Here is a 57,671-nt window from a genome sequence, read left to right as displayed (position 1 = left end):
CCCGACCACCCGGTGATGAGCCGGCTGTGGAGCGAGCGCAAGCCGGTCGGCACATTGGTGATCGGGTTGACAAGGGACGCCGACCGTCTCGCCCGCCAAGCCGCCTCGCAGCTGCATCTCTACCGCGAAACCCGCAACATGGCGCGCCTGCTGCGCAACCGGATGAAGAGTTTGCTCAGACGGCGCTAGACCTGCGCTGGGGTGGGTGATGCAAAACCGTAGATTGGCGACAACCTGCCCGGTGGGTCGCGCTGCTGGTCGGCCTTGCAATCCCATTCAGAAATGTCCTCTGGCATGGCGGGCCTAGGACAGTCGAACGGCCGACATGCGTTCCAGCGGCTGTCGTGTCCGGGGACGGCCTCTGCAGGCCGTCCTGATCTCGCAAGTCCGTCATGTTGGTGCAACGTCGACCCTCCCGTTTGACTGAGAGCAGGCGTTCTCGGAAGGAAGTACCTTCGCCAGATAGTCACCGACCAGGGTGGAACTCGCGGCATCGAAAGTGGCGCCGACATAGCCGTCCGGCCGGATGAGCAGGCAGCCGCCCTCGGCCAAGCTGAGCTGATTAGAGGGGTCGCGCAGTTCCGCGCCTTCGCCCACCGTGACCACTCGCAGGCCCGCGCGCGCAGCCACGATCGGCCAGTAGTCAGGGCTCGATAGAAGCAGAGTCCAGTGCATGCCGGTCATCACGTCGAACAGACGGCGGGGCTGTCCAGCGGCGCCAGTTAGGGTCGCGTCCGGCATGCGCTCACCGGCCCGCGGGCATATCGTCTGACCACCTCCGTCGTGAGAAAGTGATGAGTGGGGATAGCCGATGTCGAGCTGATGTGTGTCGCGGCCGCGCCGCATGCCGCCTTGTTCGCGCTGACGGTCGAGCAACTGGGTCGAAAGCCCCAGGACATCCGCCGCAACGGCGCGTCGCTCCTCCTCATAGGTGTCTAGCAGCGTTGCGGGGGCGCCGGCCAAGACTGCGGCCAATTTCCAACCGAGATTGTAGGCGTCCTGAACGCTGGTGTTGAGGCCCTGTCCGCCCGTTGGCGGATGGATATGCGCGGCGTCGCCGGCTAGCAAAACCCGTCCGACCCGGTAGCGGTCAGCCAGACGCGCGTTCATCGCGTAGGCGGATGCCCAGGCCACCGACAGAACATCGATGTCGCTACGGCCAGTCCGCTCGGCGATCATCCGCGTCAATCCATCCGCGGAAAGGTCAGGCTCGCCGTCCAGCGGGATCGGCGCCTGCACCTGGAACAGGTCCGTGCCGGCGAGCGGGCAGATCATGACGAGCCGCTCCATGTCGCCGTCATTGAACTGGTGCCAGGCAGCGCGGTCGAGTCCGCTCAGATGGGCATCCGCCACGATAGCACGGACACCCAGCGTCTTGCCGGGAAAGTCAATGCCGAGCGCACTGCGGATCGAGCTGCGGCCACCGTCAGCACCAACCAGATAGCGCGTATGGACCCGCTCCTCGCCGCCGGGCGACTTGAGGCGGGCGCCGACGCCATCATCGTCCTGCTCGAAGTCGATCAATGCGGTGCCGAACTCGACACGATGGCCCAGCTCCGCGAGGCGCTCGCGCATCACGCCCTCTGTAAGGAACTGCGGGATCATGAGCGCGATGAAATAGGGGACGTCGGGCGAGGGTTCGGGCGCCTCGAAAATTGCCTTTTCGTCATAGCAGCCGTCGTTGCGATACTCCCTCATCGGCGGATAGACACCGCCGGCTGCCATGATGCGGTCGATTATGCCCAGATCCTCGAACACCTCCTGCGTGCGTGGCTGCAAGCCCTTGCCGCGCGAGCCGGCGAAGGGACGTTCCATCTGCTCAACGATGCGGAACAACACGCCTCGCCTCGCCAAGTCGATTGCCAGCGTCAGCCCGGCTGCGCCCGCGCCGCAGATCAGGACGTCAATTTCAGCTCGCTCTTCCATTTTCGGCTCCAATGTGCATAATGCACATATTAAAGGGAGCCAAGCCGGTGTCAATAAAGAAAGTGCATAACGCACATATTAAAGTGTTGTTGCCCGAGCTGCATCGCTCGCTGATTGACATCGTCACCATCATGAACCGACCCGAGCGGGACGTGGAATTGCTTACCAGGGCGGGCCTCACGCTCGAGCGCGCCCTCTTCCCGCTGCTCGTTCTTGTCGAGAGACTTGGCCCGATCGGCGTTGTCGATCTGGCTGGCCGCGTCGGTCGCGATTACACGACCGTCAGTCGACAGGTGTCACGACTGGAGGAGCTGGGACTGGTCACGCGGCGCTTGAGCGCCGCTGACAAGAGAGTTCGCGAGGCCGTTGTCACACCGCAGGGAAAAGCGGCGACGGACGCGCTGGATGCGGCGCGGGAGCAAATAGCCGTTGCCAAATTCGCCGACTGGGACCGCAAGGACTTCGACGATCTAGTCCGCTTGATGCGAATGCTCGTCGATACGATGAAGGATTAGACCATAACCCAACAGCAAGTGTCGCACGTTGCAAGGAACGAGCTGCGCCCTCACTCTGTAATATGTGTCTTATACACGCGTCTGATGAAAAGTGCAGCAGGCGCGACATGTCTGCTTACGCTGCACTTTCTCGACAGAAGCGAGCCGCTGAAACCGGCGCGCGCCTTGTTGTCGCCCACCACAGCGTGCCGAACGGAACGGCGAAGCGCTGGTTGGCGCGTTCGTCCGCCTTCGCCGACCGCGCCGACGTCGATTGGGGAAAGGCCGCGGCCTGGGCAGAAATGGCCGGCCGTTTGCCGCTGCTTTCCGGCGCCGAAGAGGATCTGGTTTGCGAGACCGGATTCTCGGATGTCGAGCTTCTTCCATGCCGCCTTCTCGTTCCGTGGCTAAGTGGCGGCGGCAAGCATGGCCTGAGCGCCTCCCGCGATAACTGCCCCCAAAATGGCTAAGCTTTGCTCTGATTTTGAAGGATGGTGCCCCTAGCCGGGATCGAACCAGCACTCCTTGCGGAACTCGATTTTGAGGCGTCCAAGAACGGCTATGCTGAACCTCGCCGAATGCAAGTAAGATCGCGAAAACATACTACGATCAAAGACTTGTCTTGCATCGTGGAGTCATCAACCTTCTCCATGGCTTTCGGCAGTAACCGGGAGCCACCCCCCTGAGTGCCCCTATTCGGCTCCTAGAAATTTTTGAGGTTCGGAGACGATCGATGGCCAAAATCAAGCTCACCAAGACCGCCGTGGATGCAGCAACCCCGACGGACCACGAATATGAACTCCGGGATACTACCGTACCCGGATTCATGCTGAAAGTCACACCAGCGGGGCGCAAGGTATTCATGCTCCAGTATCAAACCAACTCTGGAGTGCGCCGAAAGCCCGCCATCGGGCGCTTCGGAGAACTGACCGTCGAGCAGGCACGAAAGATCGCCCAGGACTGGCTGGCCGAGGTCCGCCAAGGAAATGACCCCAGCGCTGATAAGTCCGCCGCTCGCGCCGCGCCGACCATGAAGCAGCTCTGCGAGAAGTTCATCGAAGACTATTCCAGGCTGCACAACAAGCCGAACACGGTCGAAGGCAACGAGCTCAACATCAAGAACCATATCGTCCCGCGCCTCGGCCGGATGAAAGTCCACGAGGTGACGCGGGCGGATATCTCAACTTTCATGACGGCGCTCTCCGACCGTCCGATCATCGCAAATCGGACGCTCGCTTGCCTCCGCAAGATGTTCAATCTTTCGGAGATCTGGGGTTATCGGCCGGACGGGTCCAATCCGTGCCGCCATGTGCAGAAGTATGCAGAGAAGGGTTCGACGCGGTTCATCACCGACGACGAGATGCGCAAGCTCTTCAGCTATCTCGACGCAGCGGAGCGGGACGGGCTCGAACATCCGTTCCTAACCCTGGCGATCCGCCTGCAATTCGAATTCGCCGCTCGGATGTCAGAAGTGCTGTCACTCGAATGGTCTTGGATAGACCTTGAACAGCGCCGCGTCACTTGGCCGGACAGCAAGACCGGCGACATGATCAAACCGCTCGGCGACGAGGCACATCGTCTTCTGTGCCAAGCGCCACGCTTCGAAGACTCGCCCTTCGTCTGCCCATCCATTTTCGATCCCGCGAAATCGATGACGGTGAATACCTATCACCATGCGTGGAGGCGAGTGCTGAAGCGTGCGGGAATCCCGCATGTGGGGACGCACGGCATCCGGCACCGCGCCGCGACGGACATTGCCAATTCAGGCGTGCCGTTGAAGGTCGGCATGGCCCTGACCGCCCATAAGACCGTCGCGATGTTCATGCGCTACATCCACATAGAATTCCCGCGCGGCATCGGCCAGGGCGAAATGCCACCTTTGTTCATCGTCGGCCCCGAGGGCGGTACTTCCGCACTCGTCAACTACCGCGTCCGAGGCAATCACATGATCGTGGATCGGATGTTCGCTGCGGCCGAGCTCCGCTACGGCAGCGGCCGCAAGCAACAGCGCGTCCGGATCATCCGCACCGACGGAAGGCCCGCGTCATGAGCGATGACCGGGAAGAGGAAGAACAGGCGCCGGCGGCAGGCGGAGCGCCTGGTCCCGAGCCCATGCGTCTGCGTGGCGAGCCGCCTCGCGTCACCCGCCTGTCCCGGCGTGTGCTGGCCGGGCTCAGCCTGGTCGCCGGCCTCGGCGTTGGTGGCGCGCTGATTTACGCGCTGCAAACACGTCATGGTGGCCCCGGCAACGAGGAACTGTATTCGACCGACAACCGCACCACGGCGGACGGACTTGCCGGACTCCCGCGCGATTATTCCGGAGTGGCAAAGCCCGAGGTTCCACAACTAGGACCGCCGCTTCCAGGTGATCTGGGGCGTCCCATACTCAGCGCCCAGAACCGCGGGCAGCCCGTCGCAGGCGTCAGCGCCGAGGAACAACGGCGGCTCCAGGAGATCGAAGCCGCGCGCACCAGCCGTCTATTCGCCGGCACCGAAACGCGGTCAGCACCAGCCACTGCGTCACCCGCGCCGAGCCAAACGCCAGCCATGGAGTCGCCGACGCTCGCGGGCCTTGGCCTCGCGCCACAGCCTGCGACCCCCACCGCGCAGGAACGACAGGCCGCTTTCCTCGACGCCGCGGTCGACCGTCGCACCGTCAGCCCCGATCGCGTTGCAGCACCGGCCGCGCCCAGTATCCTGCAGGCAGGTTCAATCATCTCGGCCGCCCTCATCACCGGCGTCCGCTCCGACTTGCCCGGCCAGATTACCGCGCAGGTGACAGAGAATGTCTATGACAGCCCAACCGGGCAGATACTCATTGTCCCGCAGGGCGCGCGGCTGATTGGTCAGTACGACAACGGCGTTGGCTTTGGTCAGCGCCGCGTGCTGCTGGTCTGGAACCGCATCATCATGCCGAACGGCAGGTCCATCGTGCTGGAACGGCAGCCAGGCGCTGACTCTGAAGGCTATGCCGGCCTCGAGGACGGTGTCGATTATCACTGGCGCGAACTCTTCAAGGCCGCCGCGCTCTCCACGCTGCTCAGCATCGGTGCGGAGAGCGGATCGTCGAGCGGTGAAAGTGATATCGTCCGCGCGCTGCGCCAGGGCGCGTCCAACAGCACTAGCCAAATCGGGCAGCAGATCGTTGGCCGCCAGCTCGATATCGCCCCGACGCTCACCATTCGGCCGGGCTTCCCCGTTCGCGTGATCGTCACCCACGATCTCGTCCTCGAACCCTATGAAGGGTGATCCATGACGAAGCTGAAACTTGGGGCCATCGCCGACGACAAGCCGGTCAAAATCTCGATCGATTTGCCGGCGGCCATTCATCGCGACCTCATCGCCTATGCCGAGGTTCTCGGCCGAGAGACGGGGCAGCCAGTTGGTGAGCCAGCCAAGCTGATCGCGCCGATGATCGAGCGCTTCATGGCGACGGATCGGGCGTTCGCGAAGGCGCGGCGGGTTCGGTAGTTATAGGTGACAGCGAAGGATACCGCTCCTCCAACAGCTTGAGGAAATGCACGAGCGCCGGGTTGTCGCTGTTCCGTTGCCAATAGGCGGCGTAGCTGATCCGGCTCGGGCCATTGCCGTCCTGTACATCTCGATATACCACATCGGCGTAACTGGCGCCGATCTCCGCCTCGCGTACCAGGCTGACCCCGAGACCCGCGCCGACCAGGCTTTGTATGCTTTCGCGGCTGACGTCCTGGCCGGCAATCTTTGGCTGGACGCCGGGCGAAGCCAGTTTCACCAGCAAAATGTCCCGGAGTTCAGTTCCGGGGTCGCACTCGCTAAGCAGGAAGGTTTCGCCTCTGAGATCTGTCCAATAGACGATCTCTTTCACCGCCAGCGTATGGCTTTTGGGAAGCGCAACCAGGACGCGTTCGCTCCACAAGGCCATCGTTCCTCCTGCGCGAACCGCGGGCTCGCCAGTGACGATGGCAACGTCGAGCGTGCCACGCTCCAGACCCTCGAAAAGGCTCGCCCGCGCTCTTTCGGCCAAACGGATTTCGACCTGCGGAAATCGTCGTCCGTATTCCATCAGGCTCGCGCGCAAATTCCCTGCTGACAGCGACGTGTAGAAGCCGATCGTAAGCCGGCCAGCCTCGCCTCGGCCCGCGGCCTTGGCCGACGCCATCATGTGGTCCAGCCCATCGACTAGATGCCGGGAAGCGCGCAGGATTTCAGTGCCGGCGATTGTCAGCCGCACGCCACTGCTCGAACGCTCGAACACCGCGACTCCCAGGCGATCCTCCATTTGACGGATGCGGCGGCTTAGCGATGACTGTTTGACGCCAAGCGCCTCCGCCGCGCGGCGGAAGCTTCCGTAGTGCGCGGCGGCGACAGCGTAACGAAGATGGCGCAGTTCGATTGCCATTGTTGACGAACAGCAGCCGTGCTCATGCCGCCAGTTGGGCGGAGCGAGCCGCCAGCACAGGCCCTTGGATCTGCCCAATCTCACGTACGCTCATCAGCGCGGATTCAGTGATCGGCAGGTGTCCTGCCAACGCCTTTGTGTCGTCAATCTGCATTGGCGGAGCAAAGCGTTCCAACGGCCATCCAGCCCGTCTCAAAATGCGCTCAAATCGAACGTCCGTAACTGTGACCACGGTGTCTTGGCCGTGCGCGAGCCCCCATTCGAGAATTCCCGCAAGCAGGCTGAATGTCACGTCGCGAAGGCCCGATGCGCTCACGCTGTCAGCAGAGCCGGTATCCACGCAGAAGCGCGAGCTTTCGAAAATTCTATCGCTTCGCGGAGACGGGTTCGATCCAAGTAGCGCTGGGAAAGTATTCGCCAGCATCGTCGGCCCTGTAGTAGGTAGCAGCCTCGCACAGCCGACCACCGAGCCACTGTCGTCGACAGCAATGATATATGTCGGGTTGAGCGCGTCGTAAGCGTCGATCTCCATATCGCCCGAAACAGAGACATTCCAATTCAGGCGATCCCGAAATACGCGATATCGCAATCGGTGCATTCCCGCGATCAGGTCAGAAAATTCAGAGTAGTCCGAGTGAGTAATCACAATCACGCGCATGGCTGCAGGCTCCTTTGTTTACGAGAAACAAAGAGCACGGCGAGCGAAGGGGCGTAGCTGTAGGGTTTTACAGGGCGGTAGCGCAAACGAAGCTCTAGCGCAAAATTGGCGAACGGTTTCCACTACAGTTGCTGTGGGCGCTGGGGCGCCACAACGCAAACGGTAGCCTGATGGGAGGAAGGGTCGAGCGCTTTATCAGGACGAGATGAGGCCGCGGTGCGCAGCCTCGGCTACGGCTTGGGCCACCGTGGACGCGCCCAGCTTCGATCGGGCATTTTCGAGATGGAAAACCACTGTTCGGGTGGTGATGCCGAGAACCTTCGCGGTTTCGGGCATCTTCTTGCCGCGTGCCGCCCAGGAAAGGCACTGCCGCTCCCGTTGGGTAAGCGGCGCGTCAGCAAGGCGAGTAAGGCCTAATTGGAGTTTCGCGTAGACATGCGCATGATAGTAGAGCCCGGCAAGTTGCAGGGTATCCATCACTTCAGTTGAGCGAACCTCGAGACTCGCGTCCCTATTGCCCGCGAGCGTGAATGCGGCGAAGCGACCAAAGCCTCCGCGGATTGGAACAGTAGCCCCACTATGAATCCCGAATTTGGCGGCCTCAGCGAAAAAACGCTGCTGAGAGGCTAATGCTGTTCGCAGCGTCCGGCGATCCCACTGAAACGACCGCTGCGTTGATCGAGCCGTCTGAACGATGGGGTCAATAACCTCGTATCGTCGCTCGACATATTGCTGTGCCCATGAACTCGGGTACGAAGAAAGCACTTTAAGTGCAGGCTCAGAAAACCCTAGATAGGCAAACCATCGATAGCCAAGCCGCGCCGCGAGACGCTCGGCGGCGCTTTTTAAGCCAGCCTCGTCATGAGCCGTTTCAAGTGCGTCAATAAAGTCCATGAAGGTAAGTTCGAGCCGCGCCATTAAACACTATCCTGAAGATTCGGACCGCGCTGAATATGGAGTAGCCGGTAAGCCGCCGCGGCTCATTCGGTCTAATCCGCACCTTGGACGATCAGCGAATCAGCGGTAGCAAACCTTTGTGGGAAGAGCGTCGGTGTGAAGTACACGGTTCAAGCTACTGGATCCACGATATCGCCTGACAGGCGTCACTTATGCGTCCGACGCGCACGATTTCGTGTCGGGCACCGAGTTCTTTGACTAACGCCTTACCGATGACGCCGCTCGCGCTCACGATGACAACTCGCATTGTTACTGCTCAGTCATCAATCCGGCGTCATTTGTCAGGGAGTGCCAAAATAAACCTGACGTATGTGCAGTCACGTCATTTGGGAGTTCTCTCTGCCGTCGCCGATGATAGAGCAGCCGTGATCTGTCGCAACGAGACTGTGCCGAGAGGCTGATCACTGTTGCCAGTTACGATGCCCATATCGCTGGATGAATGGGTAAGGACCTTGGCTGCCGCTTCAAGTGAGGAGCCGAATTTTAGATGAGGTAGCGCACTGCTGTTTGAAAGCCCAACTGGGTCCATGATTGTATCGACCCTTATGAAACGCCCGCGATTAACATCCTTAACAAACCTTTCAATATAATCGTCAGCGGGGCTTAAAAGGATTGATTGGCTGTCTCCCTGCTGAACAATCGATCCGTCACGCAAGATGACGATCTGGTCGCCGAGCCGCAACGCCTCGTCGAGGTCGTGGGTGATGAATACGACAGTCTTCTTCAGTTCGCTCTGCAGTTCCAACAGCATGGTCTGCATGTCGGTACGGATAAGCGGGTCAAGCGCGGAATAGGCTTCGTCCATCATGAGAATCGATGCGTCATTGCTCAGTGCGCGTGCAAGGCCCACTCGCTGTCGCATCCCGCCCGACAACTCAGTCGGGTAGCGCGTCTCAAATCCCAGGAGTCCCACCCGGTCGATCCACCGCATGCCGGTTTCCCGGCTTTTGGCTCTATCGATGCCCCGCACTTCGAGACCGAATGTCACGTTGTCGATGACGGTCCTATGCGGCAGCAACGCAAAATTTTGGAATACCATTGCCGTTTGGTCGCGGCGGAATTCCCGCAAATCCAGTTCGGACATGCTCAGGACATCGCGTCCGTTGATGATGATTGAGCCGGAGGTCGGCTCAATAAGACGGTTGATGTGCCGAATTAGGGTCGACTTGCCGGAGCCCGACAGCCCCATAATGACCTGTATCTTCCCGGCGGGGATAGAGATGTTGATATTGTTCAGCCCAAGGATATGCCCGTGCGCGTTCGAAAGCTCGGACTTGGAGAGTCCTCCGCGTACGGCTTCAACAAATTGCTTCGGACTATTTCCAAATATTTTATAGAGATCGCGAATCTCAATTGAGGTATCGCTTTTACTCATGTCCGACGCCCCGATATGTTTGCAGACGCTTACCGTATGCCTGGCTCATGCGATCGAACATGATCGCTATGCCTACAATGGCAAACCCGTTTAAGATGCCTTGCGTAAAATACTGATTGGCAATGGCTTGAAGCACGTTCAAACCAAGCCCCTGAACACCGATCATGGAAGCGATGACAACCATCGCGAGCGCCATCATGATCGTTTGATTGATTCCTGCCATGATCGTCGGCATGGCAAGTGGCATTTGCACTTTCAAGAGCTTCTGCCATCTCGAACAGCCGTAAGCATCCGCGGCCTCCAACACCTCCTTATCGACCAGACGGATTCCGAGATCTGTGAGGCGTATTATTGGTGGGATCGCATAGATTACGACGGCGATGAAACCGGGTACTCGGCCAATTCCTAGCAGCATGACGACAGGAATGAGATAGACGAACGGCGGCATCGTCTGCATGACGTCGAGGAACGTTTGCATGATGCCGCTAACCTTTTTGTAGCGGTTCATGACAATTCCCAGCGGAATTCCGATAGCGATAGAGAAAATGGTCGTTGTAAGCACCAGCGATATCGTCTTCATGGTATCGGGCCACAGGCCAATAAGGCCGATTGCCATCAACGTGCCGACTGTACCGGCCACAACGGTCCAACTGCGGGCCGCAAACCATCCAATGGCGGCCAAGACGAGTACCACGAGCGGCCAAGGGGCACTCGTCATGAGATTCTCGAAGAAGATCAGTGTATGGAGAAGCGGAGAGAACAGGTCTTCGATCGCCGATCCGTAGGAGCGCGTAAACGCGCGCAGCGAGCCATCAATGAAGCGCTTGATGGCGAGAAGAATGTCAGGGCTCGCTTGGGGGAATTTAAAGAGCCAATCCATACCACGTATCCCGATAAGATTTCTTCATGATGGCGGACACCGTGTGCAACATTTTCATGTTCGGTGATGCGAGCGAGCGTGCAGTATCAGCCGCGAGCCTTAACGTCCGGATGGGAAAGGTGAGTCTGGTCGCCGCGCAAATTGCAGATCAGACACAGGTGGCCTCGATAGGTTCGAGACCACCTTGACTCGTCACCACACCTTAGAGCGCGGCTTTGACTTTTTCCGCAACATCAGCCGGAACCCATTTCGTCCAAATGTCGGGCTTGTTTTTGATGAACCACTTGGCGGCATCTTGGCCGTTTGCCTGGTTTTCAGTCATCCAAAGCATGACCTCGCTGACTTCAGCCTGTGTCCAGCTACGCTTGGCGATGTATTCCTTGACGGCGTCCACGTCATCGCGCGCCGTGAACTTGCTAGTGGCCAAAGTTACCATTTCAGCTGGTTTCCAATAATTTGGCTTTGGATCAGGGCAATCCTGTACAGACGTACAGCGCGCCCACTCGGCGTCGTCTCGCGGGCCCTCGAGGCGTACCATTGGATACTTCACCAATAGGGACGTGGGCGACCAATACGAGGCGATAAAGCCCTTTCTGCCCTCGTATGCCTTGGTGATGGACCCGTCGAGAGCTGCCGCTGAACCCGCGGGGACCAGGACGAAGCCTTTCTTCTCGGCGTCGAACGCCTTGAACAACTGCGACGTTACAACCGTATCGCCCCAGCCCTGAGGTCCCTGCAGAATGCCACCTTTGGAGGGGTCTTCTGGCGCAGGAAACAAATCTGGATGTGTCAAGGCATCGTCAACCGTCTTAATGTCGGGGTGAGCATCCGCCAGATATTTGGGAATGTACCAACCCGAAGTCACGCCGTCGCTAATTGCCGTACCAATTTCGCTGATACGCTTTTCTTCAACGCCCTTTTTATAGGCGTTGCCCAGGTGGCTAGGTGTCGATTCCGACGAGATGTCGGGTTCGCCTTTTTCGATCATTGCAATAATCGTTGGGACGGTGTCGCCCGCAACCGTGGTGGCATTACAGCCGTAACCGTTGTTGAGGATGAATTGGTCCACATTGGACATAGCTTCAGCGGACTGCCAACTAAAGACGGCCAGCGTAATGTCACCGCAAGCGGCCTGCGCAGCACTCCCGCCCAACAGAGCTCCCAGGATGGCAGAAGAATATATCAATCGTTTCATGTATTCACCCTCCAATTGTCGTGGCTTGTAGATGTGAGGCGCCAGACCCACGTTATCTGGCGAAATGAAAATTCGCCTAGCCAAGATTTCAAAAGATCACCGATCTCCAGTTGCGGGATTTGGTGACGCCTCTGATCTCTGTTTATGACGAAGTCATCCAATACCTCGCTTTCGCGATATCAAGCGGCGGTTCATCTTGTCTATAAATGATCTTTTCGATACTCGCGGCGCGGCTGCGTTCTGCGCCGTTGGCTTCGGCTTGGCGACCGCGGCGTCTTTCAGTGAGCATCTCCTGATCATGGTCTCACCACGCGGCGGATGGCTTCATCTATCGCCCTCCAGCAACGGACCGAGTGCAAGACGGATCTCGTTCTTTCCTGCCTGGTCGAGTGGCCGCAAAGGCCTCCTGACGTTGCCAGTGCCGAATCCACGGAGATGCGCGGCAGCTAAAACACATGGAACGTAATCATGGGTCCAGATGTGTAGCATGGCCGGAAGTAAGCGCTTCCAGAGAGTGAGTGCCTCCGCATGCCGGCCTTCGGCGATGTGACCGTATATTGCGACTGCCTCAACGGGAGCGAAGTTAGCGCCGCCCCATATCGCGCCGACTGCGCCCGCCATCAGCGCGAAAGGAGTGGTGGTGTCGCAGCCGTTAAGAACCTGTCCGCCGACCTGCAGGTAGCGTTGATGCGTCGTTAAGTCTCCGGCGCTATCCTTAATATAGTTGAAGTTCTTGAGCTCGTTGAGTCGCAGATAGAGCTCGGGCGATACACTTATTCCAGTTGCTTGTGGAATGTTGTAGCCAACAATGTCGATCCCAACCTGACCATCAATATCTCGGTAGAAATCGAACAGACCGTCATTATCGGACGGCCCCTCCAAATATGGAGGGAGCACCATTAGCGCGTTCGCGCCCAACTCCTCGGCTCTCTTTGACCGGCGAATGACTTCGTCGATATTGAGCGCTGAGCTTTGGCAAACGGCGTTGCAGCGGCCGCCTATTTTGCGAATACCGATGCGAAAAAGCTCGTCGCATTCTTTCTCGGTCAAGTAAGGGTGCTGACCAGTACCAGAACCCAAAACCAACCCTTGCACCCCAGCGTCGATATATTGGTCGATGAGTTGTTCCCAAGCCTCGTAGTTGACGGATCCATCCTCGTTGAAAGGAGTTTGCAGAGCCAAGTTGATGCCGGCAAGGTTCGCCATAAATCGTTTTCTCTTATACTTCGATGCCGGCTTTTTTTAGCCGATAGGACGTGGTCAGCCGAACACCGAGTTCGGTGATTATTGACGGGTAACCCTTGTTTGGAGACGGCCGTTTGCGCAGGATATCGATCGTGCGCGAACTTTTTCCGAGCGAGAACTCGGCCAAGGCCTTGCCGAAGGCTGTTCCGCGAGAGACACCGGTGCCGTTGCAGAAGCCGGTGCCGAATACGTTTTTCCCTAGCTCACCGAAAATCATGCCGTTGTTTTGGGCGAGGGTCATCATGCCGCCCCAGCTGTGCTCGTAGCCCATCGGAGCCAGTTCGGGATAACGGCGCTCGAAGGCGATCTGATGCGTCCGCTTCGCCCGCTCGAGGTCGGAGCGCGAAGCCTTAAAATCCCGCGCGTAACTGTAGACATTGCGAAGGAAGAGGCGGTTGTCGGCCGTACGCCTGAGAGTGGTCCCAAAGCTGTCAGCCGGAATGACGCCGAACGTCGCCCTGGCTCCCAGAACCTTTGATTCACTGTCAGTTAGCGGGCGGGTCAGGCTGGCAAATGTGTAGAGGGGTATCGCCGTCCCATCGAAAAAGCCGAATTTCGTCATATACCCGGTGTTGCACAGGTATATCTTCTTGGCCTTTATAGAGCCGCGCGGGGTTAGGCACGTATGACGCGAGTCCGGCCGGCCGGCATCGTAATTCACCTCGGTGACCGGCGTCTCCTCAAACACCGAACAATTGCTCGGCATTCTGCGCGCGGCCCAATACATATATTTCGCGGGCTGAAGCAGGATCGTACCTGGGGCGAACAATGCCGTGATGTAGTGCCTAGAGCCCGTGATGGCCTGGATCTCTTCCTTGGACACCCATGAGTAGCGTTGACCGAGGTTGTCGAGTGCCTGCGCGAACATGAGGAGATTTTCTGCTCCGTTCTCCGACGCAGCGCTGTGATACTTGCCCTCAGGGCTCCAATCGCAATCGATGCCCAACTCTTCGACCGAACTCCTTATGTATCCCAGGCCATCCTGATTGATGTCATACTCCTCAGTGTTGCCGGTAATGTCCTCGGCAAAGTGCGGATTTCGGGGATTGTGGGCAAGGTCGATGGCAAACCCAGCACATCTGCCTGCGGCATTATTTCCAATCCTGCCGGCATCGACGAGTACGACAGAGGAATCCGGGTCCAATTCGGCCAGACGGCGCGCGCAATGCAGGCCCATCCAACCGCCCCCGACAACCAAATGATCACAGGAGACTTCGCCCGCTAACGTCTTGGCCGGCTCTATCTGCCTCATCGTGGCGAACCAGCCTGATACGGACAGCTCCGGATGTACTGTTGGCACTTTCAACGCGCGCGTCCACCTACATGGGAGAGAAAGATCGGCTAAAATCTCACCTTTGCGGGATTTTGGTAGACGGGAAAGACTCGCTGTGACATGAATCTCAGTCATGTCTACCCTACGCACCAAAATCCCGTCGCCCCAGTCGCTGTTCGCGTTTGTCGCCGCTGCTAATGCGCTGAATTTTGCCCGGGCAGCAGAAGAACTCAACGTCACCCAGTCCAGCATTTCCCATTCTATCAGGAAACTTTCGGCAAACAGCTCTTCATCCGGGCGAACCGGGGGGTGATCCTCACTGGCCATGGCCAGCATCTATTCAAGGCGGTCAGCGGGAGCTTTGCGACAATTGAGACTGCAATCGACGAACTTCAGAGGCGGGAACTGAGCTTCATCACCATAGCCGCGTCGACGTCGATGGCCACAAATTGGCTGATGCCTCTGTTTCATGAGTTTCAAAGCGCGCACCCAGGGATAAAGCTTAAAATACTAACGATCGATAGGAATGTTGAGCCGGACGACTCTATTGATCTGACTATTCGGCTTTTACCACTCGCGACCGAGCGAAAAAACGCGTGGCTTATGGCCAGGGAGACTGTGTTCCCAGTTTGCTCTCGGCTATACTTAGAAAATGCTCCGCCGTTGCGGGAGCTTGATGATCTGCCAAATCATAAGCTCCTCTCTTATGAAGACCCGTACCGGCAAAGGATAAACTGGCCGGAGTTTCTTGCGGCCTTGAGAATGACCCATAAATCCATTGAGCCGGCGGTGATATTCAATGATTACCAGCTCGTCTTGCACTCGGCGATGGCCGGAGAGGGGATCGCGATTGGCTGGACTTTGACGTGCAAATTTCTTCTGGAGCAGTCCCTACTCTGCCGTCCCTTGCAAGCGGAAGTGACCACTGAACAAGGCTTCTTTGTTTTGGCGCAACCGGGTAAGGCTCTTCGAAGAGAGTCAAAGATGCTGGTAAATTGGCTGCTCAAGCAATCGCATGAGCTTCGCTAGAATTCAGAAACGATTCCGGGTGCGGATGATCACCGAGTTTGCAGCAAGCCACGCAACCGATCAAGACGGACAGGCCTAACTTGGCCGGTCGCCCTTCCTGCCCCTAGGCTGTTGCGGCGTAATCCCGTGGACGGTCTTGAAGACGTTTGAAATGTGCGAAGCCGACACAAACCCGCTCGCGGCAGCGAGTAATAATCCTTGACGGACAGCTGTACTGGTCCGCCGATGTAGACTGCTTCAACCCTAGATTCACAGCCCGTCCAGACGCTCGGAGATACGGTGCGCCGCACCCATGACCTCCTGTGCGTACGCTTTCATTGTGCGCGACTTCATCCGGCCCGCCGGCCCGGAGACACCTATCGCCGCCTCGACTTTTCCTAAAATCCGTATTGGAGCCGCGACTCCGTAGACGGACTCGCGCCATTCTCCCTGGTTAATCGCGTAACCCTGAGATCGGACCTTCTCGAGTTCTGCAAGGAGGCCGGTGCGCGATGCATGTGTGTTCGGCGTGAATGCCTTGAGATCATCGCAAATGGCCTCAATCTCCGCGGCCGGCAGGTAGGCGATGAGCGCTTTACCGGTTGCCACCGCGTAGCAAGGCGCCCTTCCGCCGACCGTGGTATAAGCACGAACCGGCTCCGGACTGTCGATCTTATCGATGTAGAGCACCTCGCGGCCTTGCAGAACCGAAAGGTGAACCGTCTCGCGGGTCTTTGCAGCGAGTTCCCCCAAAATTGCTTCCGCTCCGGCCTTGATGTCGAACTTGTCCATTACACGCCGGCCGAGCTCCCAGAGCTTGAGGGAAGGCGCATAGCGGCCTACGGCCGGGTCGCGGCGAAGGTATCCTGCAGCCTCGAGGGTTTTGAGGATGCGATGCACGTTGCTTTTCGGCAGGCTCAACTCGTGAGCCAATGCCGTAACACCGCTGTCCTCTCCAGAAGTGACAATCACCTCCAAAGCGCGCAGGCCCTTCAACAATGTCTTGTCCATCTACCGGCCCCTCACCGATCCGCGCTTCATATGCCGCTTCCGAAGCTCTCGGTGACGATCTTTCTCACTTCAGATACAGCCGAAAGCGCTGCAATACAATTACGCAGTTGCCGCGCGCCGCTCGCTCGCGACGCGTTCTACATAGCCACGGACCCGCTCCTTCAAACCAGGACGCGCAGCGGAACGGACCAGAGCAGCGAGCGCGCGGTCATCATCAGCAACGGAGATCTGCGAACGCAGCATTGCCGCCGTCCTTTCGTCGACCCGAGCGACTTTCGCTGCTTCATCGGCGATAAGCTGGCCGATCTGCTCTTCGGTTTCCAGTACCGCCGTCACCAATCCGATCCCAAGCGCCTCTTCAGCGCCGATAGGCTTTCCGGATAGAACGAGACGGCGCGCCGCGTCCCGGCCCACGAGAGATGCCAGCCGCGCAGTCCCCAGAACCAGACCGAAACCCGATCCCGGAAACGCAAACTGCGCACCCCGCAGAGCAACCCGCGTTTCGCAAGCCGCAAACAGGTCTGCGCCGGCGCCATAACAGCGTCCCCGTCCAATTGCCATGCTAGCGATGGGCAAGGAATGGACCATCTGAAGCAGCGTCTCGATACGAACAAATCGAAGCAGAAGCGTGGCGTCGGACTCGCTTTCAATATCCGACAGATCGAAGCCCGTGCAGAAATGCTTTCCGGCGCCGTCGATAACCAAAAGTCGCGAGTTGCCTTGAACCGCAGTTCTGATCGCGCGATCGAGTTCTTCTATCAAGCCCGCACTCAACGCGTTTCCTTTTTCCGGGCGAGATAGGGTGACGCTCGCGCGGCACTCGTCACGAACCACCACGATTCCTTGTCTTTCGCTCATCGATCATCCTCTTAAAATGTCCATTCATCGATAAACAATGCAGCGCTTAAAGCTGTGCGCTGGACAATCAACCGCCAAATGATTACTATCACATAATAGAACACCGGTCCACATATTAGAACAAGGAAATTGATAATGTCGGAGCGAGCGCTTCCCCTTGAAGGCGTGAAGGTCGTCGAATTCTGTCAGGTGGCCGCCGGTCCGTTCTGCGCAATGCTTCTGGCCGACTTCGGCGCAGATGTCGTGAAGGTCGAGAATGTCGAGGGCGGCGATGGAATGCGCCAATGGCCTCCGTTGACGAGCGGCTTCAGCGAGAATTTCGCCTCGCTCAACCGCAATAAGCGCTCGATTGCTCTGAACCTCAAAGCGCCGGAGCAAAGAGAGATCGCGCTGCAGCTATGCCGCGAAGCCAATGTCGTTGTCGAAAACAACCGCCCCGGTGTCATGGGGCGCCTTGGGCTCGGATTTGACGACATCCGTCACCTCAATCCCTCGATCATCTACGCTTCGATCTCAGGCTTCGGACAGATCGGGCCACGTTCGAATGAAGGCGGTTTCGACGTCACCATCCAGGCCATCAGCGGCATCATGAGCGTCACCGGAGAACCCGACGGCGGCACCGTGAAATGCGGTGTTCCCGTGAGCGATTTCGCGACCGGGCTCTACGCCGCTTTTTCTATCGCGAGCGCGTTGCGCCAGGCTGAGCAGGAAGGCTTTGGAAGGTACATCGACGTGTCTCTCCTCGGATCAAGTCTTGGCATCTCTGCTCTCCAGACATCGGAGTATTTCGGCACGGGTGTCTCGCCGCGAAAGCTCGGAGCGGCGCACCCGCGAAACGCGCCGTATCAGGCATTCCGCGCCATGGACGGATCTTTCGTCATGGCGGCAGGCAATGACAAATTATGGGTATCGGTATGCGACGTCGTCGGGCTGCCCGAGCTTCTCGCCGACGCCCGCTTCGGCACGAATTCCCTGCGCGCAGCCAACCAGACAGCGTTGAGCGCCCTTCTCGGAGACGTCTTCATAGCACGTTCCGTCGAAAGCTGGCTGGACGCCTTCCGCGCCTCCGGCGTGCCATGCGCACCGATAAACGATTTCGCTGCCGCACTCGCCGATCCCCAGGTGGCCGCAATGGGTTGGGTCGAGCGGATCACCTTGCCGGGTGGCGACACGACCGATACGTTTGGCTGTCCCGTTCGCCTGGACGGCCAATCCCCACACATCCGGCGCGGACCACCGGCGCTCGGGGAGCACACTTCCGAGATTATGGAGGCCCTGCAGAAAGCGAAGAAGCCCGAGAGGTTGGCCTCTTGAGCATACAGCCTTTTAAGGATTTCGTGCGCTCGCTCACCGAACTGGCTGACAGGAATGCGCGCGAAGAATGTATGCTCTCAGCAGCGCAGCCGCTCATGATGGACCTCCTGCAAAACGATTGCTGGCTGCCGGACGATTTCGCCCGCGCGGATCCGGAGAAGTATACACAGTACCTGCTTCATTGTGACCCGCTGGAGCGATTTTCAATCGTCAGTTTCGTCTGGGGTCCGGGCCACGAAACTCCCATTCACGACCATACAGTCTGGGGCCTGCTGGGTGTGCTGCGAGGCTGCGAAATCTCTCAGCGCTATGTCGAATGCGATGGCGGACTTCACACCCAGGGCGGATTGGAACACCTCGAAAGCGGTGCGATCGACATGGTGTCGCCGACGATCGGAGACATCCATAAGGTCCGGAACGGCATGAAGGAGCGCGCCTCGGTCTCCATCCATGTCTATGGCGGAAATATTGGCCGCATCAGTCGTCACGCCTTTGGCAATGACGGGTCTCGTAAGGATTTCGTCAGCGGCTACTCATCCCCGCTGATACCCAACATCTGGTGCAGGTAAATCCGAGAGGATCTCTGCGCATGCCCTCGCGCTGCGGCGGCATGCGCAGCGACGCATTCATCAACAGCAACAGAAAGAACTGAATTGATGCTCAACTGGAAAGAATATCGCGGTGCCGTCGTGAAGCGGGTCGGAGACCTGCGCGGCCTGGTTCCCGAAGTTATGAAAGGCTATGCGGCGCTGGCCACTTCAGGCGAAAAGTCCGCACATCTGGACGGCAAGACACGCGAAATGATCGCACTTGCAGTCGCAGTCACGACGCGTTGCGATGGTTGTATCGCCAGCCACGTTGAGGCTGCCATCAAGTATGGCGCGACACGCGAGGAACTGGCCGAGGCTTTGGGCATCGCGATCGCCCTCAATGCAGGCGCCGCCCTTGTATACTCGGCCAGAACGCTCGACGCATTCGAGCAGATGTCGGCTTGACCAGGAGAGGTCTGGAAGGCTGGCCGACCTGATTGAGGAACATCAACGCGCCGGTCATGATTCCACCTAGTCGCAGCGAATCTCATGAGAGAGCGCTGTGCAATGATTTGCCAGAGTTTTGGTCTGAACTCACCAATAAGTCGTGCCGAGGTTTTATGCCATACGATCAGAAGAAAACGGTAGAGGCGATTCGTGCTTTCGAGAAGGGCGAGATTGTTGTCGTAACTGACGACGACGGACGTGAAAATGAGGGTGACTTGATCGTCGCAGCTGTTCACTGCACACCTGAAAAGATGGCGTTCATTGTACGTCACACGTCGGGCATCGTCTGTACACCGATGCCGCGCGAGGAAGCCAAACGCCTCAATCTTACGGCAATGGTTGCGGAGAACGACTCAGCGCACACAACTGCGTTCACCGTCTCGGTTGATTTTAAGCACGGCACGACTACCGGAATCTCTGCTGAAGATCGAACGCTGACTGCTCGGAATCTGGCCAATCACAATGTTGGCCCGTCCGATTTTGTAAGGCCTGGTCATATCTTTCCACTTGTCGCTCGCGAGGGCGGGGTTCTCATGCGCTCGGGCCACACCGAAGCGGCGGTCGATCTGTGCAAGCTTGCGAACCTGCCCCCGATCGGCGTTATCTGCGAACTGGTCAATGACGACGGTACAGTAACCCGTGGCCCGCAGGTTGCGCGTTTTGCGGAGAAACACGGTCTAAAACAGTTGTCGGTCGCGGACCTGATAGCATATCGCCAGCGCAAGGAGACGCTGGTCGAACGGATCGCATCGTCGGAAGTGCACACGCTGGGTGGCAAGGCAATGGCGCACACGTACGCGGTTCCGTGGGACAGAATGCATCATTTGGCCGTCGTCTTCGGCGATATCCGCGATGGCGAGAACGTGCCTGTCCGCCTCCATCAGGAGAATGTACTTGATGATGTTTTTGGAGCGGTTGAGCGGCTCCATGAAATTACGCGTGAGATGGGAAAGCGAAAACGCGGTGTCATAGTCTATCTTCGCGAGGGCTCCGTCGGGGTCGGAAATACCGAAAGGGCGGCCCTTAGGCCCGGCGAGGCGCATGACCAAGCTCAACAGCGAGAAAGCGAATGGCGGGAGATCGGGCTGGGAGCTCAGATACTCAAGGACCTGGGTATCAGTTCCATCAACCTCATTACCTCGCGCGAGCGCCACTATGTCGGCCTGGAGGGGTTTGGCATCGCAATCGTTAGCACAAAGATCACTTAAAGCGCGGCGCGATCGACAGCCGAACGAATGTGGCGGCATTTCCGGTTTGACCCGGCGGTCCACCCTGCGTATCGGTCCGTCACGAAAATAGGAGACTCGGATGTCAGGTAGCCCTCACCACCACCATGATCATGATCATGATCACCACGATGGACTTGACCACGGTCACGGCGAACCGCGCTGGAAGCACGACGGCGTCCGCGTGATCAAGGGTGATCGGCTCGATTCGAACACGGCCCAGACGCCAGGCATGTTCCGCCAGGCTGCAATCAACCATGCCCGCGTTGGCGCTCAAAAAATCTGGGCCGGCACGGTCGCCATCGAGCCCAACGCCAAGACCGGCGTCCACCACCACGGTGCGCTGGAAAGCGTCATTTTCGTGCTGCGCGGGAAGGCGCGCATGCGCTGGGGCGACAAGCTTGAATTTGTTGCCGAAGCCGAGCCGGGCGACTTCATCTTCGTGCCGCCCTACGTACCGCATCAGGAGATCAACGCCGACCCAGACCAGGTGCTTGAGTGCGTGCTGGTACGTTCCGACAACGAAGCCGTCGTTGTCAACATAACCGATGTCGATCCTGTCGAGAAACCCGAAGAGGTTTACTGGGTCGACCCGATTCATAAGCATCCGTGATACGAGTATCGGTAGCCTTGTATACGGCGGACTGCTCCCGTGCGCCGTTACCTACCGGGCCGAGCCTACGCCTTGCCGAACGCTTGCGTGATCGCGAACGGACAGGAAGGGACCGTTCGGCACATCGAGAAAAGTTCTCGGCTTTTCTGTAAGCCTGGAGATACGCAGCGCGGCCGAGTTCAACGCGCTAACATCGTCTTTCTCCCTGCGGAGCGCGGCATGGACCTCATCTCCAAGTATGGCCTCGATCTGCGGAAATCTCGGTGTGGCAGGCCGGTGCTGGGTGTGCAGAAGACCCTTCTGGGCCAGGTCATGGATGAAACTCAGCACCCTCGAGCTGGCCTTCATTTCCGAGTCCGTCGCAAAGCGCGGCGCCATTGGCAGTCCACGCTCTCGCTGGTGGTCGGATTTCGCGGAGATCAGCCAGCCGACGGCTTCGATGGCAAGTCGGGCGCGTTCCTTCGGCAGGTTCGTCGGAATGGCCAACAGGAAGCCGCTTAACGGCGATGCGCGTGTTCCGCCGAACGCAACTGGCTGCAGCAGATATTTAACGCGCGCCTTGATCAGGGACCGGATGTCGTATTCGAGTCGCGTGGCGCGCATCGACCATATGTAGCCCATAGCGGCCTGGCCAGACATGAAAACATCAAGCGAATCGTCCCAAGCGGATTTAAGGATCGTCGGCGGCGAGATTTCGACCAAACGATGCATGTAGCCGAGCGTGCGATGACCGGCATCCGACACTATCACGTCTGCAAGTTCTTCCTCTTGAAGTCGCTTGCGCAAAAGGCCGGTGCGCGGTCCACGCGCCAAAAGAGGCGAGCCGCCCGCGGCGGCCATCAAAGCCATGAAGCTCTGCGCCACTGGCGTTCCAGGACCGGCGTCCCAAACGATACCGTATCGTCCCGGTCCCGCAAGCTTGCGCCCGGCCGCGATCACCTCGTCGAAGGTCTTCGGGTATTTCAGCCCAGCCTCTTCGAAAACGTCCGAGCGCGCGGCAAAAGTGTTGACGCTACAGTAGATCGGAACGCCATAATTCTCGCCATTCCACTGGCCGAGCGCTTTCATGTCCGCGTCGGCTACGGACGAGGCATATCCCGACTGGTCCAACAGGTCGGCGATTGGCTGGATCACGTTGCTTTCAGCGAGTTCGCCCAACCAGGACAGGTTGACGCTGACGATGTCGTAGCGCGAGACCGCCCGCTTGCTGTTCTCGATAAGCTCGCGCCTCATCTCCGCGCATTGATGTGGGTGGAAGCTACTCGTCGACCCAAGATTGCTGCGGAAGTCAGTCCAGACATTGCGCAGTGCAGCGAAATAAGGGTCATCGTTCACCAGGAACTGCAGTTCCCCGCGGTTGAATGCAGCGCTTGTCAGCTTGTTCGGCGGAACGAATTGCGACGCCCGCGCTTCGCCGAAGTAATACTCGTCCTCGCTTTCCCCTGGGCAACGCGCGCCGATGGCTTCGGCGAAGATAGACTTCATCTCGCGGGCGTATGACTCGAATGCCTTCATCATTCCTTCGCTGGGATGAAGAGAATGTGTCTTCTCCGACTTGCCTCGCACGGACCGGACGATGAGACCTTGGCTGATTAGCGACCGAATAAACCGGCGAGACGTTGCGTAGGGCAAGCCCGTCACGCTGCACAACGAAGTAATAGTCACGGTCTTCTTCATATACTCGCTTCTCACGAGATGCGTGACAGTGTTCCAGAAAGGCCGGTCATCACGATCGGGCATTGCGCGATCGAAGGCCCCATAAACCTTTTCGATCAATGTGACGATGCGTAAAACCTCAAGCTCATTCATGGCATACTCATCTCTCACACGTTCGGCTTGGACCTAGAAAATGTTCCTGTCCGAAGACCGCATGTTCACTTCGGGAGCATTCTTCTAGGACAATGCGGCCGGCAGGACTTTCCATCGAGACATTGTTCTGAATGTTGATACGGTATTCCAAATATTGCACCGTTAGGGCGGCTCGTCAAAGAATCGTTTCCTATTCAGGTGCCAATTCAGGAATTGACCTGAGCCTACCCCGTCCGGAACTCGCGCTTCGACACATTCAGGATGCTCACGTTGCGGAGAGGATAGATGTCGCGGCCAATGATCGCCGCGACCGCGACCGCCCATATCTTCGTTCGTTCCGTCGGTTCGGGCGTTAATGGCGCTGTAGCAGTTCCAGTGCAGACTATCGGGCTCTTACGGCACTCCGCCCCTGCTTGTTCGCCGTTGTCCAATCCGGGCGACGTGTGATCAAAATGGCCAATCTTTTTATTGCCGCTCGCTCTCTTTGGTCGCACGCTAGACCCGTTAGTCGTTTCACATTCGATCGGCTTCACACGGGGCTTGCCCGGAATACCCTACGAGCGACCTGCTCGGCAGTCTGACGAAGGAGCTAGCACGTGTTGACCATTCTCAACCACCAGGGTCAGGAGATGGAGCGCGAACTCTTGGCACATTGGTCCAAGCCGAAGGTTGTGACGCCGCCAGTCGGCACTCCACGCTGGCAATGGCCGTCCGACATTGACGTACTGTTGACGACCCCGTCAGGCTGGGAAGGTGCGCCAGCCAGACCGGTGCCTGGCTTTGAACGCCTGCGGCTGGTGCAGATGGATACTGTGGGAATCGACCGATATCCCGAATGGCTATTGCACGCTCCCAACGTTGCCAATGCCCGCGGGAGTAATTCGGTGCCGCTGGCTGAATATGTAATGTCGGCAGTCCTTGGTTTCGAAAAGCGCTTCATCGAAGCGCGGATTACCAGAAGTGAGGAATGGCGGCATATTCCCATGGGCCAAGTGGAAGACCGCGTGATCGGCATTGCGGGCTACGGGGCGGTCGGTCAGGCTATTGCTCACCTCGCCAGAGCCTTCGGTATGCGCATCGCCGCGTTCAAGCGCACTCCCTGGGAACAGCGGCCCAAAGGTGTCCTGATCGTCGATTCGATTGGCGAGTTGGCCGAGATTTCTGACCATCTTGTGCCGGCATGTCCGCTGACGCCTGAGACACGGTATCTCGTTGATAGCCGCGTACTGGCGTCGGCACGTCGCGGTATGCATCTGATTAACGTGGCGCGCGGCGGGCTTATCGAGGAGCGCGCGCTATTGAAGGCGCTAAACGACGGTACGGTCGATCGTGCATCGCTCGATGTGACCGAGCCCGAGCCGCTGCCGGGCGGCCATCCTTTCTACACACATCCGAAGGTCAGGCTGACGCCGCATGTTTCGTGGGAAAGCTCCGCCAACAGCGGTCGGATGCGCCGGATCGTGCTCGACAACATTGATGCGCTGATAGATGGCGCGCAGATACGAAATCTCATCGATATCGACCGCGGTTACTAGTGCAGACAACTAGACTTGCACGCGAAGCCAGACCGGTTGGTGGAGGAACGATCTAGCAAGGTGCCAGAGTTCGGCAAGGTTCGGAAAATCAGAGGAAGACAATGATGCACAGCGCCAATCCACAGCAGCGTCAAAGCAGGCTTCGTGTTCGCGCACGCGATCCAAAACAGAGACCGCAGATGGCCGAAGGCTTAGCGCCGACGGGCGGCATCACGAGCAATGAGGATTTCTTCATCGTGCATCATTATGCGCCGGCGGAGGTCGACGCATCGACCTGGAAGCTGGAACTTAAGGGCGCGAGAAAAAGGGCTGTTCTGACGCTTGAGGATCTGCGCAGCCTTCCCCTGCACTCGGTGACTGCCATTGTCGAATGTGCCGGTATGAGCCGCGGCTACCTGCCGAATCCCCGCGCGGGCACCCAGTTTGGCCACGGTATGGTAGGGAAAGCCAAATGGAGCGGACCCAGACTGAAGGACGTTCTGGAGTTTGCCGGCATGCCGCTGGATTTCGTGACGCTGATCGTTCGTGGCGGCGACCAGGGATTAACAATGCCGGAGAACGAGCATTCGGACTTCGCCAAAGGATTGCCGCGCGATAAGGTGCTCGACGGCGACACACTGCTCGCGATCAACATGAACGACGAGCCGCTGCCATTTCTGCATGGCGGACCCGCGCGGATGGTCGTGCCGGGATGGTATGGCGTCTGGTGGGTCAAGTGGCCGGCCGTCATTGAGCCTTCCGCCGAGGCAAAGTTCGACGGTTTCTGGCAGCATCGTCGCTATACGTTCCAGACGTTGGAAGGTGAACAGGTCGCGGTCGTCAGGGATCAGCTGCCGCGTTCGGTGATCGTGTCCCCCTCCGACCGCCAAGTGGTCGAAAAGGGCAAGGTCGGCATCGAGGGCCTGGCCTGGGCGGGCGAGTCGAGGATTGCGAAGGTCGAAGTCTCAATCGATCGCGGTCGCAATTGGACACCGTGTCAGCTCGACGCCGGAAAGGACCGGTGGGGTTGGACCCGATGGACAGGGACCGTGGAATTCAACGGCCCGACCGGCTTGCATCAGATCGCCGCCCGGGCAACCGACGAAGCGGCGCGCACCCAGGAATGGACGAGTGCCGACAACAAGTTCGGCTATGGCAACAACCGGATCGTGTCTGTCAGCGTCGATGTGGTGGCATGATCACAGATCAGCCGGCGCCAGCACCGAAATATGGGGATGGCGTTGCGAAAGTAATTTATCCGAGTTCATGGATCAGGACCGATAGATCCCCGATAGGCGAAGCAATATATGGGCACTCAATTCGATCTTTCGGCGGTGGTCACCGGTGACTATGGCAAGCTATTCGTCATCGGCGTTCAATACACCTTTATCCTCTTCGTGTTGAGTTGGCTGGCATCCATGTCGGTCGGGACAATCTTGGCGGTTTTGAGCCTCAACCGCACTAAGGTGCTTCGGTGGCTGGTCGCAGTCTTCGTCGCATATCATCGTAACGTTCCCCTACTGGTGCAGCTGATGCTTTGGTATTTCGCAATCCCACGCACGCTGCCAACGTCTGTCACCAGCGTCATTAATTCGTGGAGGCCTGAAGTGGCATATGCAGTCATCGCGCTCTCGCTCTGCTGCGGCGCCTATATTGCTGAAGACATCCGCAGTGGGCTGCGCGCGATCCCTCGGACCCAGTTCGAAGCTTCACGATCCATAGGTTTCAGTCGGTTTCAGTCTATGCGTTGGGTGATCTTGCCTCAGGCATTTCGCCTGTCCTTGCCGGCACTGATCAACGATACGCTCGACCTATTCAAGAGCACAAGCATCGCGGCAGTAATCGGAGTCGGAGAGCTCACCTATCAGATGCGACTGATCGAGAACGAGACATTCCGCATCTACGAAGTCTTTATCGTCGTCAGCGCAATCTACTTCTCCGTCACCATTCCCTTCATGATCCTGGCTGCCGCGGCGTCCCGCAATGCCGCTTTGTACAGGAAATAGGCTTGATGCTCACGATCGTTCAGGATCACTGGAGCTTTCTGCTTTGGGGTCAATTCCCCGACGGTCCAATAGGCGGACTTGTCCTCACGATTGTCATTGCGGTGATGAGTCTTGCCATCACGTTCCCGTTCGCGGTGTGCATCGCGTTGGCGCGCACCTCCGGAGTACCCATGTTGCTCTGGCTGTCTACCGGCTATGTCTATGTCGTCCGCGGCCTGCCGATCTTGACGTTCCTTCTGTGGTTATATTTCCTGTCGCCGCTCTTGCTGCCTTTTTCAATCACGCCCTTTTGGACACTGTTGGCAGCAATCGTTATCTACCAGTCCGCCTATCTGTCGGAGGTCATCCGTGCCGGTATAGAGGGATTGCCGCCCGGCCAGACAGACGCCGCACGTAGCCTCGGGATGTCGTGGTTCATCGTCACCCGGAAAGTTGTGTTGCCGCAGGCGTTGTACAACGTCCTTCCCGGAATTCTAAACCAGTTCACGATCATTATCAAAGAGTCTTCTCTCGGCTCTATCATAGCCTTGAATGAGTTGACTTTCCAGGCGACGCAAGTCGACTCCTTCCTGGTGACGGAGTCTTTGAGCATCTATTGTCTTATCGCTCTCGTTTATTTCTTGATCTGTTTCTCGCTTTCTTACCTGGTGAAGAAGTTGGAGAATCGGGTCGAGAATAAGCGGGGAGCGGGCCTGACTGGACGAGAGAATTTTGAATTTGCGTGATCTGTAAGCGCGCGCAACCTAGAAACGGACAACTTCGTGTCAGACGCAGCGATTGTTTTTGACCAGGTGCACAAGCGCTTCGGTGACTTCACGGCGCTGGCTGGTTTCAGCGAGCGGGTTGGAAAGAATGAGGTGATTGTTCTGTGCGGACCCTCTGGATCGGGAAAGTCGACGCTCGTCCGGACGGTCAATCGCCTGGAGACACTGCAAGGCGGACGGGTACTTGTGCACGGGCAGGATGTTGCTGAGCGTACGGTCAATGTGGATGTGCTCCGGTGCGGAATTGGCTTCGTCTTCCAGCAATACAATCTCTTCCCGCACCTGTCGGCGATCGACAATGTGGCGATTGGACTTCGGCGCTTGCTGGGGCAGCCCAAGGACAGTGCTGCCGACCAAGCCTTGGCACTCCTGGCCCGTGTCGGCCTCAAGGAAAAAGCTCATCGCCGTCCGTCAGGTCTTTCCGGCGGGGAACAGCAGCGCGTCGCAATCGCCCGGGCCTTGGCGATGAAACCTGCCATACTCTTGTTCGACGAGCCCACCAGTGCTCTGGATCCGCAAATGGCGGGCGAGGTTAGGTCGATCATCAGCTCATTAGCCGATGACGACATGACCATTATGTGCGTGACACATGACATGGGGTTGGCGACATCAATGGCCGACCGTGTCTGGTTTCTCGAGGGTGGCGCGCTGGTGGAATCCGCAGCCGCGGGCGATTTTATTCGGTCGGAAAATCCACGCGTGCGGAACTTTCTTTCGAAAATCCTGCCTCACTACCGCTAAAGAGGCTGTTTTGAAAATCGACTTGCTGGGCGTTCGGTCTGAGGCTGGGTTATGATTCAAGCGTTGGATGGTGGACAGAGCAGAGCCGTAGCCGGATGGCCCAGATCGCCAAGAAGACCAAGCGCTACCCGTCTGATTTGACCGACGAAAAGTGGGAGCAGTTCGCGCCGCTGATGCCCAAGCCTGGGCGTGGGCGTCTGCGTGAGGTTGATTTCGCGAGGTGAGCAATGCGGTGCGTTACCTGGTTCGTTCGGGGTGCGGCCGGCGAATGCTGCCGATTCATTTCGGGCCCTGGCAGATGGACTATGGGTGGTTTCGCGAGCTGGCGCGGCGGCTTCTGTTCCAGACCATCCACGACGCGGCCCTGATCCTGGACCGTGAGCGGGCTGGGCGCGAGGCGAGCCCTACGGCGGCGGTGATCGACAGCCAGTCGGTCAAGGCTCCGCAAGATGGAACAAGGGGTTACGACGCCGGAAAAAAGATCGCCGGACGTAAGCGCCATATCGCCGTCGACACGGATGGACGCCTGTTGATGGTCAACCTAACGCCGGCCGATATCTCGGACAGCGCCGGCGCTCAGGCGATCTTGGATGATATCCACAAGCGCTGGCCCTGAGTGAAGCATCTGTTCGCCGATGGCGCCTACGATCGGCTGAACCTCATGGACAAGGCCGCCTATCTGGACTTCGTGGTAGAGATGATCCGCAGATCCAACGACCAGAAGGGCTTCGAAGTCTTGCCCCGCCGCTGAGATGGCGCCGCCTCGTGCGCGACTACGATAAGCGTATCGACGTCTCTCACGCCATGATCCCTGTCGCTATGGCAAGTCCTCGCTACACGACGGCAATCCTTTCGATTCAGTCAGAATGCACGAGTACATTTAGACTAGAACGAAGGGCGCCTTGGTCAAAGGCGCCCTTCGCTTCGGCGACACGCTTCGATCCCTGGGAGGTCACGGGATCAAGCATTTCGCGCGAGCCGCAAAAAGCCATTTCTTTTGATATCGCCGCTCAGCCAATGCTGGCTGAGCTGCGAGTCTAGCGCACCCAATCGTATGCGACGGGCGCGCTTAGGGATCAATGCTTCGATCCATCAGAACGAGCGCTGGAAGCGTAGGATACCGCCGATGTTGTTTTGCTTGTCGGCATTTGTCCAGTTGGTCACGGTGTCTTCGCCGACATGCAGGTAGTCGACTTCGGCAGTGACCTTGAGACCCTTGACGACCTCATAGACAATGTTCGCGGCAACACCGAAGTTCTTGCCTTCGTCATAGGAAAGCTGAGCGTTGAACGAGGTCTTCTCATTGATGGTGTAGGTGCCACCACCCCAGACTGCCCAGTTGCCGCTCCACTGCTTGTAGAAGCCGCGGCCGCTGGCGTCGATTGCGTTGTTGGCATTGTCCAGCAAGTTGTCGTCCGTGCCGTAGCCGCCGATGATGAACAGTGACAGGTTGTCCATCGGCTTGATGTCCAGACGAACCTTGCCGGCCACTTCTTCGTAGTTGCTGTCATAGGCGACGACGCCCGAAATGGCTCCCCAGCCGTGCGTGTACTTCACGCCGCCGACGACATGCGGAACGTAGCTGTCGATCGTGCCGACCACGCCGGAGCCTTCTTCAAGCGAGACCACGGCCGAGAAGCCGTTGCCAGCGTCGAAATAGTACTGGATGACGTTGGTGTCGAAGTTGCCGTAGGGAACCAGCGTGTCGTTAAGGACGCTACCGGCGTAACCAATGAACGTATCGAAGGCCGATTCGTCCTTACCGACGCGCAGACCACCAAGCTGGATCCAGGCGAAGTTCAGTGTAACGCCCTTATTGTAGGCATAGTTCTGCGGGCTATCCGGGCCTGAATAGTTGTTCCGGTTGCCGAAGTTGATGCGGGTCTCCGTATAGGTCTTCAGCGTGCCGAGCTCGGTTTCCTGCCCGGTCCAGGTCTTCAGGTTGAAGCGGGCGTTCTTGCGCCAGGTGGCCTGATCGCTGCCATCCTGCACGTCACGGGTCTTCGCACCATCGAACGAACCGACATCACCACCGCCGATGTCGTAACGGACATAGCCACCTATACGCAGGCAGGTTTCGGTGCCAGGGATGTAGAAATAGCCGGCGCCATAAACGTCGCAGATCTTGACGTATTCAGCTGGTTCCGGCTCGGCGACGGTGACGGCATCGGCCGCGCGTGCGCCCGTGACCGCGGCCAAGGCGGCAGCGGAGCCGAGAAGAAGGCTCTTGATGTTCATTTTTATCTCCAGTCAAAAAGATCAAAAAAAGGGCCAGGGCATCTTCTTTGCTGAAAGACAGCATCCCTCCCCATTCCCCACGATCGAAAAAGATGCGCGACGCGCTGCCTTTTCGCAGTTTGACGCTATCCATGGTATGGAAAAATTCAATATATATGGTGCTGTAAGAAGATAGATATAAATTAACAGTTGCTCTTATGTCACGAAAGCGAATATATACTGTACAATTGGCTCAGACTGTACAAACTATACAAGCTGGACGGCCAGCACGATATTGCAAAATACATTGCGCAATGCGTCGGGGCGCGTGCGGTCCTCAATAGAGCCTTCACAGGCTCACAAGGGGACCAACCGATTGCCGCAGTGCATTGATTTGCAGTTGGCTTAGTCAGCTGGACTTCATGTCGAGGAAAAGTCTCGTGCAGCCTGGATGACTTCTGCAGCCAGATCTTGCCGGAGCATCTCTATGGGAATTCGGCCATCAAGCCGAGGTGAAGGGGAGGTCAGCCAAATCCACGCCGGTCTGGGATTGGCAATCAAGGAGAGCACTTGTCGTATCCCCGGCGCAGGCCTGCCGTCGATGAACTGGGCCAAGGGAAACACATGCTTGCGCGCGCCCTTCCGCAACGCAACTACATCATTGTGCCGTTGCCACCAATGCAATGTCGATCGCGGTATGCCGAAGTGGTCTTCCAGATATGTTGGCCCCGCAACCGCGCCCGCCCAGTCTTCAATGCGCTGGCTATCGCTTTGCTGATCTCGCACTTTTAGGACTGCGCACCCATGTGCGCCCTCGGTGTGCGCCGTGCGCGGAGCCGTCTCGCGAGCGGTCGCATCGCAACGTCGCGCTGCTTCGGCTGCGAGCCTGCGAACAAATTCAGAGGCCAGGGCAGTCAAATCGTCATGAATGGTTTGTTGATGCGTCGCAGAAAGCAAATCGGCGGCTCTGCCTTTCCCCATGTGCAATGAGATTGAACTCCCACCCTTCATAACTTCCGCGAACTGAGCCAGAACGCGCTGGACTTCCTTTGCAACCAAGCATGAAAACTCGTCCTGGCGAGGTTCATTTCCAAAATCAAATGATTTTGTCATCTGTGGTTCCCCTCCCGCGTAAGAGTCCAATTGACTGGCCGCGCGATCGAATTGTGATTATGGGCTACGATTTCGTCATCGAAGTAATGCGCCGTATCGATACCGACCCCGGCTTCAAGGCGCTGCTCAGGCGTTAGATGGTGGAATGAACGTTCGGCTGGTTAGTACGCTGGCGCCGCGCCTGCGCGACCACGAACATCGACGTCGCCCAGCCATGATCCAAGTAGCCGTGGGCAGTCTTTTGATGCCCAACAGCCATTGAACCAATTCCCAAACGGACTCTAAGATCATTACCTATGCCGTGGCTTAGGGATCGGGCTACGTTATCCAACAAGCCCTGCCCTGTCGGGATTTATCAATGCCTCGAGCGTAGTCCGGCGGCGACTATCCGCTTGAAGTCAAAGCCAACGGACGCTCAGAGCGAGATCAAATCTAATTTTGACGCCGCCGCGTATGCAGTCTCGGCAGCATCGTGGAGCCACGACAAGGCGCAGGATCAGCACGCGTCCAGGAACTTCGCCGCGATGCCGTCCTTGAGCAACCGGCCGCGGCCTTTCGGGAAGACCAAATAATCGCAGGCCGCGTCGTCGATGGTCTCACCAGCGGAGCGGAGAGCAGAGAGATCTGCTGCAGCATCGCCTGCAGAGCTTCTCTGACGGGATTTGCGGCCTGATCGCGAATAAAGCGCTGCAAAGTCCTGCTCCACACTGATGGCGCCTGTTCGACCACTACCGTGCCGCAGTCGCCCCTGAGGTCGACATGTCGGAGCACTTCGCCATTTCGAATCTTCACTGCCGCGCACCGTCCCCTCAGATCCGTGCGGAGAAGGCGAATTGCTAATTCAGCATCACTTTCGACAGCTTTTTTAACTGGATACCGGGAAAACTTGTATGACGAAACACATACTGCCTTCCCGATATCCGGCCTGCTTATTCGTCGAAGCGCTTCTTTGTCGGGTTCAGGTAGACGCGCTTCATCGCATCAAAAAGCATCTGTCCGGTGTCGTGGCCGGATGGCACGTTGACCAATTCCATGATCTCCCGTCGGACATGGAGCAACTCTGCGCCGGTCCACATCGCATACAGCTGAATTTGGCAGGCACGTTCCAGATAGTATAGCCGCTCGTAGGCATGGGCGATGGTCTTGCCGAGAACAACAATTCCATGATTGGCAAGAAAGAGGACATTTTTCTGACCGAGAACTCGAGCCATCCTCTCGCCCTCGTCTAGCGTTGTCGCTTTCCCATTATAGCTTTCATCGTACGCTATGTCGTTCAAAAAGCCTATTTCGATTTGTCCGATGGCTTTGAGGGAGGGATCCTTCAGCCGTGTCAAAGCGGTCGCAAAGGGCATGTGAGTATGGAAAACCGCAGCGCATTCCGGACGGACGCGGTGGATCGGTGCATGAATGCAATAAGCGGTCGACTCGACGATTCCATCGCCTTTCAGCGTGCTGCCATCAAAGCCTACTTCCAGAAGCTCACTGGCAACAGCCTCGCTCCAATGCTGTCCGAAAGGCAGAGAAAGAAAGCGATCCGGCTTGGATTTTGAGTATGCAGTGAGATGGTTGAATATGCCCTCATTCAACTCCTGTGCCGACGCAATTCGATGTGCAGCTGCCAGATCGGTTCGAAGTTGCCACCAGTCCTTGTCGAGACTCGCCGAGGGCGACGCAATAGTATGTCCATCCATTTATAGAACCTTCCTAGAATCATTCATCTCACCGATTCCAAGTAAAACTTCTGCACATCTATTGCTGTCCAAATTTCGAGCGACCTGCTCTTTAATTAATTGGATCACCGAATTTGAAGGCGCGTTCCTTCATGATCGGTCCTATCGTTCTGTCGTACATTTTCTGGCCTTCACCTGATTTTTCCAGGTCGACGAGAACCTTGTTGAGATGATCGACCCAGGCTGGATCGCCCTTGCGAACGGCGAAGCCGATTTTCGAATAACCAAGATCGCCATCCAGGATGACATATTTTGCGCTATCAGCTTTCGACAGGAAGGTTCGCAAGAACAATTCGCCGGACGCGAGGGCATCAACCAATTCCTGCTCTATCGCGACGTAAGCCTGGTTGCCATCATAGGAAATAAGTGTGGCCTCCGGGAACCGCTCACGAGTTACCTTTTCAAGAAGCGAACCTTTATTGTTAGCAAAACGCGCGGTGCGAAGGCCGTCGAAATTAGTGATCCCCGAATTCTTTCGGACCATGACCTTGAAGTAGTTAGTGAAATACACCGCGCTGAAGTCGACTTGCTCGGCGCGAGCTGCCGTCCAGGTCATCGCTGCTGCGAGAAGATCCACTCGGCCCTGGAGCAAATCCGCAATTCGTGCTTCCGAAGCAACCAGCTTGTACTCTACCGGCACACCAAGAGACTGAGCAATCTTTTCACAAAGCTCAGGCTCCAAACCCTCAATCTTACCCGTTGTGGGATTTTGCAAGGCAAATCCGGGAGTGACCCCTTGGACGCCACATACAAGCTTTCCACGTTGCTTGGCATCTTCCATGACGCCAGCGAAGACTCCGGAAATGGTTGCGCCACAAACCATCAGTGCTATCGCGATTTTCTGCATGTATTTTGGACCGAAAGTCATTTTTTCATCCCCACTTTTTGAAACCCGAATTCACGATCTGGAAAAATTGTATCAGCCAAGCCCATAATTGATCTGCGGCTTTTTGCTGCAAAGCGGAAAGAAGTTCACTATGGACATCGCGGCGATCACGATGTGGCTAGAAGCTGGTCGAGACAGCCGGCCACAAGATAGCTTCCGGCGCGGGTGGTTTGTCGCCCAGCGATGAATGCGGTCGCACCGCGTGCCTATCCGAAGGCGAAGCATCGACCGGTCCAGCTATCAACCTGCTCTATATATGCCCAGGTTTTTTCGAACTACCCGGCAAGATGAATCGCGCTTAGCCTTTAAAGGGGACTTCTATCTTGAACTGGCGCAATAAACGCAGGCAGAATTCCGGGTGGAGCCAATTATCAGACCGCCTACCGAGTCAGAACCGATATCAATCGTGTTCTATCTCATGGAGGAGTTCGACTTGCTGGCTTTCGCGTCAGCGGCGGGCATACTTCACCGCGCCAATCGAACTCTCGGATATCAGGCCTATATCTGGCGTACGGCTTCGAACCTGCAGGAAACCGTAACTGCCAGTTGCGGTACGGCTGTGCTCGCCGAAATGTCGCTCATCTCCGAGCGAAAGGCGCTTTTGAACGGCTCGCGCCCTTCTATGGTCGTCGTTTGCGCCGGAGACAATGTGGACAACCACAGCACGAGAGGCCTTGAAGCCTGGGTCCGAGAATGTCGGCATCACCGGGTGATGCTGGCTGGTCTAGGAACCGGAACGCAGGTTCTTGCCAGTTCCGGCGTTCTCAGCAACAGGTCTTGTGCCGTTCATTGGCAATTCCGTCCAGGCTTCAGTGAGCGCTTCATGGATGTTGACGTCCAAACCTCGATCTACACGATCGACGATAGCATCTGGACCTGTTCAGGAAGTTCGGCGTCGCTGGACATGATGCTGTATCTCGTCGGGCAAAAGTTCGGACCGGGGGTCGTCTCCCAGATTTGCGAACACGCACTGATCGAACGTGGCCGAGGTCCGGAAGAAGCGCAACGGGTTCCTTTTGTGAAAGGCGGCCGACTGTCGAACCCGACAGTCGTAAAGCTGATACAGGAGATGGAGCGGACAGCCGGTGACCCCGTCCCGATGAGTAGCCTGGCAAAATTCGTCGATCGTTCGCGCCGCCAGATGGAGCGGCTCTTCCAAAGAGAAATCGGCTGCTCACCAAGCAGGTACTACCTGCTTCTGCGGTTAGAGCGTGCGAAGCTGCTCCTTGTGCAGTCGGACATGCCGATCATCGAGATCGCCGTCGGGTGCGGATTCATCTCGGCTTCCCACTTTTCAAAATGTTTTCGCGAGGTGAACGGCGTCACTCCTCAGGCGCTCCGAAGGTCCAACGCAAACGAAAACCGTCGGCTCCTATCCGAGTCCCACGGTACCAATTCCAAAGTCAGAGCTTTCATGTAACGGTCCGTCTCCCGATCACGGTATGTGGACACCGTCATAAGTCCACTCTGTCTGGGTGACCGCTCGATCTGGGCTGCAAGAGTGGCCAACGTCTCCTCTCTTTTTCGCTTGACCCTCTGTTCGCATATACTTGTTGCGCGGATGCAATCTCAGCACCGAATGCTTCCGTCCTTAAACGCGCTCTGCGAGGCGACTGTTCGAAACGAGAGCTTCGAGGGATGGATACCCCACCCGGCAGCCTGGTTTCGGCTTGTCACGAAGATTCGTTTGCCGCTCGCCACGTTACCTGTCAGGTGGCCTATTCGCCCGATGCGGAGAGCGCCGCCGTGATCTGTCGAAGCGAGATTTCACCCAGCGGCTTGCCGTCAGATCCGGTCACTAAAACGGTATCCTGGTCGGAGTTGGCCAAGCTTTTCGCCGCTGCCTCCAACGTCGTGCCAGGTGCGAGACGGAGGAGCGACTTCGGCTCTGACGATGACAGCGGACTCATGACGGCTTCGACCTTCAGGAACCGTGCGCGGTTCACGTCCTTCACGAACCGCCGGATGTAGTCGTCCGCAGGCCGGAGAAGGATGTCTTGGCTGTCTCCCTGCTGGACGATCAATCCGTCGCGGAGGATCACGATGCGGTCGCCCAGCCTCAGCGCCTCGTCGAGGTCGTGGGTGATGAAGACGACGGTCTTTTTCAGTTCCGTCTGGAGTTCGAGCAGCATGGTCTGCATATCGGTACGGATGAGCGGGTCCAGCGCGGAATATGCCTCATCCATGAGAAGGATCGACGCGTCGTTGCTCAACGCCCGCGCCAGGCCGACCCGCTGCTGCATGCCTCCGGACAGTTCATGCGGGTATCGTTGCTCGAAACCCTTGAGGTCGACGCGATCGATCCAGCGCATTGCCACGTCGCGGGCTTTCGACCTTTCGACGCCTCGGACTTCCAACCCGAAGATGACATTGTCCACCACGGTACGGTGCGGCAGCAATCCGAACCGCTGGAACACCATGGCGGTCTTGTTGCGACGGAACTCACGTAACTCGAGTTCCTTCATGTCCAGAACGTTCTGACCGTCGATGATGATTGAGCCCGCGGTCGGCTCGATCAAACGGTTGATATGGCGGATAAGGGTTGACTTGCCCGAGCCGGACAAGCCCATCACCACCTGGATCTTGCCGGCGGGCATCGCGATGTTGATGCCGTTGAGGCCTAGGATGCGACCGTGCTTGTCAGCCAGTTCCGACTTCGACATCCCGTGTCGGACGGCTTGGATATACCGTTCAGGTGCCGAGCCGAATATCTTGCAGAGATCACGGATCTCGATCGATGCGCCGCTACTATTCATGTGCGGAACCTCGGTGTTTTTGCAAGCGCTGGCCATAGGCCTGGCTTATCCGGTCGAAGATGATGGCAATGCCCACGATGGCGAAGCCATTGAAGATTCCCTGGGTGAAATACTGGTTCGCGATCGCCTGGAGGACGTTGAGGCCCAGACCCTGAACGCCGATCATGGAAGCGATTACGACCATGCCGAGAGCCATCATGATGGTCTGGTTGATCCCAGCCATGATGGTCGGAAGCGCGAGTGGCAGTTGCACCTTAAAAAGCTTCTGTTGCCGAGAGCATCCATAGGCATCAGCCGCTTCCAACACTTCCTTGTCGACCAGACGGATGCCGAGGTCGGTGAGCCTGATGATAGGAGGAATCGCATATATGACGACCGCTATGAAGCCGGGTACCCGGCCGATGCCGAGCAGCATCACCACCGGGATCAGATACACGAATGGAGGCATGGTCTGCATGATGTCGAGTATCGTCTGCATGACCCCGCCGACACGACGGAAGCGGTTCAGGATTATCCCGAGCGGGATACCGATCGCGATGGCGAATATCGTGGCCGTGAATACCAAGGAGATCGTCCTCATCGCGTCCTGCCAAAGCCCTAACAGACCAATGGCGATCAGAACGCCGATGACCGATAGAACCACCGAGCGGCTTCGAGCGCACAGCCATGCTATGCTTGCGAGCACGATGATGACGATGGGCCAGGGTGCTCCGGTAGCTACGTTCTCGAAGAAGATGAGAATGCGCTGTAGCGGGTAGAAACTGCTTTCGATCGCCGCCCCATAGGCACGGGTGAATGTTCTCAACGACCCGTCAATGAAGCGTTTCACGGCCAATAGCAGGTCAGGATCGAGTTGAGGGAATCTAAAGAGCCAGTCCATTCAGCAATCCCATTACAATTTTAAGCAGCGTCAACGCAGCACAAACACGGCGACCTGGAAAGGCCGCCGTGCCGTAGAATATGACCGTAGTCGCAGCCGGTAGGCACGATGCGGCCGCCGCAGAACCAGATGGCTCCACGACGGCCAGAGGCTTCAGTTCGCGGCAGCTTTTACCTTTTCTGCGACATCTGCAGACACCCACTTCGTCCAGACCTCAGGCATGTTCTTGATGAACCACTTGGCGCCGTCCGCGCCGTTTGCCTGATTGTCGGTCATCCAGAGCATGATCTTGCCGACTTCAGCCTGTGTCCAGCTGCGTTTGGCGAAATACTCTTTTGCTTCCGCGACGTCGTCGCGCTTCATGAAGGCTGCGGTTGCGACCGTCACCTCTTCCGCAGGCACCCAGTAATTCACCTTTGGATCGGGGCAATCCTGCTTGGAAGTGCAACGGGCCCATTCTGCGTCGTCGTGAGGACCCTGCAGCATCAACATGGGATACTTCACCAGAAGCGATGTCGGCGCCCAGTATCCGGTGATGAAACCCTGCTTCTGCTCATATGCCTTTGTGATGACGCCATCCAGGGCCGCGCCCGATCCGGTGGGAACCAATACGAAGCCCTTTTTTTCCGCTTCGAGAGCCTTGAACAACTGACCCGTCACGACCGTCATGCCCCAACCCTGCGGTCCCTGGATGATCCATCCCTTGGACGGATCTTCCGGCGATGGGAACAGTTCCGGGTGCTTCATCACATCTTCGATGGTCTTTATGTCCGGGTGGGCGTCGGCAACGTATTTGGGAATAAACCAGCCCGAGGTGGAGCCGTCGCTGATCGCGACACCGATTTTGCTGACGCGGCCTTCGGCAGAACCTTTGTCATAGAGCTCGCCGACGACGGACGGCGACACGGCCGGAGAGACGTCGGGCTGAGCTTTCTCGATCATTGACGTGAGCGTTGGAACCGTGTCGCCAGCCACTACCGATACGTTACAGCCGTAGCCGTTGTTGAGAATGAATTGATCGACATAGGTGTTCACTTCAGCTGATTGCCAGTTGAAGGCTGACAGTGTGATGTCACCGCATGCCGCGTGGGCAGCGCCGCCACTCATCAGAGCGCCGAGGGCGGCAAATGAAAGCAAATACGTTCTCATTGAGTTCTCCCATGTTTGTTGGCCATTGGTTCTTGTCACCCGGTCTGGATAGATGGGGACTGACCTCGCCGTCAAACTTGGAAACGGTACGCATTTTATCGCTGAGAGATACTACACGTCTTCGGTGGACGGCTCCCAGCGAAGGGCTTCCAGAGAAATTCGCACCATCTCCTCGCATAAGTATATGATTTTCATTGGGAAAATAATGAGAATTCAGCTCTCCGGTCACAGGACTCACCGACGACGTTTTTGCCCGCTCGGGCTCGACATCAAGCCATTCTATATCACACTGCTAAATTTTCCCATTCGGCAGGTCGACTTTCTCCCGCTGAATAAACGCTGATGGTCTATCTCGCGTCGCTTGATCAGTGGAAACTCGCCTGCGCGGGGACTACGAGGTACAGGTGCTTAAAAGCCCGGTTCGAACCTATTGCCTTTGGTGCAATGTATGACGCGGAGATTCTATGGCCTGCCTGCACTTACGACCTTGGCTGTTTTCGAGGCCGCGAGCAGGCATTTGAATTTTACCCTCGCCGCACGCGAGTTGAACGTCACGCCTGGGGCCGTAAGCCGACAGATCAAACAACTCGAGACCGAACTCGGAATTCAGGTTTTTATCCGGCGTGGGAACGGAGTCCATCATACCTCGGTGGGTGCCGACCTTTTCGGCGCGATCTCGTCTGCTTTCGCAAAATGCTCGGAAGCTGTGACCGCAGCGAAAGCCGGACGCCGGGACGAAAGTGTAACTTTGGCATGCACCGATTCTTTCGCTACCTTTTGGCTGACACCGCGCATGGCTGACTTCTGGCAACGGTTCCCCGACATCTCGGTCAATCATCTCATTTCCGACAACGTTCGAGAGTTCCGCCGATCCGAGGTCGATCTCCGCGTCAGGTGCGGCAAAGGCGTCTGGGCAAACGAGACCGCAGAGCTGTTATCGAGTGAAGAGATTTATCCAGTATGCGGAAAAGACTTCGCCGCCCGTTACGAGGGAATTGAGCGAACCGAGCTTTCATCGCTTCCGCTGCTGGATATGGACTGGACTGATCCCGAGTGGCCAAGCTGGGACGATTTCTTTCGAAGCGCGGGGATCGCCAACCCGTGGATGCAGCGTCGGCGGTTCGGAAAATATCCGCTTCTCATGGCGGCAGCGGAAGCCAACCAAGGTCTTGCCCTGGGATGGGACTTCATGGTCCGTCCGTTGATAAAGTCAGGGCGCCTCGTGCGGTTGAGCGACCTGACCGTACCAGCCCCGATCGAGTACTACGTCACATGGAACAGCAACAGGTCGTTGTCGAACCACGTCCGAACCTTGAAGGACTGGATACTTCAGGCTGCCTGACCCTGGCATAGCGTTGCATTCAACTCACACCCCCGGTGAGCTTTTAGGGAATACAGCCCGAACGGGACGCGTGGTAGCGATTGCTGACACGTGCATGAGCTTCGCTTCGAAGGACGGCGCGAAACGCAAGATTTAGTTCGAGGAATTCAATGTCTACCCACAGCACCATGCTGAACCTGCTGCAGAACAGGCCGAAGAATTATAGTTTGAAGCGACAGTTCTACACCGACCCCGACTTCTTCCAAGCCGATATGGAGTTGATATGGTATAAGGAATGGTTGTTCGTCGGGCATGACTGCGAACTGCCGAAAGCGGGCAGCTACTTCACCGTCCAGATAGGCGAATACCCTGTCGTGGTAATACGCGCCAAGGATGGCCAGATACGAGCCCTACACAACACCTGCAGACATCGCGGCAGTAAGGTTTGCACCGAGCATAAGGGGACCAAGGCGCGACTGGTTTGCCCATATCACCAGTGGACATACGACCTCGATGGCAGCCTGCTGTTCGCCCGCGAAATGGGAGCGGATTTCGACAAGTCGGCGCATTCGTTGACGAGCATGGCGTGCGAGACTGTCGAAGGGAACATCTACGTCTGCCTCGCGGATCAGCCACGGGACTTCGCTCCGATAAGGGCGATGCTCGGACCATATGTCCGCGGTCACCAGTTGAAAGACGCCAAGGTCGCCTTCGAGACAACGATTATCGAGAAGGGCAATTGGAAGTTGGTTTGGGAGAACAACCGCGAATGCTATCACTGCGCCGCTAACCATCCCGAACTCTGCAAGACGGTCCCAGAGTCTCCCACCAGCAGCGGCAACGATGGTTTCGGTGCAGATCCCGAACTGATCGATCTCTGGTCCCGTTGCGAAAGCGTTGGCTTGCCGAGCCGCTATACGGTCGATCCGAGTGGCCAGTTTCGTGCAACCAGGATGCCTCTAGTAGACGGCGTCGACAGCTACACCATGGACGGCAAGATGGCCGTTTCCAAGAATCTAGCGATGAACTACGATGTCGGATCGATCGGCGCACTGCTTTTCTATCACTATCCTTCAACTTGGAACCACTATTTGAAAGATCACTCCATCTCATTCCGAGTTATGCCGATCAGCGCCACGGAAACGGCGGTCACCACCAAATGGCTTGTTCATAAGGACGCGGTCGAAGGAGTGGACTACGACATCGAACGCCTCACCCACGTATGGGTCATGACCAACGATCAAGACCGCCAGGTGGTCGAGAACAACTCGGCCGGCATCCTGTCTCCGGCCTATCGGCCAGGCACATACTCGGAAGCCGTCGAAGGCGGCGTCATGCAGTTCGTCGAGTGGTATTCTTCGTTCATCACTCCACGCCTCCAATCTAGGTCGAAACCGCGTCTCGCCAGCGTCGCATAGTGTTCCGTGAATGCGCCGGTGAATTATTCGCTCTATCGCCATCTCGATGAGATGACGCCCTGGAATGATCGCCCTCAGGGCCTGGACGTGGTCGGAGCGACAGACCAAGCCCGGAAGTTACGGTCTTCTTCCCCTTCCGGTCGGATGCCCAGACGTGGTTCAGATACAGACTTGGTCAGTTCATCACGCTAGAGCTTCCGACCGCCGAAGGTTCTCTGCATGGAGCTATACACTGTCGTCGAGCCCGCCGCTTCCGCTGACGATATCGGTGACCGCGCCGAGGGATTCATCCTTGGCTGCTGCTCCAGGCCGCTGTCGAATGTTGAAGTTGAGGCTTGATCGGCCAGCTATCAATCCAGTCAATGCGAAGACTTCAATTTTTCCGCCTACAAGGCTGAACTTCGTTCCGGTATCAAACAAGCGCCGGCCGATGGGTCGGCGAGGCATTTGGCAACCTTGACCTCCGAAGATTTTGGCTATCGGGGAGCGTTAGCCGCTAAAGCGCCTCCAAGATGCAGTCCCTGGAGGAAACGATGTCATCGGCCGATGAACCTCTGGATCGAGATATCGGGTCCACCCTCGAGCTTTGGCGTTATCCGGTCAGCTCGCTGACGGGCGAGCGTGTGCGACGAGCGCCCATTTCATCTCGCGGCCTCGATCTGGATCGCGCTTACGGTCTGTTCGATGAAGACACGAACGACATCGTCTCCCCCTCCATTCAAAAGCATTGGAACGTCGCGCCCCTATTCGCGGCTCGGATTGTCGACGCGGGCACACTCCAGATTTCGAGCGACTCAGAAAGCTGGCACGACGCCGACGATCCAGAAATCGCGGAGGTCATGGCAACAAGCTTCCGCCGGAGAGTGCGGGTTTGTCGATATGGAGAGCACCTCGGAAACAAGATAGCCGCTTCTCGATACGAGCTGAGCCCGGTCCATCTTTTGAGTCGGCAGTCGATCGAGGCGCTGCGTCGGTCCCTACCGGAAAGCGAGATCGACGAACGTCGCTTCAGACCCAATATTCTGGTCGACATTCCCGAGTCAGGTGAGATGCCCGAGTACAGTCTCCTAGGAAAGGAGTTCCGGATCGGCAATGTTTTGCTACGCGGCATGAAGCCGTGTGGCCGATGCAGTTTCACGTCACTCGAGCAGCAGGGAGTGCCCGAGGATCGGCGCGTTCTTCGCACCCTCATCGCGCAGTTCGAAAAGAACTTTGGCATTTATTGCGACGTCCTAACCGAAGGCGAGATAGAAATCGGGGACCGCCTGAACGTATCCTGGCCGGTCCCCGAGCTTGCGCCGATCGTAATCGTCGGAGGTGGCCAAGCCGGAGCCATGACGGCGAAGGCGCTTCGGGACTTGGGTTCAGATTCCCCCATAGAAATCTTCGGAGACGAGCGTCACGCTCCCTACGAGCGCCCTCCGTTGTCCAAATCCATCGGGTCTCGGGACGACGGGAAGGTGGAACTAACCAGCGTGCTTCCACCTGACGAGATCGAGCGGCTGGACATCAGATTGCACCTCAACAACCGTATCACAAGCATCGATCGTGCGAACCGGACGGTCGAAACGTCGGACGGTAGCCGACATGCCTATGAATTCCTCGTTCTCGCTACTGGCGGATCCGCGCGGCGCCTTCCAGGAATCGATCGCGGTTACGGCCACGTTCACTCGGTCCGCACCGCAGAAGACGCGTGGCACTTCAGGCAGCGCCTGGCTCGCAGTTCGAGACTCTTTGTCCTCGGAGGAGGATGGCTTGGCCTCGAAATCGCCGCAGCGGCGAGAACTATTGGTTGCCAGGTGACACTGTTCGCGAGGCAGAAGCGGCTCTGTGCGAAAGCGCTTCCTGAGGTCGTCAGCGACTTCCTAGAGGCAAGGCATCGCGCGGAGGGAGTGCATGTTCGTCTGGGCGTGGAACCGACATTCAGGGAGACACCCGAGGGGATTGAGGCGGAGATCGGGGGAATCATCGAACGGGCGGACACTCTTGTCGTCGCCATTGGAATGACCGCCAACGACCTCCTCGCGAGGCACGCCGGGCTGAGCTGCCATGATGGGGTGGACACGGACCAGAATGGTGCCACGGAAGATCCGCGGATTTTCGCCGTCGGCGACGTCGCGCGCCAGCGGGGACCCAATGCCGCGCAGGGATCACGTATCGAAAGCTGGCACAACGCCAATGAACAGGCCGTACGGGCAGCGCGAGCGATCCTTTCGAAACCGACCGATGCTATGCCCCCTGCTAGGTTCTGGTCGACGCAATATGACCTGAACTTGCAGATCGCAGGACTCCCTGACTCTTCAGCGAAACCTGTCTCCAGTTTATACGGGTCTGCACCATACTGGGAATTCCATGGCTTCGCGGTCGGCATCAACCGACCGGGCGACGTCCATCGGTTCGCGTCGAGAATATCAGGGCCGAACCATTCTTCGGAATCCTTGTCGAGGTCGCGCCCTTCCCTCGACGACACGAACTCGACGCTTGAACACCTGTGCCACGCAGATGAACTCCGCGAAGGACAGATTTCGCGTTTCGAGCACACGTCCGCGGGTCATGTTTCGGCCGGCCTGCTCGACGGCAGGCCGTTCGCCGTCCACGACAGATGTCCACATGCCGATGCCTCTTTGTCGGAAGGTTTCACAGAGGGACGGCGGATCGTATGCCCGCTGCATTTCGCCGAGTTCGACGTGGAGACCGGCGAAGCATTTAACGCCCCGCTCGGATGTGCAGATCTCGCCTGCTACACAGTCGAGCTGCAGGGAACGGAACTGTTCATTCGTGTCCCCCGAGGAAATGCCGCAACCTGAATGCGCCAATCCCACGGAAAGCTTCCAGCAGCCGATGTCGCTACCGACTTTGAAACAGTCTATTCCGGCTGTGAGCTTAAGCTGGGTTCCCGCAGTTCCGAAGTGCTGCTGAGAAACCAATCAACGATCTTCTTGCATGAACTGTTCGCAGTCGCTTTTTCGTTCGCAAGCAGGAAATGGGCGCGGTCGGTCCGGATTTGCATATCCAGCGGACGCACGAGCAAACGGTTGTTCAGCAGCTGCTGTGCGGACATCGCCCAGCCCAGCGAAATTCCTTCTCCGGCCAATGCCGCCTGTAGCGTGAGCTGATAGTCATTGAATACGATGTCAGGTTGAATCTCCGTCGCGTCACCTCCTGCGAGTTCCACCCACTCCGACCAGTTCATTCGCTTGCGGTACAAATCGGAAGAATGAAGCAGCTTGTGTTTGACGAGGTCGTTCACCGTCTCCGGTCTCGCATGGGACCTTAGATAACCCGGCGAGCAAACCGGGAATATCACTTCGTCTGCTATAAACCAGCTGTTGTCCCGAGAGAAGTTGCGAGGCCGGACCCAGCAGGTGACATCCACTTCCTTGTCCGGTTCGATATCACGATCTGTCGAAACCACCTTGATCCGGACATCCGGGTGCTCCTCCTGGAAGTGATATACCTGGGGTGCGAGCCAATGAGCGGCGATCGATGACGACGCGGCGAATGTGATGTACTTGGCGCCGTGGCCTGAGATGGTTTCCAGCTTCTGCTCGATGCCGCGAAAACCAAAGCGCACTTCCTCGTATAACTGGATGCCGGCTTCAGTCAGGTGAACGCCGCGATTGTCCCGCTCGAAGAGCTCGGTACCGCAGTGCTTCTCGAACAGCTTGATAGCATACGAAATGCTCGGTTGCGTCACATTGAGCTCCAATGCGGCGGCTTTGAAACTGAGATGTCGTGCAGCCGCTTCGAATACGAACAGCGATTGGGTAGAGGGAACCAGTCGGCGAAGCTTTGACATTAAGTCATTCTATATCAGCCTCGATCTTTCCCGTCTACGAGCAGAAACCCTGCCGCGCTAGAACGGCATGACGAACACATCTTATCGGATGCTCTCCAGTGTTTCCGATTGGCCCTCTAAGCGAGCTGACCGTGGCATCCCTAGCACGTTCTGATAAGCGTATTGCGATTGACCCGCCCCATCCGGAGCCGACGCCGTGTGGCTGGTTTCTGACTTCTGGAGCGGACCTGCCGCTGATACCTCAGCGCGGCGACGTGGAGTGCGAATGCCTCGTTGTCGGTGCCGGATGGATGGGCCTTCATGCGGCCCGGAGATTCGCCGAGCTCAATCCTGATGCGCGCGTCCTGCTGGTCGATGCGGGCCGGATCGGCAACAACGCCTCGGGCCGGTGCATGGGCTTCGTCATTGATCTCGCCCACAATCCCCGCAAGAAGGATTTCGTCGAGGACATCAAAGGTAATAAGGAAGAGCTTTTCGTCAATCTGGACGGCATATCGTACATCCGCAGCGCGGTCGAAGAGCGCGGGGTCGACTGCGATTGGGACCCTCAAGGAAAATACCACAGCGCGGCGACCGATCATGGCGTCGAAGATCTAAAGCGCTTTTCCGAAGCCTTGGACGTTCTCGGACAGAAATACAGCTGGGTCGAGAAACCAGAAATCCAGAAGATCACCGGAAGCAGGCACTACATCAGGGCGCTTCACCATCCCGGCACCATCCTCGTCCAGCCCGCGAAGTACCTGAAGAACGGGGCGCGCGCCCTGCCTTCCAACGTAACCGTTCACGAAGACACCCCGATCGTCGGGATGACTTTGGACGGTTCGAAGCACATCTGCGAGACGCCGACGGGAACTATCCGTGCGAAGAAGATAATTCTCTGTGCGTCAGGCTATCTGACGAAATTCGGATTCTTCCCGCACCGCGCGATACCGCTTTACACCTTCGCGAGCATGACAAGGGAGCTGACGCAGTCCGAGTTGGCGCAGGTCGGGGATCGTTCCGCCTACGGCCTCATCCCGGCCGACAGCTTCGGCACGACGGTCCGCCGGACAGTCGACAACCGTCTGTTCCTTCGGAACGTCTACTCCTATGCCACCGACTTCAAGACCACCGAAGCCGACGTGATGAAGGCCCGCATCCAGCAGCAGGTCGCTTTCGACCGCCGTTGGCCGCAGCTTTCCAAGATGGGTTTCGAGGCGAGTTGGGGCGGACTGCTGACGCTGGCACAGAATGGTGGGATGGTCTTCGGCGAACTGGCGCAAGGCGTGTACGGGGCGGCATTCTGTAACGGCACGGGCGTCGCGCGCGGCGCCGCATTCGGAAAGGCAGTCGCCGAGTTGGCATGCGGAATGTCGTCGCTTGTCATCGACATCCTGAAGAGTCGCGCGAGCCCAAGTCGGCCCTATCCGCGGATCATAACGTCGATGGGCGTAGGTTTTGTGACTTCTATGCGCTTCCGGCAAGCAGGCGCAGAGGTTTAGGATTCAAGGGAGAGAAGAAATGGCTGATCTGAAGGGCATCAATCTGGCGATGCAAACCCCGTTCAATGAAAACGGGGATATCGAATACGGCGTCTTCGGGGAACTGATCGACAAGTTCATCGACGCAGGCGTGCATGGACTCGTCCTGGGTGCTGGAACGGGTCAGCATCCGTATCTGACCGAGGCAGAGTGCAACCGTCTCTATGAACTCGGAGCGAAGCGCATCGACGGTCGCTGCAGCCTCATCTGCCAGTCATCGGCCCTGAACATGGACGAGGTCATCCGCCGCTCGAAACATGCGGAGTCCATCGGTGCCGACGCCATCATGGTCCTTCCGCCCTACTTCGAGGGACCGTCGGACGATGACGGGATCCTGCGCTTCTACTCGGAGGTGAACGACGCGGTCGGCATCGACATCGTCGGCTACAACATCCCGCAGGCGACCGGTCTGTCGGTATCCCCCGACCTGTTCCGTCGCCTCAGCCAGTTGAGCAACTTCAACTTCATAAAGGACAGCGGTGGCGACTTCACCACCCATCAGGAATATCTGCAGATCAGCGGCGGTGTTCTCAACGGATGCGACACGATCACCGTCTATGCGCTGATGGCGGGCGTACCCGGGGTCATCTGGGGCTCAGCGAATTACATGCCGAAGGAAGCCGTCGAACTGTACGAACACGTCGCCGCAAAGCGCTTGGATCAGGGGCTTGCTCTGTGGGCGAAGATGTTGCCGTCGCTCCTTTACATTTGGCGCGCGCCCTATACGCCGTCGGTGCTGAAGGCAGCGCAGTGGCGCGGGTTTGGCACGGGCCATGTTCGTAAGCCGCTGGGACCCCTTTCCGCCAGTCAGGAAAAGGCCCTCCGAGCCACCCTCGAACACCTGGACGCCTGATCCGATGAAAATCGTTCTCGTTGGAGCCTCCGGCACCATTGGCTCCGCAGTCGCTGCGGAATTGCGCAGACGACATGATGTGATCAGCGCTGGCCGGACGGCTGGCGACCTGCGCGTCGACATCGCCGACCCTGTTTCCATAGATCAGTTCTTTAAAGACCTCGGCGAGTTCGACGCGCTGGCCTGCATGGCGGGCGCCGTCCACTATGCGCATCTTGCTGACTTCACTCCCGAACAATTCGAGGTCGGCCTGCGCAGCAAGCTGATGGGCCAAGTGAATCTGGTCCTTCAAGGCTTGAACCAGATAAGCGACGGTGGGTCGTTCACCGTGACCTCCGGCTTGACCAACGATGATCCGATCGTCCAGGGCGCGGCCTCCTCCCTGGTGAATGGAGGGCTGGAAGGTTTCGTGAAAGGGGCGGCGATCGAGACGCGACGAGGCATTCGCATCAACGCGGTTAGTCCGACGCTCGTTGAGGAATCTTTGGACGCATACGGGGAGTTCTTCCCCGGGGTGAAGCCCATTCCGGTGCGCGACGTCGTTCTCGGCTACTTGAAAAGCATCGAGGGGTCGCAGACGGGTCGAGTCTATCGGATGGGCTGGTCCAGGGACGGCTGATATCCCGGGTCAGTCAGCAGCAAATTATGGGCGACCAACTGTTCAGAGACGGACGCCGTCTCCCCAATCGAGATTGCGGGTTGAGCGTTTCTCCGCCGAGGCGAGCCTTAAACCGACATACGACCAAAAAGCTGAACGCGTGAAGCTCTAGCATTCTCTCTGTTACAAAGGTTCCCGACATGAAAATCGCCGCCGTTGAACTCTATGAGTACAAACTCACATACATCCATGGGACCTATGCGATGTCCAAGGGTCGGGCGGCGAGCCAACAGCCGTCCAACCTGGTTCGAGTCATAACCGACAATGGGATTGAGGGGTGGGGAGAAGCCGCTATCCTCTCGGGCAATTATCTACCCCTGTTTGCTGGCGGCACCAGAGCGGCCCTTCGAGAACTAGCGCCGAACCTGATTGGCGAGGACCCTTGCGCGACCCGGCGGATCGAAGCGATCATGGACAGCATTTTGATGGGCCAACTCAACGCGAAGAGTGCTTTCGACGTTGCCTGTTGGGACATTTTCGGAAAATCGGTCGATATGCCCATCGCAGCATTGCTCGGCGGCGTTCTGAGCGAAGACCTGCCGATTTTCGAGGCCATACCACTCGCCTCCACGGAGGCGAATATCGAATTCCTTCGCAAGAGAACCAAAGCCGGAATTCGGCGCTTCCAGCTCAAGGTCGGAGACGATCCCAAACGCGATGCAGCGCGTGTCCGTGCGATAATCGAGGCGGCGGATGACGATGTGTTTCTCTATGTCGACGCCAATGCGGGATGGACCCTGCTCGAGGCATCGGTTGGAATGCGGGCTTTGGAGGACCTGAACCTATGGTTCGAACAGCCCTGCAGGGAACTCGCAGACTGCGCACTGCTTCGGAAAATCAGCCCCCTGCCCTTGATAATGGATGAAAGCGTCGTGAACTGTGGCGACCTGCATCAGGCGAAGTATGAAGTCGGCGCAGCAGGCATTAACATCAAGATCGGGCGCGTTGGCGGGATTACCCGGGCTGCGAGCATGCGAGATACGGCCCAAAATCTCGGCCTGCACTTCAACATCGAGGACATCTGGGGCGGAGATGTCTCCGCCGCCGCCGTCTCCCATGTAGCTGCCAGTTCGCGGCCTTCGCACCTCCTTCAGACTTCGTTCTTCAACGACTGGACCGATGGACATGTTGCGGGCTACCAACCCCGCGTTCGAAATGGACGTGGTGCGGCGCCTAGCGGTCCGGGGCTTGGCATCACGGTCGATAGGAGCATGATCGGTGATCCGGTCGCCAGCTTCAAATAGAGTCGCTGCTCCGCCTATATGGAGTAGGCGGAACCGGGCAAGACGGCGGCGGCGAAGACTACAGGAGCGTCTTTTCGCCGCCCTTCAATGACTACGATAATCCTAGGAGCCGCTATTCCACACCGAAGCACAGCGGCTTGATGAGGTGTCAGCCATGCGGTGCATCTGACCATAGCAGCAGCGACAAGCCTATTGTCGTTGGAAGATCATATCAGACGCACTTGGGCGGTAGATCGCCGGGCAAGTCTGCGACCACGCTCTTTCGTCCCTTCGACCGGCAGTAGGCTATGTCTAGAAGATCGAGGACGCCGGCGTCATTGTCGTACGCGACCTTTTCGCCTTCGCTAACATGCGATCAATTTGCCGTTCGGTGCTTGGGTCTAGTCCTACAAGCCGAGGAACGCTTGATATCATTGGTGACTTTTGCCCCGCACTAATCTCAAGACGTGGTGAGTTTTTTACGCGTGCGCTAATTTCGGTTCGTGTTAGGCATGAGCCATAAATTCCCTTTTAAATAAGGTATGATATGGCTGCTGTCCTTCCGACACATATGAAAGCAGTGTTGCTGACCGGTCATGGTGGGCCTGAGAAACTGCAATATCGTAGCGATATCCCACTGCCAAATGTCAAAGCGGACGAAGTCCTTATTAAGGTTGGTGCTGCTGGGGTAAACAATACGGATATATGGGCAAGGGAGGGCGCCTACAACACAGTGCTCGGATCCTCCCAAGCGGTCGGATGGCGAGGAGAGCCTCTAGCCTTCCCACGCATTCAGGGCATTGACATTGCAGGAAGAATTGTCGCGGTCGGTTCAAACATCGACAAGAAGCGCGTTGGGCAGCGCGTTTTGGTAGATCCTGTCCTGCGTCAACCTGGTGACCGCTTGTATGGTGCCGGGCACTTCGGCAGTGAGCGTGATGGTGGATTCGCTCAATTTGTGGCCGCTCCTTCAGAAAGCGCTCTCGAAGTTGAGAGTGAATTATCCGACACACAATTGGCAAGCTTTCCTTCAGCATACGGCACGGCGCTGCATATGCTGAACCGTGCACGGCAAGTAGCTGGCGAGATTGTCATAGTCACAGGCGCGTCCGGAGGTGTGGGTACCGGGCTTGTGCAGCTGGCGAAACTTCGAGGAGCAGAGGTGCTAGCGATTGTCGGTCGCGGTAAGGAACAAGAAGCTCGACGGATCGGAGCAGACTACGTCGTTGAGAGGGACAGTGCTGATATCGGCAATGATGTCCGAAACGCTTTAGACGGGCGGGAAGCCGATGTGCTCGCCGACGTAGTCGGAGGAGCCGCCTTTGAGGTGTTACTCCAAAACCTACGTCCCGAGGGCGGTCGATATGTAACAGCTGGCGCGATTGCGGGCCCGAAAGTTACGCTTGACCTAAGAATTCTATATCTACGTCATCTTGAGTTGATTGGATCTACTATTTGGACAAGAAACGAATTCAAAGAATTGGTGGATCTCGTTCGGTCTGGAAAAATTGTTCCCCAGGTTGCCAGAAGTTATCCTTTGAGTGAAATCACGAAAGCCCAGGAGGCCTTCAAATCGAAGGACTTTTTTGGAAAGCTCGTCCTCATTCCGGATGATTGATGTCAAAAAGCTCCGTTGCCAAAGTTGCTGACTAAAACGCGGGACTGAAGCCGTTTTGAAGTGAAGCCAACCCGCGCCGGGTTCAAGTTATGCGACCATGGCCGGTGTATCCAGCATGGCGTCATACTGCTCCTCGGTTTCGGCTGGCGGTATGTTGCCCATAAACTCTACAATTCGCCTGTGGTTGAACCACACGACCCATTCGAGGATAGCCAACTCGATCACCTCGAAGCTGCGCCAAGGGCCGCGTCGATGGATGACCTCGGCTTGTATAAATCATTGATCGTTCGGCGAGAGGATTATCGTGGCTTCGTCAAAACCGGCGCGAGCCAGCTCCTGTCGATTCCCGTTCTCGCAGTCCAGTAGCGGGCCTCTGCCGATCGCTACAAATTTCGTTATATACGATATCCGAACTCGTATCAGCCGAAAGACGCCACGGGCTCTCCGAACAGGCTCTCATCCGGGATCACACCAAGGCCCGGCCCGGTGGGCAGCTTGATGTGACCGCCCTCGATCTTGACCCCGTTTTCCGGGTCGTAGTTGCCTTCCACATAGGGCTGGGCAATCCATACGCCCTCAAGCAGTCGGGGCTGTACCGTCGCACCGATATGGGTGCTGGCGGCCGCGATGATGTCGCCGCCCCAGGCATCGTCGCAGGTATGCGGCATTGAACGGGTTTCGCAAATGTCGCGGAACGTCGCCATCGCATGCAGGCCTCCGATACGAGTGCCCTTCATACCGAAGCCATCGCAGATGCCATCGCCGACAGCGCGGAGCACGGTGTTCAGATCCTCGCAGCTCTCGTCGAGGTAAAGACCGTGGTGTAGCTGACCGCGGATCGCCTTGTGTTCCTCAATCGTGTTGCAGGGCTGTTCGATAACGAAAGGAATGTCCAGGCACTCCCGGCTGAGACGGAGCGTGTCCCTCGTCGTCAGCGACCGGTTGCCATCGACAGCAAGCCGCATGCGGGTGCCTACGCGCTCCCACACCTTCCTGACCACCTCGATATCGACTTCGATCGGACGGCCGCCGCCGACCTTGATCTGCATGCGCGGATAGCCTTCGTTCGCGCGTTCTTCGGCGATGCGGGCGACCTCGTCCGGCTCCCCGAGACCGGATGCATAGTAGGACGGAACGCGCTCGCTCACCGCGCCGCCTAACAGGTCGGCGACGCGCATATTCACTTGTTTGCCCAGAATGTCGTAAGCCGCGATGTCCAACGCTGCCTTGGCGTAACGGTGACCGTTGAGAAGGCCGTCCATCCTGCGACGTAAAGCCAGCGGCTGACGCGGATCGGCACCGATGAGTCCCGGAGCCATCTCTTCCAGCGCGGCGACAGCACCTTTCGAGTGCTGGGGCTGGTAGGTCGGGCCGACGGGGCAGGTTTCCCCCCAGCCGAAGAGACCGTTGTCGGCGACGATTTTCACGAGGGTCGTGTCGAGCGCGTAAACAGTACTGCTTGCGATCCTATAGGGGCCGTTCTTGACGGGCAAGCTGTGCGAATAGACGTGGATTTCCTCAATCTTCATTGCGGTATCTCCAAAAAAAAGCGGCCGTCCAACGAGGACGGCCAGTTGGGGAGAAATCAGAATAAGTGCGTCATCTTGAGTTTGTCGACCGCGGGATTTTTCCACTTGCTGCGCTTCATATCGCCCAGCAAAGCTTCGTCTACGGCCTCGTTGCGCCGTTACCAGCCTTCGACAATGTCCCAGTCGACATCGATGCCGTAACCATCATTGTCGGAAAGACTGACGTAACCATTTTCGATTTTCGTGCCTCCCGAAAATGGATTCTGGCCGCTGATGTTGATCATTGAGAGGTGGCCCTCGTCGACCGGGTACGTGGTTTTACAAGATGCAGCCAGGTGGAATGCCGACGTATCGCCGAGAAGCGTGTATGGCGCCGTATCGACGCTCACGCCAACGCCGGCCGCCTCGGCTATGGCTACGACCTTTCGAGCTTCGTACAAACCACCGACGCGATTGATTTTGCATACCACGCGATCGCAAGCTTCGGCTTTCACGATCGCAATCATCGCCTCCGCCGACCAAACCGATTCATCGAGAATTAGGGGGAAGCCGGCAGTTTTACGCACATATGCCGAACCGCTCAGGTCGTCATGATGTAGAGGCTGCTCTATCGACAGGTTCGGATGTCCCTGAAACACACGAAGAGCTGCAACAGCGGAACCTGCGTTACCCCACGCCTGGTTCGCATCCGCGTCTACCATGATTTCCTTTGGGATAACCTCCAAAGCGGCGGCAAGCTTGTCGGTCTCTGCGGTCAAAGCACGATGGCTCCAGCCAGCCGCCAGCAAACTGTCGCCCACCTTCACCTTGATCGCGCTGTAATTTCTTTCAAGGGCCTGTTCGCACTCTCTCGCGGCCAGTTCGGGAGTGGTGCCATACGTGCAAAACATGAGGGGAACGGGCGCCGGTTTTCCGCCTCCAAGCAACTTGAAAACAGGAACGCCATACAGTTTCCCGAGAGCGTCCCAGATCGCCATGTCTACGCCCGATCGCGCACCTCGAGCGCCAGCCGAACCGCCTCCATAAGTTTTAAGCATTATCTCGTGGCAAAGGGCCACATTCGTTACGTCGGCGCCGCGGAGGCAATCGTTATAAAGTTGAATGGCGCTCTGAACCTGCTCAGGTGTTTCGTTGAGATACCAGAGTTGAGTTGATATTTCTCCAATACCAAAAATTCCGTTTTCCAGTGTCACTCGCACCAGAAAATTGATCGGCACTGTTGGCCATGGCGACTCTTCCGATCTCCATTCCTCTTTTACAGAGAACGTCGGAATCCTCCAGGTTTTCACTTCTGCTATATTTGATCTGGAACTCATGTAGACACCTTGCTTATGCGCGACTCGTGTCGAGTGAACTTTTGCAAACAGGCAACGGATTGATTCCAAGGTATTTCGATACACCAAACTCTGTACGTCTTTGTGTATTTGGCCTGTGTCACAACAAGGTCGCCACTCGGAACGCGACGGCGCACACTCTGTTAGCTGACTGCCAAATTGATGGACCAGCCAGTATCTTCGCCAGGCAATTGGTTACCTTGAAGAAGACACTGACCAGTCCCTGCCCTATGCCACCTTCGCCAGATCGCCATGCGGATCGAGGACATACTTCGTCGCCGCGCCCTGATCGAAACTGTCGTAGCCCTGCGCAGCCTCGTCCAACGGTATGATCTTGGCATTGACGATGTCTGCGATCGGCAGTCGGTCGTGAAGGATCGCCTGCATGAGTTGCCGGTTATACTTCAGTACCGGCGTCTGCCCTGTGTGGAATGATTGTGCCTTTGCCCAGCCGAGACCAAAGCGAAGCGACAGGCTCCCCTGTTTTGCGGCATCGTCGATAGCACCCGGATCTTCCGTCACGTAGAGACCCGGAATGCCGATCGAGCCCGCCGCACGAGTGATCTCCATCATCTGGTTGAGAACGATTGCCGGCTGCTCGCCGCCAGCGTGCCCGCGGGCTTCAAAACCAACGGCGTCGATAGCGCTGTCAACTTCGTTGGTGCCGACGACCTGCGCTATCATCTCGCCCAGACGATCGCTCTGCGTCAGATCGATCGGCTCGAAGCCCACCTTTGCGGCGTGCGCGAGGCGATCCTTGTTGAAATCGCCGATCATGACGACGGCTGCACCAAGAATACGGGCGGACGCGGCGGCGGCTAGACCGACAGGACCGGCTCCTGCAACGTAGACGGTCGATCCCACGCCAACCCCTGCTTTCACAGCACCATGGAAGCCGGTTGGCAAGATATCCGACAGCATTGTGAGATCGCGAATTTTCGACATCGCTTGGTCGCGGTCGGGGAATTTCAGTAGATTGAAGTCAGCATAGGGGATGGTGACGTATCGCGCCTGACCCCCTATCCAGCCGCCCATATCGACATAACCATAGGCACCGCCGGCGCGCGACGGATTGACGGTAAGGCATACGCCCGTGTCCTGCGATTTGCAGCAACGACAACGGCCGCAGGCGACGTTGAACGGTACCGAAACGATATCGCCGACTTCCAGCATCTCGACATCGATGCCCTTCTCGATGACCTCGCCGGTAATCTCGTGTCCGAGTACAAGGCCAGGCATCGCCGTAGTGCGGCCGCGCACCATATGCTGGTCCGATCCGCAGATATTAGTCGAGATCACCTTCAGGATGACGCCATGTTCGATACGTCGGCCATCGGGAGCCTCCAGTTTCGGATCATCGATGTCGCGGACTTCGACCTTGCCGGGTCGCAGATATACAACGCCTCTGTTACTGCTCATATCTTGTCTCCTCCCAAATTTGAGCTAATTGTCGAAGTCGAGTTCGATCTGGAGAAATGGACGGGGCCTGCATTCGAAAACGCACCACCCGGCCTCACTCAGTTCTTGCGCTATGCTTCGATTTCCACGGGTGACGTCGGTCGTGAACAACAGGCGAGAACGTAGCCCTCTTCGATTTCGTCTTCCGTAATGCCACCATTGTGTTCCATTATAACGTCTCCGGAGATTTTCATCACCTTACAGGTTCCGCACAGCCCCATCTCGCAGACCGACAGTATCCGAACGCCGGCTTTGCGCGCGGTCTGAAGCAAGGTCTCCTCCGCGCTACACGGATACTCTTTTCCGGAAACCTGAAATCGAACTAGATTTGTCGCGGCAGGTGGCGTGACTTCAGGCTGCAGCGCAATTTCGGCTGCAGTTGTCTCCACGACCGGCATCGCGTGAAAAGTAAATGCTTCCTCGTGATAATTGTCTTCCGGCAAGCCATTGGAGACCACGAGGTTGCGAACCCATTTCATAAATGGATCCGGTCCGCAGCAGTAAACCTCACGATCCGCAAAAGTGGGAAACAGGGCCTTCAACTTTACGAGGTCCAGCCGGCCAACCATGCCTGACCAGGCGTTTTGATGGTCCCGCTCCTCGACCACGAAGCCAAGCCTCAAGTTCGGCATCGAGCGTGCGAGGAAAGAGAGTTCCTCTCTGAAGATAATATCAGCGGGACTGCGCGCACAGTGAAGGAACGCAACGTCAGCATCCGGAGAGACGTCTGCCAGCCATCGCAGCATCGACATCATCGGCGTAATCCCGGATCCAGCCGAAACAAAGAGCAGCTTGTTTCGCTGCGCCAGTTCCAAGGTGAAATTGCCGGCAGGGCCGACCGCTTTCACCAAGCTTCCGGGAACAAGATTTTCGAACATCCAACGGGTGCCAACGCTGGCTGCCTGGGCCTTCACCGTCACGGAAAGCGACATTGGCCTCGATGGTGTTGAAGAGATCGTATAAGTCCTGAGCAGGGGTCCCGAAGGCGCAGGAAGATCAAGCGTCAGGAATTGACCTGCCTTGTAATTGAACAAGGCAGGGGCCTCGGGAAGAAATGTGAATGTCTTCACATCAGGCGCTTCGTCGACGACGTTCACCACACGCAGGCGCTCCGCGCCGCCCTTCCAAATATTTCTATGAAGGGCGGGAGCGAAATGGACGCGCTGCGCATCGCCTGCGACGATACGTGTAGCCTCGGTCATGCGACGCTCAGGATCGGCGCCCGGGACCCGCCGTCAAGCCTTGGCCGAATGAAGGAAGCATACCACTCGACGAATTGGAGAACGCCGCCCTCGTGGACTTCCGAATAGGGCCCCGGCCTGTAAGCCGGAGACAGGACGCCCGCGGCGTTGCCTTCTACAATCTGACGATCCTGGTCGTTCGTCTCGATCCAAACGTGGGTCAGCCGATCCTTGTCGTAGTCCACACCTTCGACCGCATCTTTGTGAACGAGCCACTTCGTCGTCACCGCGGTTTCGGTGGCGCTGATTGGAGTAATACGGAACGTGACGAAGTAATCTGCCAGATAGTGGTTAAAGCTGGACGGATAATGATAAAATAAAAGAGCACCAATATTATCGACGTTCCGGGTATCCGTGATTACTCGAGACACCGCCGGCAAACCATCCATAGTGTAGCTGGTAGCGCCATTTATAAGCGGCACGCGCGTTGCCCGAAATTGCCCTGAGGGATCAATTTGGAACTCCGCTTTCAGCCCTGCCGTCTCACAGCGTGACCAAAGGTCTCTTACCTCATCGTCAATCGCCCCGTCGGCGACGCCGAGAGACGTGGGCGCCTCGGGAAACGACTTGCACAGCTCCGGGTGATTTACCGCGCAGTGGTAGCATTCCCGGTTGTTTTCCCAGACGAGTTTCCAGTTCCCTTTTTCGATAATGGTGTTCTCATACGCGACCTTCGCGTCCATGAG

At 57.5% G+C, this 57,671-nt stretch carries 54 protein-coding genes and 2 pseudogenes (2 of these 56 cut by a window edge); 29 read left to right on the top strand and 27 right to left on the bottom strand.

Annotation, left to right across the window (positions count from 1 at the left end):
* Positions 1–189, top strand: the 3' end of a protein-coding gene (locus FJW04_RS06435; RefSeq protein WP_140713081.1) for a GNAT family N-acetyltransferase. Its footprint begins 1,092 nt before the window's first position; only the last 189 of its 1,281 coding nucleotides appear in the window; the start codon falls outside the window, past its left edge; it ends in the stop codon at positions 187–189.
* A 201-nt stretch (positions 190–390) separates the two neighbouring features.
* On the opposite strand, the gene FJW04_RS06430 is transcribed toward FJW04_RS06435, so the two are convergent.
* Entirely contained in the window at positions 391–1,926 is a 1,536-nt protein-coding gene (locus FJW04_RS06430) for an FAD-dependent oxidoreductase (RefSeq protein ID WP_140713079.1), read from the bottom strand.
* Between the two features lie 47 nt (positions 1,927–1,973).
* Here FJW04_RS06430 and FJW04_RS06425 point away from each other — a divergent pair, with 47 nt between their 5' ends.
* The 5 genes from FJW04_RS06425 to FJW04_RS06405 all read left to right on the top strand — a co-directional run bounded on the left by FJW04_RS06425 (position 1,974) and on the right by FJW04_RS06405 (position 5,891).
* Complete coding sequence (locus FJW04_RS06425; RefSeq protein ID WP_140713077.1) at positions 1,974–2,441, top strand: MarR family transcriptional regulator; 468 nt, start codon at positions 1,974–1,976, stop codon at positions 2,439–2,441.
* 212 nt (positions 2,442–2,653) lie between these two features.
* Positions 2,654–2,890, top strand: a complete 237-nt coding sequence (locus FJW04_RS06420; protein ID WP_140713075.1) for a hypothetical protein — start codon at positions 2,654–2,656, stop codon at positions 2,888–2,890.
* 263 nt (positions 2,891–3,153) lie between these two features.
* Positions 3,154–4,470 (top strand): tyrosine-type recombinase/integrase, encoded by a 1,317-nt coding sequence (locus FJW04_RS06415; RefSeq protein WP_140713073.1) that lies wholly within the window; start codon positions 3,154–3,156, stop codon positions 4,468–4,470.
* Positions 4,467–5,669 carry a TrbI/VirB10 family protein gene (locus tag FJW04_RS06410; RefSeq protein ID WP_140713071.1) on the top strand — a complete coding sequence of 401 codons (1,203 nt, stop codon included), beginning with the start codon at positions 4,467–4,469 and terminating at the stop codon, positions 5,667–5,669. The genes FJW04_RS06415 and FJW04_RS06410 overlap by 4 nt, the downstream gene beginning before the upstream one ends.
* 3 nt (positions 5,670–5,672) lie before the next feature.
* Positions 5,673–5,891, top strand: a complete 219-nt coding sequence (locus FJW04_RS06405; RefSeq protein ID WP_140713069.1) for a DUF2274 domain-containing protein — start codon at positions 5,673–5,675, stop codon at positions 5,889–5,891.
* Here the strand turns inward: FJW04_RS06405 and FJW04_RS06400 are convergent.
* From FJW04_RS06400 to FJW04_RS06365, 8 genes are all read right to left on the bottom strand, one after another.
* Positions 5,845–6,798, bottom strand: coding sequence for a LysR family transcriptional regulator (locus FJW04_RS06400; RefSeq protein WP_140713067.1), 954 nt, complete (start codon positions 6,796–6,798; stop codon positions 5,845–5,847). The genes FJW04_RS06405 and FJW04_RS06400 overlap by 47 nt on opposite strands.
* A 22-nt stretch (positions 6,799–6,820) precedes the next feature.
* A complete protein-coding gene (locus tag FJW04_RS06395; RefSeq protein WP_140713065.1) occupies positions 6,821–7,456 on the bottom strand; it encodes an acyl-homoserine-lactone synthase in 636 nt (211 codons plus the stop codon).
* A 195-nt stretch (positions 7,457–7,651) separates the two neighbouring features.
* Positions 7,652–8,374, bottom strand: a complete 723-nt coding sequence (locus FJW04_RS06390) for a LuxR family transcriptional regulator (RefSeq protein WP_140713063.1) — start codon at positions 8,372–8,374, stop codon at positions 7,652–7,654.
* 361 nt (positions 8,375–8,735) lie between these two features.
* A complete protein-coding gene (locus tag FJW04_RS06385; RefSeq protein WP_140713061.1) occupies positions 8,736–9,788 on the bottom strand; it encodes a betaine/proline/choline family ABC transporter ATP-binding protein in 1,053 nt (350 codons plus the stop codon).
* Complete coding sequence (locus FJW04_RS06380; protein ID WP_140713059.1) at positions 9,781–10,668, bottom strand: proline/glycine betaine ABC transporter permease; 888 nt, start codon at positions 10,666–10,668, stop codon at positions 9,781–9,783. The genes FJW04_RS06385 and FJW04_RS06380 overlap by 8 nt, the downstream gene beginning before the upstream one ends.
* Positions 10,669–10,870: 202 nt before the next feature.
* Entirely contained in the window at positions 10,871–11,863 is a 993-nt protein-coding gene (locus FJW04_RS06375; protein WP_140713057.1) for a glycine betaine ABC transporter substrate-binding protein, read from the bottom strand.
* Between the two features lie 324 nt (positions 11,864–12,187).
* A complete protein-coding gene (locus FJW04_RS06370; protein ID WP_140713055.1) occupies positions 12,188–13,069 on the bottom strand; it encodes a dihydrodipicolinate synthase family protein in 882 nt (293 codons plus the stop codon).
* 13 nt (positions 13,070–13,082) lie between these two features.
* Positions 13,083–14,708 carry an FAD-binding oxidoreductase gene (locus FJW04_RS06365; RefSeq protein ID WP_246673739.1) on the bottom strand — a complete coding sequence of 542 codons (1,626 nt, stop codon included), beginning with the start codon at positions 14,706–14,708 and terminating at the stop codon, positions 13,083–13,085.
* On the opposite strand from FJW04_RS06365, the gene FJW04_RS06355 reads away from it, so the two are divergent.
* A complete protein-coding gene (locus FJW04_RS06355; protein WP_140713049.1) occupies positions 14,691–15,410 on the top strand; it encodes a LysR substrate-binding domain-containing protein in 720 nt (239 codons plus the stop codon). The two genes, FJW04_RS06365 and FJW04_RS06355, sit on opposite strands and share 18 nt — an antisense overlap.
* A 249-nt stretch (positions 15,411–15,659) precedes the next feature.
* Here the strand turns inward: FJW04_RS06355 and FJW04_RS06350 are convergent, their stop codons facing one another.
* Positions 15,660–16,400: an IclR family transcriptional regulator gene (locus FJW04_RS06350; protein WP_140713047.1), complete on the bottom strand. Its 741-nt coding sequence runs from the start codon at positions 16,398–16,400 to the stop codon at positions 15,660–15,662.
* 99 nt (positions 16,401–16,499) lie between these two features.
* The gene (locus FJW04_RS06345; RefSeq protein ID WP_140713044.1) at positions 16,500–17,258 is read right to left on the bottom strand and encodes an enoyl-CoA hydratase/isomerase family protein; all 759 of its coding nucleotides are present in this window, start codon (positions 17,256–17,258) and stop codon (positions 16,500–16,502) included.
* A 165-nt stretch (positions 17,259–17,423) separates the two neighbouring features.
* Between FJW04_RS06345 and FJW04_RS06340 the strand changes: the two genes are divergently transcribed.
* From FJW04_RS06340 to FJW04_RS06320, 5 genes are all read left to right on the top strand, one after another.
* Positions 17,424–18,572 carry a CoA transferase gene (locus FJW04_RS06340; RefSeq protein WP_246673737.1) on the top strand — a complete coding sequence of 383 codons (1,149 nt, stop codon included), beginning with the start codon at positions 17,424–17,426 and terminating at the stop codon, positions 18,570–18,572.
* Positions 18,569–19,141 (top strand): cysteine dioxygenase, encoded by a 573-nt coding sequence (locus FJW04_RS06335; protein WP_246673734.1) that lies wholly within the window; start codon positions 18,569–18,571, stop codon positions 19,139–19,141. The genes FJW04_RS06340 and FJW04_RS06335 overlap by 4 nt, the downstream gene beginning before the upstream one ends.
* 87 nt (positions 19,142–19,228) lie before the next feature.
* Complete coding sequence (locus FJW04_RS06330) at positions 19,229–19,567, top strand: carboxymuconolactone decarboxylase family protein (RefSeq protein ID WP_140713040.1); 339 nt, start codon at positions 19,229–19,231, stop codon at positions 19,565–19,567.
* Between the two features lie 155 nt (positions 19,568–19,722).
* Positions 19,723–20,817, top strand: coding sequence for a 3,4-dihydroxy-2-butanone-4-phosphate synthase (ribB, locus tag FJW04_RS06325; protein WP_140713038.1), 1,095 nt, complete (start codon positions 19,723–19,725; stop codon positions 20,815–20,817).
* A 100-nt stretch (positions 20,818–20,917) separates the two neighbouring features.
* Positions 20,918–21,448 (top strand): cupin domain-containing protein, encoded by a 531-nt coding sequence (locus FJW04_RS06320; protein WP_140713036.1) that lies wholly within the window; start codon positions 20,918–20,920, stop codon positions 21,446–21,448.
* Between the two features lie 51 nt (positions 21,449–21,499).
* Here the strand turns inward: FJW04_RS06320 and FJW04_RS06315 are convergent, their stop codons facing one another.
* Positions 21,500–23,257 carry an extracellular solute-binding protein gene (locus tag FJW04_RS06315; protein WP_140713034.1) on the bottom strand — a complete coding sequence of 586 codons (1,758 nt, stop codon included), beginning with the start codon at positions 23,255–23,257 and terminating at the stop codon, positions 21,500–21,502.
* Between the two features lie 599 nt (positions 23,258–23,856).
* Between FJW04_RS06315 and FJW04_RS06310 the strand changes: the two genes are divergently transcribed.
* From FJW04_RS06310 to FJW04_RS06285, 6 genes and pseudogenes are all read left to right on the top strand, one after another.
* A complete protein-coding gene (locus FJW04_RS06310) occupies positions 23,857–24,792 on the top strand; it encodes an NAD(P)-dependent oxidoreductase (RefSeq protein WP_140713032.1) in 936 nt (311 codons plus the stop codon).
* A 104-nt stretch (positions 24,793–24,896) separates the two neighbouring features.
* The gene (locus FJW04_RS06305) at positions 24,897–25,970 is read left to right on the top strand and encodes a molybdopterin-dependent oxidoreductase (RefSeq protein ID WP_210241300.1); all 1,074 of its coding nucleotides are present in this window, start codon (positions 24,897–24,899) and stop codon (positions 25,968–25,970) included.
* 108 nt (positions 25,971–26,078) lie between these two features.
* Positions 26,079–26,777: an amino acid ABC transporter permease gene (locus FJW04_RS06300; RefSeq protein WP_140713028.1), complete on the top strand. Its 699-nt coding sequence runs from the start codon at positions 26,079–26,081 to the stop codon at positions 26,775–26,777.
* Positions 26,778–26,782: 5 nt separating this feature from the next.
* Entirely contained in the window at positions 26,783–27,502 is a 720-nt protein-coding gene (locus tag FJW04_RS06295; protein ID WP_140713294.1) for an amino acid ABC transporter permease, read from the top strand.
* A gap of 36 nt (positions 27,503–27,538) precedes the next feature.
* Positions 27,539–28,282 carry an amino acid ABC transporter ATP-binding protein gene (locus FJW04_RS06290; RefSeq protein WP_210241299.1) on the top strand — a complete coding sequence of 248 codons (744 nt, stop codon included), beginning with the start codon at positions 27,539–27,541 and terminating at the stop codon, positions 28,280–28,282.
* 95 nt (positions 28,283–28,377) lie between these two features.
* Positions 28,378–29,104, top strand: a pseudogene (locus tag FJW04_RS06285) (IS5 family transposase); the annotation flags it as partial.
* A gap of 270 nt (positions 29,105–29,374) precedes the next feature.
* Here the strand turns inward: FJW04_RS06285 and FJW04_RS06280 are convergent.
* A complete protein-coding gene (locus tag FJW04_RS06280; protein ID WP_140713026.1) occupies positions 29,375–30,520 on the bottom strand; it encodes a porin in 1,146 nt (381 codons plus the stop codon).
* On the opposite strand from FJW04_RS06280, the gene FJW04_RS06275 reads away from it, so the two are divergent.
* Entirely contained in the window at positions 30,513–30,695 is a 183-nt protein-coding gene (locus tag FJW04_RS06275) for a hypothetical protein (RefSeq protein WP_140713024.1), read from the top strand. The two genes, FJW04_RS06280 and FJW04_RS06275, sit on opposite strands and share 8 nt — an antisense overlap.
* A gap of 224 nt (positions 30,696–30,919) precedes the next feature.
* On the opposite strand, the gene FJW04_RS06270 is transcribed toward FJW04_RS06275, so the two are convergent.
* The 4 genes from FJW04_RS06270 to FJW04_RS06255 form a co-directional block, all read right to left on the bottom strand.
* Positions 30,920–31,612, bottom strand: a complete 693-nt coding sequence (locus FJW04_RS06270) for an antitoxin Xre/MbcA/ParS toxin-binding domain-containing protein (protein ID WP_140713022.1) — start codon at positions 31,610–31,612, stop codon at positions 30,920–30,922.
* 496 nt (positions 31,613–32,108) lie between these two features.
* A complete protein-coding gene (locus tag FJW04_RS06265; protein ID WP_140713020.1) occupies positions 32,109–32,318 on the bottom strand; it encodes a hypothetical protein in 210 nt (69 codons plus the stop codon).
* 223 nt (positions 32,319–32,541) lie between these two features.
* Positions 32,542–33,303, bottom strand: a complete 762-nt coding sequence (locus tag FJW04_RS06260; protein ID WP_140713018.1) for a class II aldolase/adducin family protein — start codon at positions 33,301–33,303, stop codon at positions 32,542–32,544.
* Positions 33,304–33,394: 91 nt separating this feature from the next.
* Positions 33,395–34,210: a transporter substrate-binding domain-containing protein gene (locus tag FJW04_RS06255; RefSeq protein ID WP_140713016.1), complete on the bottom strand. Its 816-nt coding sequence runs from the start codon at positions 34,208–34,210 to the stop codon at positions 33,395–33,397.
* A 424-nt stretch (positions 34,211–34,634) separates the two neighbouring features.
* Between FJW04_RS06255 and FJW04_RS06250 the strand changes: the two genes are divergently transcribed.
* Positions 34,635–35,648, top strand: a complete 1,014-nt coding sequence (locus FJW04_RS06250; RefSeq protein WP_246673732.1) for a GlxA family transcriptional regulator — start codon at positions 34,635–34,637, stop codon at positions 35,646–35,648.
* Positions 35,649–35,946: 298 nt separating this feature from the next.
* Here FJW04_RS06250 and FJW04_RS06245 read toward each other — a convergent pair whose 3' ends face one another.
* From FJW04_RS06245 to FJW04_RS06235, 3 genes are all read right to left on the bottom strand, one after another.
* Complete coding sequence (locus FJW04_RS06245; RefSeq protein ID WP_246673730.1) at positions 35,947–36,984, bottom strand: betaine/proline/choline family ABC transporter ATP-binding protein; 1,038 nt, start codon at positions 36,982–36,984, stop codon at positions 35,947–35,949.
* Positions 36,977–37,864: a proline/glycine betaine ABC transporter permease gene (locus tag FJW04_RS06240; RefSeq protein ID WP_140713012.1), complete on the bottom strand. Its 888-nt coding sequence runs from the start codon at positions 37,862–37,864 to the stop codon at positions 36,977–36,979. The genes FJW04_RS06245 and FJW04_RS06240 overlap by 8 nt, the downstream gene beginning before the upstream one ends.
* 153 nt (positions 37,865–38,017) lie before the next feature.
* A complete protein-coding gene (locus tag FJW04_RS06235) occupies positions 38,018–39,013 on the bottom strand; it encodes a glycine betaine ABC transporter substrate-binding protein (protein WP_140713010.1) in 996 nt (331 codons plus the stop codon).
* Between the two features lie 487 nt (positions 39,014–39,500).
* On the opposite strand from FJW04_RS06235, the gene FJW04_RS06230 reads away from it, so the two are divergent.
* The 3 genes from FJW04_RS06230 to FJW04_RS06215 all read left to right on the top strand — a co-directional run bounded on the left by FJW04_RS06230 (position 39,501) and on the right by FJW04_RS06215 (position 44,559).
* Positions 39,501–40,355 carry a LysR substrate-binding domain-containing protein gene (locus FJW04_RS06230; RefSeq protein ID WP_246673727.1) on the top strand — a complete coding sequence of 285 codons (855 nt, stop codon included), beginning with the start codon at positions 39,501–39,503 and terminating at the stop codon, positions 40,353–40,355.
* A 149-nt stretch (positions 40,356–40,504) separates the two neighbouring features.
* The gene (locus tag FJW04_RS06225) at positions 40,505–41,752 is read left to right on the top strand and encodes an aromatic ring-hydroxylating dioxygenase subunit alpha (protein WP_140713006.1); all 1,248 of its coding nucleotides are present in this window, start codon (positions 40,505–40,507) and stop codon (positions 41,750–41,752) included.
* Positions 41,753–42,285: 533 nt separating this feature from the next.
* Entirely contained in the window at positions 42,286–44,559 is a 2,274-nt protein-coding gene (locus tag FJW04_RS06215; protein WP_181172891.1) for an FAD-dependent oxidoreductase, read from the top strand.
* Positions 44,560–44,618: 59 nt separating this feature from the next.
* On the opposite strand, the gene FJW04_RS06210 is transcribed toward FJW04_RS06215, so the two are convergent.
* Positions 44,619–45,551 carry a LysR substrate-binding domain-containing protein gene (locus FJW04_RS06210; RefSeq protein WP_140713000.1) on the bottom strand — a complete coding sequence of 311 codons (933 nt, stop codon included), beginning with the start codon at positions 45,549–45,551 and terminating at the stop codon, positions 44,619–44,621.
* 131 nt (positions 45,552–45,682) lie between these two features.
* Between FJW04_RS06210 and FJW04_RS06205 the strand changes: the two genes are divergently transcribed.
* From FJW04_RS06205 to FJW04_RS06185, 5 genes are all read left to right on the top strand, one after another.
* Positions 45,683–47,032 (top strand): FAD-binding oxidoreductase, encoded by a 1,350-nt coding sequence (locus tag FJW04_RS06205; protein WP_246673725.1) that lies wholly within the window; start codon positions 45,683–45,685, stop codon positions 47,030–47,032.
* 19 nt (positions 47,033–47,051) lie between these two features.
* A complete protein-coding gene (locus FJW04_RS06200) occupies positions 47,052–47,924 on the top strand; it encodes a dihydrodipicolinate synthase family protein (protein ID WP_140712998.1) in 873 nt (290 codons plus the stop codon).
* A gap of 4 nt (positions 47,925–47,928) precedes the next feature.
* Positions 47,929–48,543: a short chain dehydrogenase gene (locus FJW04_RS06195; protein ID WP_140712996.1), complete on the top strand. Its 615-nt coding sequence runs from the start codon at positions 47,929–47,931 to the stop codon at positions 48,541–48,543.
* 179 nt (positions 48,544–48,722) lie between these two features.
* Entirely contained in the window at positions 48,723–49,826 is a 1,104-nt protein-coding gene (locus FJW04_RS06190) for an enolase C-terminal domain-like protein (protein WP_140712994.1), read from the top strand.
* Between the two features lie 526 nt (positions 49,827–50,352).
* On the top strand, positions 50,353–51,423 hold the full coding sequence (locus tag FJW04_RS06185; protein ID WP_181172890.1) for an alcohol dehydrogenase family protein: 1,071 nt from the start codon (positions 50,353–50,355) through the stop codon (positions 51,421–51,423).
* Positions 51,424–51,510: 87 nt separating this feature from the next.
* Here the strand turns inward: FJW04_RS06185 and FJW04_RS06180 are convergent.
* From FJW04_RS06180 to fdhA, 4 genes and pseudogenes are all read right to left on the bottom strand, one after another.
* Positions 51,511–51,693, bottom strand: a pseudogene (locus tag FJW04_RS06180) (IS3 family transposase); the annotation flags it as partial.
* A 149-nt stretch (positions 51,694–51,842) separates the two neighbouring features.
* Positions 51,843–52,952: a mandelate racemase/muconate lactonizing enzyme family protein gene (locus FJW04_RS06175; RefSeq protein WP_140712992.1), complete on the bottom strand. Its 1,110-nt coding sequence runs from the start codon at positions 52,950–52,952 to the stop codon at positions 51,843–51,845.
* 158 nt (positions 52,953–53,110) lie between these two features.
* Complete coding sequence (locus FJW04_RS06170; RefSeq protein ID WP_140712990.1) at positions 53,111–54,268, bottom strand: mandelate racemase/muconate lactonizing enzyme family protein; 1,158 nt, start codon at positions 54,266–54,268, stop codon at positions 53,111–53,113.
* A gap of 246 nt (positions 54,269–54,514) precedes the next feature.
* Complete coding sequence (gene fdhA, locus FJW04_RS06165) at positions 54,515–55,705, bottom strand: formaldehyde dehydrogenase, glutathione-independent (RefSeq protein ID WP_140712988.1); 1,191 nt, start codon at positions 55,703–55,705, stop codon at positions 54,515–54,517.
* On the opposite strand from fdhA, the gene FJW04_RS29895 reads away from it, so the two are divergent.
* Positions 55,601–55,870, top strand: coding sequence for a hypothetical protein (locus FJW04_RS29895; protein WP_181172898.1), 270 nt, complete (start codon positions 55,601–55,603; stop codon positions 55,868–55,870). The two genes, fdhA and FJW04_RS29895, sit on opposite strands and share 105 nt — an antisense overlap.
* Here FJW04_RS29895 and FJW04_RS06160 read toward each other — a convergent pair.
* Entirely contained in the window at positions 55,816–56,946 is a 1,131-nt protein-coding gene (locus FJW04_RS06160) for a hybrid-cluster NAD(P)-dependent oxidoreductase (protein ID WP_140712986.1), read from the bottom strand. The genes FJW04_RS29895 and FJW04_RS06160 overlap by 55 nt on opposite strands.
* Positions 56,943–57,671, bottom strand: the 3' portion of a protein-coding gene (locus FJW04_RS06155; RefSeq protein ID WP_140712984.1) for an aromatic ring-hydroxylating dioxygenase subunit alpha. It continues 519 nt past the right edge of the window; only the last 729 of its 1,248 coding nucleotides appear in the window; its start codon lies off the right edge, out of view; it ends in the stop codon at positions 56,943–56,945. The genes FJW04_RS06160 and FJW04_RS06155 overlap by 4 nt, the downstream gene beginning before the upstream one ends.

The sequence above is a fragment of the Mesorhizobium sp. B2-7-3 genome (assembly GCF_006440715.1).
Taxonomy (GTDB): Bacteria; Pseudomonadota; Alphaproteobacteria; order Rhizobiales; family Rhizobiaceae; genus Mesorhizobium; species Mesorhizobium australicum.
This window is presented reverse-complemented; position numbering and strand designations above follow the sequence as displayed.

Bases quoted from the DNA above. Each gene is read 5' to 3' on its own strand.
- FJW04_RS06430 (WP_140713079.1), bottom strand. From the start codon at position 1,926: ATGGAAGAGCGAGCTGAAATTGACGTCCTGATCTGCGGCGCGGGCGCA.
- FJW04_RS06415 (WP_140713073.1), top strand. From the start codon at position 3,154: ATGGCCAAAATCAAGCTCACCAAGACCGCCGTGGATGCAGCAACCCCG.
- FJW04_RS06410 (WP_140713071.1), top strand. From the start codon at position 4,467: ATGAGCGATGACCGGGAAGAGGAAGAACAGGCGCCGGCGGCAGGCGGA.
- FJW04_RS06405 (WP_140713069.1), top strand. From the start codon at position 5,673: ATGACGAAGCTGAAACTTGGGGCCATCGCCGACGACAAGCCGGTCAAA.
- FJW04_RS06400 (WP_140713067.1), bottom strand. From the start codon at position 6,798: ATGGCAATCGAACTGCGCCATCTTCGTTACGCTGTCGCCGCCGCGCAC.
- FJW04_RS06395 (WP_140713065.1), bottom strand. From the start codon at position 7,456: ATGCGCGTGATTGTGATTACTCACTCGGACTACTCTGAATTTTCTGAC.
- FJW04_RS06390 (WP_140713063.1), bottom strand. From the start codon at position 8,374: ATGGCGCGGCTCGAACTTACCTTCATGGACTTTATTGACGCACTTGAA.
- FJW04_RS06385 (WP_140713061.1), bottom strand. From the start codon at position 9,788: ATGAGTAAAAGCGATACCTCAATTGAGATTCGCGATCTCTATAAAATA.
- FJW04_RS06380 (WP_140713059.1), bottom strand. From the start codon at position 10,668: ATGGATTGGCTCTTTAAATTCCCCCAAGCGAGCCCTGACATTCTTCTC.
- FJW04_RS06375 (WP_140713057.1), bottom strand. From the start codon at position 11,863: ATGAAACGATTGATATATTCTTCTGCCATCCTGGGAGCTCTGTTGGGC.
- FJW04_RS06370 (WP_140713055.1), bottom strand. From the start codon at position 13,069: ATGGCGAACCTTGCCGGCATCAACTTGGCTCTGCAAACTCCTTTCAAC.
- FJW04_RS06365 (WP_246673739.1), bottom strand. From the start codon at position 14,708: ATGGCCAGTGAGGATCACCCCCCGGTTCGCCCGGATGAAGAGCTGTTT.
- FJW04_RS06350 (WP_140713047.1), bottom strand. From the start codon at position 16,400: ATGGACAAGACATTGTTGAAGGGCCTGCGCGCTTTGGAGGTGATTGTC.
- FJW04_RS06345 (WP_140713044.1), bottom strand. From the start codon at position 17,258: ATGAGCGAAAGACAAGGAATCGTGGTGGTTCGTGACGAGTGCCGCGCG.
- FJW04_RS06330 (WP_140713040.1), top strand. From the start codon at position 19,229: ATGCTCAACTGGAAAGAATATCGCGGTGCCGTCGTGAAGCGGGTCGGA.
- ribB (WP_140713038.1), top strand. From the start codon at position 19,723: ATGCCATACGATCAGAAGAAAACGGTAGAGGCGATTCGTGCTTTCGAG.
- FJW04_RS06320 (WP_140713036.1), top strand. From the start codon at position 20,918: ATGTCAGGTAGCCCTCACCACCACCATGATCATGATCATGATCACCAC.
- FJW04_RS06315 (WP_140713034.1), bottom strand. From the start codon at position 23,257: ATGAATGAGCTTGAGGTTTTACGCATCGTCACATTGATCGAAAAGGTT.
- FJW04_RS06305 (WP_210241300.1), top strand. From the start codon at position 24,897: ATGCACAGCGCCAATCCACAGCAGCGTCAAAGCAGGCTTCGTGTTCGC.
- FJW04_RS06300 (WP_140713028.1), top strand. From the start codon at position 26,079: ATGGGCACTCAATTCGATCTTTCGGCGGTGGTCACCGGTGACTATGGC.
- FJW04_RS06295 (WP_140713294.1), top strand. From the start codon at position 26,783: ATGCTCACGATCGTTCAGGATCACTGGAGCTTTCTGCTTTGGGGTCAA.
- FJW04_RS06275 (WP_140713024.1), top strand. From the start codon at position 30,513: ATGTTCATTTTTATCTCCAGTCAAAAAGATCAAAAAAAGGGCCAGGGC.
- FJW04_RS06280 (WP_140713026.1), bottom strand. From the start codon at position 30,520: ATGAACATCAAGAGCCTTCTTCTCGGCTCCGCTGCCGCCTTGGCCGCG.
- FJW04_RS06270 (WP_140713022.1), bottom strand. From the start codon at position 31,612: ATGACAAAATCATTTGATTTTGGAAATGAACCTCGCCAGGACGAGTTT.
- FJW04_RS06260 (WP_140713018.1), bottom strand. From the start codon at position 33,303: ATGGATGGACATACTATTGCGTCGCCCTCGGCGAGTCTCGACAAGGAC.
- FJW04_RS06255 (WP_140713016.1), bottom strand. From the start codon at position 34,210: ATGACTTTCGGTCCAAAATACATGCAGAAAATCGCGATAGCACTGATG.
- FJW04_RS06245 (WP_246673730.1), bottom strand. From the start codon at position 36,984: ATGAATAGTAGCGGCGCATCGATCGAGATCCGTGATCTCTGCAAGATA.
- FJW04_RS06240 (WP_140713012.1), bottom strand. From the start codon at position 37,864: ATGGACTGGCTCTTTAGATTCCCTCAACTCGATCCTGACCTGCTATTG.
- FJW04_RS06235 (WP_140713010.1), bottom strand. From the start codon at position 39,013: ATGAGAACGTATTTGCTTTCATTTGCCGCCCTCGGCGCTCTGATGAGT.
- FJW04_RS06225 (WP_140713006.1), top strand. From the start codon at position 40,505: ATGTCTACCCACAGCACCATGCTGAACCTGCTGCAGAACAGGCCGAAG.
- FJW04_RS06215 (WP_181172891.1), top strand. From the start codon at position 42,286: ATGTCATCGGCCGATGAACCTCTGGATCGAGATATCGGGTCCACCCTC.
- FJW04_RS06210 (WP_140713000.1), bottom strand. From the start codon at position 45,551: ATGTCAAAGCTTCGCCGACTGGTTCCCTCTACCCAATCGCTGTTCGTA.
- FJW04_RS06200 (WP_140712998.1), top strand. From the start codon at position 47,052: ATGGCTGATCTGAAGGGCATCAATCTGGCGATGCAAACCCCGTTCAAT.
- FJW04_RS06195 (WP_140712996.1), top strand. From the start codon at position 47,929: ATGAAAATCGTTCTCGTTGGAGCCTCCGGCACCATTGGCTCCGCAGTC.
- FJW04_RS06190 (WP_140712994.1), top strand. From the start codon at position 48,723: ATGAAAATCGCCGCCGTTGAACTCTATGAGTACAAACTCACATACATC.
- FJW04_RS06185 (WP_181172890.1), top strand. From the start codon at position 50,353: ATGGCTGCTGTCCTTCCGACACATATGAAAGCAGTGTTGCTGACCGGT.
- FJW04_RS06175 (WP_140712992.1), bottom strand. From the start codon at position 52,952: ATGAAGATTGAGGAAATCCACGTCTATTCGCACAGCTTGCCCGTCAAG.
- FJW04_RS06170 (WP_140712990.1), bottom strand. From the start codon at position 54,268: ATGAGTTCCAGATCAAATATAGCAGAAGTGAAAACCTGGAGGATTCCG.
- FJW04_RS29895 (WP_181172898.1), top strand. From the start codon at position 55,601: ATGTTCGATACGTCGGCCATCGGGAGCCTCCAGTTTCGGATCATCGAT.
- fdhA (WP_140712988.1), bottom strand. From the start codon at position 55,705: ATGAGCAGTAACAGAGGCGTTGTATATCTGCGACCCGGCAAGGTCGAA.
- FJW04_RS06160 (WP_140712986.1), bottom strand. From the start codon at position 56,946: ATGACCGAGGCTACACGTATCGTCGCAGGCGATGCGCAGCGCGTCCAT.